Here is a 57,671-nt window from a genome sequence, read left to right on the forward strand (position 1 = left end):
CACGCTGATTATGTAGACCTGAATTTTATTATGCCTTTGCTGAAAAAACTGAAGGCAATGGAAATGGATTGCGATTTTATGATTGAGGCGAAGCAAAAGGACCGGGCTGCTTTAAGGCTGGTTGAGGAAATTTCAGCTCTTCGCGGTGTCAAAAGGCTGAGCGGCGGTTCGATTAACTGGTAGATAGGATCACGGGGTTGATGCCCCGTGATTTTCTTTTTTCTTTTCAAATATGCTGAAAAATGAGCCAATACAAAGTGCTGCAGCTACCAGGCAGAAAAGTGCGGCAACCGAAGCCAGCAGCCATTCTCCCTCAGCAAAACTGTTATATGCACCGATAGCCATCAGGATTGCAGAAAATAGCATAAACAGAAAGAAACCTGAAATCGTCATCCAGCCGATTGCCACTATTACAATAGTAATCGGAATTTTTATCAGTGCAGTCAAACAGCCCATTATGTATTGCTCCCCTCTTATGACCTTGTAATTTTTTTCCACAATTTATTGTGTTTTTAAACCCGTTTTTGCAGGTTCAAAGGATTTTAGTTTGCGATCTTATTTGGACCAGATTTGTCTGCTCACGGGAACTGCCTTTCAACTCGTCTGCCCCCGTACTGCAAGACAAAAAAAGAACGGCCATTAGCCGTTCCTCATCCTTACATTTTTTCAGGTGCAGAAACACCGATCAGTGACAATGAATTTTTCAGCGTAATTTGCGTTGCTCTCATTAGAGCGAGGCGCGCCTTACTTTTCTCTTCGTTTTCAGGATCAAGTACTTTTTCTGCGTTATAGAAGCTGTGCAGAGCAGATGCGACATCATTCACGTAATTTGTGATGCGGTGCGGAATGCGTTTTGTTGCTGCTTCTGCTACTGCCTGCGGGAATTCACCCAGTATTTTCAGGAGTTCAATTTCTTTTTCAGATGAGATGTCTGTGAAATTCTGAACAGCGTCATATGATAATCCTTGCTCTGCTCCTTGACGCAGCATACTTTCAATCCTCGCATGTGCATATTGTGCATAGAAAACAGGATTTTCATTGGATTGTGATGCGGCAAGGTCCATGTCAAAGTCCATGTGAGTGTCCGCACTTCTCATTGCGAAGAAATAACGAACAGCGTCAAGACCCACTTCTTCCATTAGATCACGCATTGTTACAGCTTTGCCTGTACGTTTGCTCATTTTCATTTTCTCGCCGTTTTTGTATAGGTGAACAAGCTGAATAATTTCAACTTCAAGTGTGTTCTTTTCATAGCCGAGCGCTTCAATTGCCGCCTTCATGCGCGGGATATACCCGTGATGATCTGCGCCCCAAATGTTGATCAGCTTTGTAAATCCGCGGTCAAGCTTGTCTTTGTGGTACGCGATATCAGGCGTTAAATACGTGTAAGAACCGTCATTCTTAATTAATACACGGTCTTTGTCATCTCCGAACACAGTTGAACGGAACCATGTAGCGCCGTCTTCTTCGAAAATGTGTCCTTTTTCACGAAGAACCTCAAGAGCCTGATCGATTTTGCCGTTATGGTAAAGGGACGTTTCTGAATACCACACATCAAATGGCACACGGAATGCTTCCAGGTCTTTTTTCAATTTATCCATCTCAAATTTCAGGCCGTATTCACGGAAAAATCCAAGACGCTCTTCTTTGCTTTCATTTGCAAAACGATCGCCGAATTCATCCGCAAGCTTTTTGCCGATTTCAATGATATCCTGGCCGTGGTAGCCGTCCTCAGGCATGGCTGCATCTTGTCCAAGCGCCTGCAGATAGCGTGCTTCAACCGAAAGAGCAAGGTTATTAATCTGGTTTCCTGCATCATTGATGTAGTATTCACGTGAAACATCATAGCCCGCTTTTGCAAGAATGTTGCAAAGTGAATCGCCGACTGCTGCGCCGCGCGCGTGTCCTAAATGAAGCGTTCCTGTCGGATTAGCCGATACGAATTCAACCTGCAGTTTTTCTTTGTTGCCGATATTGACCTCGCCATAAGAGTCGGAAGCTTTAAGAATAGATGGAATAAGATCTGTTAAATAAGAGTTGTTCATATAAAAATTAATGAATCCTGGTCCTGCGATCTCAATTTTTTCAATCGATGCTTTGCCTTTATCAAAAGAAGCAACAATGTCTTCTGCGATGGCGCGGGGTGCTTTCTTAGCAACGCGTGCAAGCTGCATCGCCATATTTGTAGAATAGTCTCCGTGAGCTTTATCTTTAGGCAGTTCAAGAATAGCGTCTGGAATTTGACTTTCTTCTGCCAGGCCTGCCTTAAGCACTGACGCTTTAATTTCACTTTTTAACCGTTCTTTTACTTGCTCAACGATGTTCATCCTTTTTCCTCCCTAAACATGATATGTAAAGTATGTAAATGCGAATCTTCTTCGCCAATCTGCAATTCATAATCAACTTTGATGATGCCGTTTGATTTCCCTTCCATCGTACGGACGGAAATCGCTGTAGTGTTTGTTTCAAGCTGAAGCTGTCCGAATTGTGTCTGATAATTCGTGATTGTTTCCGTTCCCTCAATAAAGCGCTGCTTCATTGAAATAGATCCGGACCTCATAATGAAAACCTCGTCGTCTCTGAACTTCACGACCGTTTTTACTTTTCCGTACTCATGTTCCTCGTGATAGCTTAAATAGGAGGCGTTATTTTTAACATAGTGTTCACCGCTCGTAAAAAGCTCCAGGTTCTCTGAATCATCCCCCTGGCTGATTTCGGTTTTTACGATAATTTGAACTGCTTTACTTGCCGTCATTTTGACACATCCTTTTAAAGTATCCGCTATTAACTTATCTAGTATAAAGATTTCATGAAAAAAGTTCAATAGGACGGTGGGTCGTATTCATGGTTGACGTTCTGGCATTATTTATACGCTTTTCAGCAAATATTCCAGAATAAGAAAAAAGCCCCAGTCATATCTGGAGCTTCTCCTCAAATTAAGGACGCTTTTGCACCCATCCTAAAATCATTTCACGAATTAATTTGCTTGCCGTGTTAGCTGTCTGCTCAGAGTTATCATAGATTGGAGCTACTTCTACAAGGTCAGCGCCTACTACGCTGATATCCGAGTTTGCAATCGCATGGATTGATGCAAGCAATTCTCTTGATGTAATACCGCCTGCATCCACTGTACCTGTGCCAGGTGCGTGTGCCGGATCGAGGACATCAATATCAATGGTTACATAGACAGGACGTCCTGCAAGTTTCGGAAGCACCTCTTTTAAAGGCTCAAGCACTTCAAATTTAGAAATGTGCATGCCGACTTCCTTCGCCCACTGGAATTCTTCTTTCATACCTGAACGAATACCGAATGAGTAAACATTTGATGGTCCGATCAGATTAGCTGCCTTGCGGATTGGTGTTGAGTGAGAAAGAGGCTCTCCCTCATACTCTTCGCGCAAATCAGTATGTGCGTCCATATGGATAATCGCTAGATCCGGATATTTTTTGTACATCGCTTTGATGACAGGCCATGATACAAGGTGCTCCCCTCCCATACCGAGCGGGAACTTGTCCTCAGCCAAAAGCTTATCAATGAAATCTTCGATCATATCAAGGCTTCGCTGCGGATTTCCGAACGGAAGCGGAATATCTCCTGCATCATAATACTTCACTTCTTCAAGCTCGCGGTCTAAATACGCGCTGTATTCCTCAAGGCCGATTGATACCTCGCGGATGCGTGTTGGACCAAATCTTGAACCCGGACGGTAGCTGACTGTCCAGTCCATTGGCATGCCGTATAGAACGGCTTCGCTGTCTTCAAATGTTGGATGGCTTTTAATAAAGACATTGCCTGAATAGGCTTCATCAAATCGCATTTGTATTCCCTCCTAATTATTTAATTAAGTCTGCTACAAATTTAGGCAGGGCAAACGCTGCTTTATGAAGCTCTTTTGTATAGTATTTTGTTTCAATTTCATGGAAACGCTCTTCGCTAACTTCTAGTGGATCATACTTTTTCGATCCGATTGTAAATGTCCACAGACCACTTGGATATGTTGGGATGTTTGCAATGTATAGACGCGTAATCGGGAAAATTTCTCTTACATCGCGCTGTACGTTGCGGATAAGGTCAGGTGTAAACCAAGGGTTGTCCGACTGTGCAACAAAGATGCCGTCTTCTTTAAGCGCTTTTGAGATACCTGCGTAGAAGCCTTTAGAGAAAAGGTTCACAGCTGGGCCCACAGGCTCTGTTGAATCAACCATGATTACGTCATATTCATTGTTGCTCTCTGCGATGTGCATAAATCCGTCGCCGACTTTTACCTCTACGCGCTCGTTTTCAAGCTCTCCTGCAATTTCAGGCAAGTACTTTTTAGAGTATTCAATGACTTTGCCGTCAATATCAACAAGCGTTGCTTTTTTAACGCCTGGATGCTTCATGATCTCACGGATTACGCCGCCGTCTCCGCCTCCGACTACCAATACGTTTTCAGGGTTTGGATGTGTAAACAAAGGAACGTGAGCAACCATTTCATGGTAAACAAATTCGTCTCTTTGTGAAGTCATGACCATGCCGTCTAAAAGAAGCATGTTGCCGAACTCCTCTGTTTCTACCATATCTAATTTTTGAAATTCTGTTTGCTCTGTATGTAAAGTGCGGTTAATTTTGATCGTGATGCCGAAATTCTCGGTTTGTTTTTCTGTAAACCAATGTCCTCCCATTTTAAAACTTCCTTTCTATATCAATTTTTCTTAAAGCCCTAGTTACGATTATACCCTAATCAATAAATACAATTCGCCAAAATTCGAGTTCAAAACCTCAGGAAAAAGTATAGATGAATCTAGCAAAATTGCAAGAAGAATTTTAATAGAAAAGGTTTAAAAACCCTTAAATATTCTCATAATGATTAAAAAGAAATAGAACAGATGAGGAAGCGAGGTGGAGAAATTGGAAATCATCACACCCAGAAGGCTGAAAATCACAATAAAAGCTGTTCGGGCCGCTATTTTTATTGGACTTATTTTATTATTCTTAGGATCAATCGTCCTTGCATCAATTTTGCTCACGGCGAAATGGCAGGGAGCTCCTTCCCTGACCGTTCAGCAATCTTCTATTATGTATGCAAATGATGGATCTGAGATGGGCAAGACCCATCACGGCGGAAAAAGGTATTGGGTTGATTTAGATGAAATTTCTCCTTCCTTAACCCAGGCCGCTGTTGCGATAGAAGACCGTCATTTTTATCATCATAACGGCTTTGACTATAAACGGATCGCAGGAGCTGCTCTTGCTGATTTAAAAGCAATGGCCAAGGTTCAGGGAGCGAGCACAATCAGCCAGCAATATGCCAGAAACCTGTTTTTGGGCCACGATAAAACATGGAAACGCAAGCTGACAGAAGCTTTCTACACCATTCGGCTTGAGCTGAACTACAGTAAGGAAGAAATTCTGGAAGGCTATTTAAATACGATTTATTACGGTCATGGCGCTTATGGCGTTGAGGCTGCCGCCAATTATTATTTTGACAAATCCGCCAGTGAATTATCCATGGGCGAAGCCGCCATGCTTGCAGGTATTCCAAAAGCGCCAAGCCTTTATTCGCCGCTTGAAAATGAAGTGCGTGCAAAAAGCAGGCAAGAACTTATCTTAAAAACGATGGTCAACCAAGAAATCATCAGCCAGGCAGAAGCTGATCAGGCATACGCTGAAACTCTCAGCTATCGTTCTATGAAAAATGTGAAAACAGAAGATATTGCTCCTTATTTTCAGGATGCGGTTATGAATGAGCTATCCAAAAAACTGAATCTTGATCAGACAACGATCGAAACACGGGGATTAAGAATTTTCACTACTTTAGATCCCGATATGCAGAAAATAGCTGAAAAAAAGATTGCAGATGTCATTGATGAAGCATCTGACATCCAGGTCGGATTCATGGCAATGGACCCTAAAACAGGAAGTGTAAAGGCTCTTGTAGGAGGCCGTGATTATGCAGAAAGCACGTTTAATCGGGCAACACAGGCTAAAAGGCAGCCTGGTTCAACGATGAAACCGTTTCTGTATTATGCCGCCGTAAATAAAGGCTTCACCCCTTCTACCCTATTAAGGAGCGAACCTTACAGTTTTACATTTGAGGATGGCAAATCAAGCTATAAACCAAGCAATTACAATGGGTATTATGCAAACGGCGATATAACCTTAGCTCAGGCGATCGCGCTCTCGGATAATATTTACGCCGTTAAGACTCATCTTTTTCTTGGTATGGATGAACTGATTCAGGCATCAAAAAGCTTTGGAGTAACAAGCAAATTATCACATGTGCCATCACTTGCTCTTGGAACTTCACCTGTCCGATTGACTGAAATGGTGAACGGCTATGGGATGCTTGCAAATGGAGGCAAGAAGATTGAACCTTCGTTTATAAAAAAAGTTGAAGATGCTGAGGGAAACGTGATTTATCAAAAGGAAAATGAGCCTGAGCAGCTCTTAAACAAAGAGGCAGCGTTCGTTACCTCGCATTTGATGACCGGCATGTTTGATGAAAAGCTGAATGATTATACGTCCGTAACTGGCCACACCATTATCCCTAAACTGTCGCGCGAGTATGCAGGGAAATCGGGAACGACTAAAGCGGACAGCTGGATGATCGGCTTTGCACCGCAGCTGGTGGCAGGCATCTGGACTGGCTATGATAAAGACAAAACGATTGACCTTGTTGCAGAAAGAGGCTACGCCAAACAAATTTGGGCCGAATTTATGGAAGAAGCCTTAGAAGATCAATCCGTTAAAGCATTTAATCCTCCTAAAGGCGTTATAGGTGTCTATATCAATCCTAAATCAGGCAAGCTAGCCTCAGACGATTGCCCGGTTAAGCGCTTTGCTTATTTTGTAAGGGGAACTGAGCCGACAGAGTACTGTACTGAACATTTGGAGTCAGGGAAAAAGACCAAGCCTGCAAAAGAGACTGAAAATCAGGATGAGACTTGGTATAAGAAGGTATGGAGATGGTGGGATTAGCCTTTGTATGCGAAAAGGCATCATGTATTAGCGAACGATTATTCAGCAGCAAACAGCAAACCATATGAAAAACCCCGGACCTCATACGGTCCGGGGTTTTTCGTGTCCTAGCTTTATAAGCTATGTTCAGTTTACTAATAAGCGATTTAAAGCTCAAGATTTTGACAATTTGTTCACATAAACGTCACAGAATTGTCACGCTTCGCCGAGCCCTGCTTTTAGTTCCTGATTGGAATTTTTCCACATATCCGCATTATGGTTTTTCAGGAAGTCCATTAAGATGCCTTTTGAAGCATCATCCATATGATCAACCATAATGTGGCGCTTTAAAGATTTATCCATTTTGTTCACATGCTCAGGAAGAGATTTGTAGCCTCTTCTGATGGAACGGTCGACTGTCATTTCACAGGCAGTAACCCCAGCATAATATGGCCCCTCGGGCTTGCGGTCGACAGTCACCCATACGAGCCAGAACGGCTTTCCGTCAGGCACATCTTCTTTGTTCGGCAGAAACTTGATGCCTTTTTCAACCACACTTCTTGCATGCATTGCCCCGATGTCCACAAATGCTTCTCCTTCGGTTACATCTACGAAAACCGGTGAAATGTTATCAAGGCTGAGTGCGCCGACTCCATAGCCGCCGTGACCGTCTGTCGGATCACTTTTTATAATGTTAAAACCAATCTTTTTTTTCTTTTTATCTTGTTCCAAAGAAATGACCTCCTAGAAAAACGGGTTAAGTATTGATTTAAAAACTGTCAGCACAATATCAGTCCCATATGAGAAAGCAGGCTGTATCGTGTATTTATCCAAAGGTGTCAGTACTAGAATTAAAAAAACAACGATTCCGTAGCTTTCAAACTGCGTCATTTTTGCCCTGACTCCAGCCGGTGCCAGGTCTTCAATAATCCGGTATCCATCCAGCGGCGGAAACGGAAAAAGATTAAAAATGAACAGCGTAATATTCAGCAAAACTAAAATGTTGAAGAACTGCTCCAGACTCTCCGCAGTCCCGGGAGATAAAGAAGATAACGCACCCGCACTTAAAAGTATATACCAAACAGCAAGCCCGATAAAAGCGATGACCAAATTGCTGAGCGGTCCCGCAACTGAAACGAGAACACCTGCGAGGCGCGGATTTTTAAAATAAAACCTGTTCACAGGCACCGGCTTCGCCCAGCCAAAACCGGCAATGAAGATCAGCAGTGTTCCGATCGGATCAAGATGGGCGAGCGGCGACAGCGTCAGTCTTCCCTGATTCTTCGCCGTCGGATCTCCAAATTTATATGCTACATATGCATGTGCAAATTCATGAACCGTAAACGCAATCGCCAAAACAATCACCACATACGGAATAAGCTCTAATTCAAACGCCAAAAACTCCACCAATCATTCTCCTTTATAAGCGGGTTCGCTAAACATTCTATTCTCCATCAAGTATACTATAGAAGAATCCATCTACGATAGAAAAAGGAGAGATCAACATGCCATACGTAACAGTAAAAATGCTCGAAGGCCGCACAGAAGAACAAAAAAAAGCTTTAGTTGAAAAAGTAACGGCTGCTGTATCTGAAACAACAGGTGCTCCTGCAGAAAAGATTGCGATTTTCATTGAGGAAATGAGCAAGAATCATTATGCGGTGAACGGCAAGCGTTTGAGCGACGAGGACTGAGTGCATATGGGGAAGACCGGCCGATTGCGGGCCGGTCTTTGTCTTTAAAAGAGGCTCCTGTCCCTCTCAGCAGAATGCGGGTGCCTGCAGCGCGAAAGTACAACTTGATATAAATAAAAGCCCGCGCTATGCGGGCTTCTTTCAAGCAAACAGAACTCTTAATTGATCGTCCACTCTGCTGTGTTTCCTAGATATCACAGTCTTCTGATTTCCGATTGATGTAACCTCATACTCGTCACTGGACAGGATTTCACGTTCTGTTTCAAAAACGATGATGTCCTCCGGCTGAGTCAGCCTGAACTCGATCACTTTCTCTGAACGGCCAATGATTTCAGCAGTTGAGAATACAATTTTCCCCGCCTCAGCCTCAAGCTGAACAGGCAGCATCAGCCCTTCTTTTCGTCCTAGCACGATTTCTTTTCCTCCAAACATGACTTCGCCTTGATCATAGATGTGCACGGTCTTATCAAATCCATCAAGATTTAGAAGGTGAATAAACCGTTCTCCCTCTTCATTTGCTGTCGATGTCATGAAGATGCCATGCTCTTCGCAATCATGAACAAGCTTTGGAGTGACTCCTAATTGTTCAAAAATGGTTTTAAAGAATGTGAGGTCACAAGGATAGGCTGTGCTGAGAACGACAGCTGTCCCGTCTCCAACGCGCGCTTCAAATCCGCAGACTTCATCTGTCCCGTACACTTTCAAGATTGGAGTGGTCTCCCCCGCGTCGAATACTTGTGCGAAATGGGAGCGAACCTCCGGCCGGCCTGCTGCCCAATTTTCTGCCTGGAGAGAAAGGAAATAGCTTCCCGAATCGCGGTGAATTCCTTTTTCTTTTACCCCTAATGCATCAGCAAGGATCGTGCAGGGCTTGCCATCCATATCAAACATAGGCACCTCCCCGTAAAGAAGAATGCGTCCTCCTTCATTCAGGTATGTGACGAGCTTTTTCTGGATACCAGCTGACATATATCTTGCTGAAGGAAGAGTAAGCACCTTTGTTTTTACTGGTGTCAATTCTCTATTCTGAATGTCGACCGATGTAAAGCGGTATCCAAGCAGAAGCATCGAGCGGGCCATGATTTCCCAAGAGCCTGAGGCACGGTTTGCTTCAAGGTTGCGAACGATGTCCTCCATGAGTTTGCTGGCTGGATAGCGGTATTCTGTCATATAGTAGTCCGGGATAAAGGCAAAAGAAACCTCATCATGCTCCTCGTTCATAGCCGCAATTTTATCTGATACGGCCATCATTGTCTGGATCACACTTGCCATTTTCGGATAAGTGTAGTTAAGCTTCCCTTCTGGTCCTACCGGCGCAGCAAAACCATGATGCTCGCCTGTAAAAGCAACGCGGTCATTCCCGTCCTTTAGCTCTGTATCCAAGCGGTAGTTTTTCCCGCCGGCAAATAAATAATAGTTAATCAGACGATTGCCCTGTGCTACACACATTCTCGTTTTAAAATCGACCGCAGACGGATCGTAGCGGCCGCCATAGGTATTTCCGAAGTTTCCGTCCCCGCAGTTGAACTCAACAGATGTCAGCGGCTGATCTTCGAGATGAACACTGTCCATAAAACCATTTATTAAATAGAGATCCTGAAATGTATTCATGTCCAAGTCTCCGAAGTAAATATCTGATCCCGAGATGTATCCCGGCGCTTGAGTATAAGATTCATAGAGCTGGCTGATCCCGATTGGATAAGTAAAGCCTCGTCCTCCGCCTGTTCCGTGAATATTTACGACAAATGGGATATCTCTGACGCCGAACTCTTCCGCGTATTCACGCAAAACAGCGATATAACGGGCAAAGCGGTTTCTCATGTAATAGCCTATATCATGAAGCAGTTCCCCGGCGAACTCTTCCTGAGGAGAACGGAACCGGCTATTCGCAGTCTCCTGATCATTTAAATCAAAAGGATATCTGGCTAAAAGCGTGCTGCTTTCATAGTGATTTTTCAGCCATCCTCTAAAATCCTGAAGAAGATGATCTGTTAAATCAGGACAGTTGCTGACCCATGAAAGCATTCCAACTTCATTATCAAGCTGAAACGCAATAATATTGCCGCCGTTTGTATGAAGGCGCGGAGTGACGATTTCCATGACCGCTTTATACCAATTGCGGACATCTTTTAAAAAGCCGGGTGCAAGATAGTCGACTGTCTTTGTTGTTGCAGGATTTCCGTCCCAGCCGGAAGGGATGATTTCAGGATGCTTTTCATAAACCCAATATGGAAGGCCTTCATTTTTCATTTCAGCCATAATGAATGGACCCGGACGCACGAAGAAATAAAGGCCATTTTCTTTGCAGAGATCAATGTAGGCTGCAAGATCAAGCTCCGGCCTTGTTTTTCCCGTTAAATCGAATTCCCCTTCTGATGGTTCGTGGCAAAGCCAGGGAACATAAGTAGCGACCGCATTGCATCCTGATCGCTTCAGCTTATCGATGCGGTCCTGCCAGTCACCGCGGTCGAGCCTGTAGTAATGAATTTCCCCGCACATCAGCAGCTCAGGCTTGCCATCAATCATAATTTGCTTATTCTTGATTTCAATCATTCCGCCATCCCCTTTTAAACTAGTTTTTCTTTTTCCAGTTAAGCATGGAAACTCCGCGCTTCACATGCTCATTTTTCATATATAAATCCCAGATTAATCCGGTTTGTTCGTTTTCAATCATCAAGAGCGTAATTCCCTTATCGATGCCGATGACATGGTCTGCGTACCATTCAGGACTTACATCGAGGTTATAAGCATCCTGGAAGCCGTATTCACCCCAAAGCTTTGGATGGTGATTGTAGAAATAATTCATGGCATCAATCGATTCTTCTTTTGTAAAGACAATGGATCCAGCAGCACCAGCCGGAGCGACTGTTCCATCATTCTCTTTTTGAACATTAGGGTGATATGGCGGTGTGCCCGGAGTGCCGTATCCTTTAGGCGTCGCACAAGCCGTCAGCCCCCATGAATCCTTATGGAACGTTTTCAGGCCATCCGGGTTATCGATGCAGTACTTTCGGTTTGCAAGGCTCGCTTTAACGGAATTTTCGAACCAGTCGATTCCATCCCCATCCACATATCCTTCAAACGAAAACCATGCGTGGGAATATTGATGGGTAAAGAGACTTCCGCCGGGGCAATTATAGAATTCGTACTCCCCGTATTTGCCAAGCCTGCGTTCAAAGCCCTGATAGATTTCAACCGGGACGGCGTGAGTCGGAGAGGCAACGCCAAGAATATACTGCATCATTTGCTCTGCATACATATCCCAGTGGCCGAAGCCGCCTGTTTCCGGTCTGTAGCCCATGTAAAACTGATTCTTTTCTTTGTCATAATACATATTCCAGTCGACGCGCTGATAGATTTGCTCAAACAGCTCTTTAATCTCTCCGCCGAAATACTCAGCAGAAGTAATGGCCCCGTTCAAAAAGAGCGATGTATCAATAATGGATGCACAGTCATAAAATTCTTCATTCTTTTTGGCTGTTTCCATATTCAGAAAGTGATAAAAAAATCCGCCTTCGTGTTCCACATTGTGCAAAAATGTGTGAAGCGTGCCTCTCGTTCTCTCATATCCCTGTTCGTACGTGATCCAGCCTTTTTCAATGCCGATAATGATCGCTGATAATCCGAAACCGACAGAAGCAATACTCGCCACTTTTTTGTTCGCTGATTGATCGAGAATCAGGCCATATCCAGGGCTTTCAGGATCCGTGTTCGCTTCCTTCCAGAAAAAATCAAAGCATCCTTTTGCTTCTTTCGCAACGATTTCATACTTGTTCATAATTAAAGTTCCCCCTTGTTATTCTCCTGTAATACCTGAGCGGTCGACGCCCTCGACAAACCAGCGCTGTGTAATAAAGTAAACAATTAACAGCGGCAAAATAGACAGCACGGTGCCGGCCATTTTGATTCCTTCATTTAATTGATTTCCTGAGAGTCCCATTTCTGCCGGGAACATCTTCTGGAACGTTGCCACAAACTTCTGCAGCTGCAGCGGAAGGGTTGTGAGCTGATCTCCAAAGTAGATTGCCGCCAAATAGGTTTCATTCCAATACCATACGAACGAGAAGAGAAAGGAAATGATGACGGCCGGTACAGCCATTGGCAAGGCAATCGTCAAGAAAATCCGCAGGTGCCCCGCTCCGTCGATTTGCGCAGCCTCTTCAAGCGCTTTTGGCACCATTCTGAAAAACTGGAAAAAAATTAAAATGAAAATCGCACTGTTTAACCCTTGTCCGAAGGCTGCAGGCAAAAGAAAGGCCTGCAGACTGCCAAGAATATTCAGCTCATTGAAAAAGATGTATCTCGGAATCAGCGTAACCTGAGGAGGAATGATAAAGGTTGCAAGCACAAGCACGAAAAACACCTTTTTCCCTTTAAACTCAAATCTCGCAAATCCGTATCCAATTACAGCTGCAACGGCCGTTTGCGCCAAAGCAGGCAAAACCGTTACATATAATGTTTCAAGCAGTGTTGAAAAGAAATTCAGCACTTCATTCGCTTTTTCGTAGTTTCCAAGATAGAATTCAGTCGGAATCCAGTTCACCAATGGATTCAGCAGATCATCCAGGCTTTTGAAGCTGAACGATCCCATGTATAAAAGCGGATATAGATAGACAAATCCAATTCCAATCAATAAGCCATACGTGAGGAGTTTAAAGAGCAGGCCATCTGTTCCCTGCATCCCCATGAAAATGCGTTTTATTTTCACTAGACTATTCTCAAGCTTTTCACGTTTCATGCCGGCTCCTCCTTATGTATAGCTTTTCTTTCCTTTTAACATCATGGCGCCAACAGCTGCCGCAAGAATGACTGCGATTGTCAGGAAGTAGATCCATGACAGCGCTGAAGCATATCCAAAACCTGTATCGACTTTGAACATATTTTTTTGAATATGGGCGATGATCGGATTCAATGAAAATACGGAATACGTTACGATCGTATAAATCGTATTCACAACAATCATAGGTGCAAGACTCGGAAGCGTTACCTTCCAAAATGACTCCCAGTTTGAAGCGCCATCGATTTTGGCTGCTTCATACACCTGTTTATCGATCTTTTGAAGGGCTGCAAGGAAAATTAAGATTTGCACGCCTGAGAACCAAAGAATCATAATCAGATTTTTTATTAGGTAGAGCAGAATGCCGTTGATAAACACATCCGGATTTGCATTCAGAGCTTCATAGATTGCATACTGCTCGATGGAAGGAATCGTTGTGACACCCTGGTCGATCAGTTCTTTGATTACCGGACCGCTCGCGATGATGACAGGCAGGAAAAAGATCGTCCGGAACAGTCCGCGGAATTTGATTTTTTGATTAAGCAAGAGCGCGATGATTAAAGAGAATACAATGATGATCGGCACGGAAATGATGATTTCCTTCAAATACGTTCCCATGTACTCTAAAAATAGGGCATCTACTCCGAAAGCATACTTGAAGTTTTCAAATTTCACGAACTCCGTTTCAATTCCCCCGGTTGTAATCTTGACTTCCTGAAAGCTCAAGAACAAAGAATAAAAAATGGGAATCGCGGTAAAAACCAAAAAGCCGATAATCCAAGGAGAAATAAAGAGATAACCGATCATGCTGTTTTTTGACTTCAGTAACGGCTTCACTGCTTATCCCCCCCATCGGTTACAATAAACCCTTTTGCAGGAATTTCATGGACGCCTGCACGGTATGACGTGTTCGTATAATTAACGATGATGGTCTTGCCGTTTGAGTAAGAGACCTCTACAATCCCAACTGCAGGAACAGTACGGCTTTCGATGGTCTCACCTTCAACTGCGCCAAGGCTTTCCTGCATCATTTTATACTGATTCACGATTTCATCCTTCCAGCTGTCAAACTCCGATGTATAAAGATCTTTAGAGGGTGTTTTCATCAGTAAATGGGACGGCTCATCCGTCAAGTAAAAAGATGGATAGGCTCCGTATTCAATCATTCTCAGCACATCATCCTTAGAATCCGAGTGGAAATTTGAGAATTCTGCATAGTACGGAATATAGCCCTTCAGTACAATTTGCAGAAAAGGCACGGTGTCACTTTCAAAGATATAATTTGACGATGTCATCGGAGCATCGAGAAAGCGGTCTGTTTGTCCCCATGCATAGGCGTTCGGGTTATAGAGAGCCACCTCTCCCGCTTTATGAAGCTGTGAAAATAACTTGTTATACGTTTCTGCTGTTTGAATTCTCGAGGACCTGTTCCCTTTTGTGTAATCAGAGAAAAGGATCGTTGAGCTTCCATCCACAGCTGCATTTTTCATGCCGTACTCGCTGTATTGCTTGAGATCCTCTTTTGCTATTTTCAGAGACTTGTCCGGTGATAAATAATAGTACGTTTTATCATCCTTTTTGTAAGAGATGGTTTCAGAGCTGACTTTTTTGCTCACATCTTTACTGCCGGAAAAGCCTCCTGCATTTTCATAAGCCTTTGTGTAATCTGTCTGGAAGAAAAGCGGGACATTTTCATTTTCAAGTGCTTCAGTGGCATCCTTCACGTCCCCTTTGCTCCCGAGCTTTTTCTCCACCGGAAACTTCGAAGGCAGTGTGCCTGTCAAACCACCCTTTGACCAGCCCTTGTAAATCATGAACATGTCTTCAACCTTTTCTTTTTTCAATTCTTTTGCAAAATCAGGAAGCTTTTCTACAGGTGTCATCGGTATGACCGAATCCCAGAACAGTCCTTTTTTGGTTTCGCTGCCCAAGAATTCCAGACGTACTTCTGCCCGATCTTCTTTTTTTGCAAGCTGCTTCGTTTCTATGAGATACTCCTGATAGCGCTTGGCCATGCCGACATAATCTGCCTGTTCATTGGACAGAAAGTAATATCTTAAAGAGATATCAAATGCATTCTTCTTTTTTTGGTAAACGTTTGTGCCGCTCATGCTTTTGCTTGTCGGCTGATAATATTCATAGCGGTAGTTGAATTGAGCAGTCGTCCAGTTGAAATCGGTGGATACGCCGGACGGATAGGCAAGGATGTCCCCGTACTCTGCGCCTTTTTCCACTATTGCAGCGAACCCGTTTTTCTTGATGCCGTGCACCGCTCCAAACACCGGCATGCTTATTTGTTTAGCAGGAACTGTTTTTTCTTCCGTTTTATCGGATGACTTTTGAAAACCCGCATCTGCGCCGTATATAGCGCCTTTAAATGGAGCATCTGCTTTACTGCCTTTTTCATAGCGGATGAGAGCCCCGCTTCCGTCCGGGATAAACATATAGCCATTCCGTTCGTCACCATTTACCGCTCCAAGGAAAGGGTATACTTTCATCGAAATCAGCTTGTTCCGTTTCCCTTCTTTTAACTCCTTATCAGGAATACTGACGGCAATATTGTCTTTTTCAAGCGTGACACTCAGCTCAAGGCTGATTTTTGATCCATTCATATAAACCTTGGCACTAAAGCCGTTATCTGTGATTTTCACATTCGGCCGTGAATCATTTGTCTGAATGCTCTCTGACTTGATCTTTCCGCGGCGGTCGCTGTACTCAATTGTGACCGCCGACTGTGCCATTTGTTCCCACGTTTTATTGAGGCGGACACCCTCAACCTGATCGATGCCTGAATTCCAAATATAATTTGTTTTCTTATCCAGTATTTTAAGAGCAAGAGAATCTTCATTTACATATAAAATGAGATATTCATTTTCAGCAGCCTTCTCAAACCCTTCAACCGTGCCTGCCTGTGCCTGCTCTTTCACTTGCTTCTCAGGCTGGGTGAACCCGCTTGCGCTGTATTTTAATAGATCTTCTTTCTTCTCATCAGGAGCAGCATAGGCCTGCAGCGGCATCATCAGAACCAGTAATCCAGCTATTAATTTCTTATACACGTAAGATGACCTCCTGAATGATAGAATAGACGAAATCGTAAACTTGATCGAACAGTACAAACATGATGAAAATGACCAGCAGCATGATGACCATTCCAAACAGCGTCATAAAAATGTTGCGGATTGTTTCGCTGAACGTATAATTGTGAATTTCCTTTATCATGATGAACAGAATGATGACGCACCAAGCGTAGACAATTTGAATGGAAAACTCATAAAAAAATGATTCATTCAGCGTCAGGATATTCGTAATCAATGTAATAGGAATGCTGAACACAAGATACGGTGCAAGTGAATAGATCGTTCCTCTGTAAATATCAACAAAGCGCCCTTCCCCGTCATTGATTGTGCTGACGAGATAGTTAATGATGATGAACAGGGCAAGCGGAACAAACACCTTCAGCAGTTCCATTGACAGATTAGCCTCTTCCCCGCCATGTGCGGAAAAGATAAATCCCGTTTGATAAGTAGCAAATAAGTATTCGATAAATAATAGAACGTAGAGAATCGTCGCCGATAAGACAGATGCATGATTTTTCCGTTTTAAATAATAAAAGCTGTCAATCGGATGACGGAAAAATTTAAAAAGAAAGAAAAGCTCCGCTATCCGTTTCCTCTTTTTCAATCGTCCCATCCGTTCTTTGGGACCCTTTAACAGATTTCTTTTTTTATCGAAATGTTTAAAAACAGAATAAAAGATTGCTGCTAAGATGATAAAAAATAAAACCGTTCCGAGATGCTTCTGCATCCATTCATGCCGTATTTCCCAGAAGGAATTGGAGTATCCGCCGACATCTTCTGCAAATTTGAATTCTTCCAAAGCAGCCTCATAGTCCTGCTGTTTGTAGTACGCCCTTCCCATTGCTGTCCTTGCAAGCCCGAAGGAAGAATTTTGTCTTAAGACGGATTCAAAGTATTGCTGACTTTCCACATACAGCCCCTCTTTAAAGAGGGCAATTCCTTCATGAACGCTGACAGAAAAGGATGTCGTATCATAAGTCTGAACCATGCCTCTTTCTTTATCCGCCACATACAGCCGCCCATTCCGGTCAACGGCAATCCCTGATGGCTGTTTGAGAAGCCCGATGCGGTTCGTCCCATCGTCTTTTCCGCCAAAGATGAATAAGAGATTGCCAAAGCTGTCGTATTCATAAATCTTTCCGTTTGCACTTGAAACAAATATGTTTCCAAGCGGATCGACTGCAATGTCCTGAAGGGAAGCCACCTCTGAAATATCCGGTGCAAGCATGTTATTCCCTGCCACATTCAGTTTTTTGATGACTTCTTCCTTCGTTCCCTCTGTTATGGAATAGATAAGGCCTTGTTCGTCAATGGCTATATTGTCCGGAGCCGGAGGAGTTTTCATAAACAGCTTCATTTTCCCGCTTGCATTCAGCGCATTTTGCAGGAATGACTTGATCGAAGACCGCGTGCTGTTTACTCCGTAATACCCAAGAAAATTCCCTTCCCGGCTGAGCTGGATGATCCCGTTTGTTGAGCCCTCGCCGATGATGTATAGGTTTCCGCGCTTATCAACGCCTATTTTCTGCGGTTTAAAAGGAGACTTGCTTCCAAATAGCGGTGAATCAGGCTTCTCGTACTCTTTTAAAAGCTTTCCTTCGCTTGAAAACCTGAACACTTTCTCTTGTTCATAGTCTGCAGCGTAAACTTCTCCGTTTTCATCCACAAACACACCAGTAGGATTTTTCAAAATCCCCTCGCCAATCTCTTTGACAATCTCGCCATTCAGATTCGACACAATGATTTTCTGAGTCTTTGAATCTGCGAGGTAGATTTGATCCTTTTTATCAATGAAAAGATCTTCCGGTGTCATCTCCTGATTGCCGAGCGTTAACTGTCCAAGAGGCTTATAGGCTGTCTGTGTTTTGGTAAGATCTCCATTTGCTGATAATGTCTCTGTCTTATAAGGGACAGAAGCCTCCGCCTCTGTCTGCCAAGGCAGCAGACAGACAAGCAGAGCGCAGATGATTCCTTTCGTAAACTGCTTCATTTCCCTCCCCCCTATCTGTTACTTGATTCCTGAATGAGCCATCGTGTTCATAACCTGGCTTTGAAGGATGATAAAGATGATTAAATTCGGTACAAACATAATTAAAGATGCCGCAGCTGCAAGCCCTTGCCCTGCTACTGTATTTCCTGTCACCTGTGAAGCGAGCGTTGACATAAAGAAAGAGAATGTCTTCAATCCTTCGTCATTCACATAGAGTGTGGATGTCTCAATATTGTTCCAAACAAGCTGAAACGACAGAATCGCAATGGTGGCAATCGCAGGCTTCACTAATGGAATGATGATCCTTAAAAAGATCTGGGCATCCGTTGCTCCGTCAAGCTTTGCCGCTTCTATCAGCTCATTTGGAATTTGATCAATAAACTGCTTCACCAAAAACAGACCGATCGGCATGGCAAGCAGCGGAAAGATATGTACGACAAAGACATTGATCAAGCCAAGCTCCTCAATCAGAAGATACCTTGGAATGGCGACAGCAGCCGGAACGAACATTAAAGCGACTGTATTGATTTCAAAAATGGTTTTCTTCAGCCTGAATTCTTTTTTTGAGAGAGCATAGCCGGCCATTGTACTGATGACGACGGTTAAAAAAACAACGATAATCGTAATGACAATACTATTAAATAAATAGCGCGACATCGGAACCCCGCTCGCTGTGGATTGAGCAAAAAGATCCGCGAAGTTCTGAAGCGTCGGTTTTTGCACGAAGAACCGCGGCGGATAAGCAAACAGCTCGTCTATCGGTTTGAACGCGTGAAAAAAGATATAAACGATAGGCAGTGCCATGAACGCCGCAAGCGGAATCAGAAAGAGGAAAAACTTCCACTGGCTGATATGAAATTTCGACGGATTGATTTTAGTTCCCTGAAAAGCTGACATACGGTTCCACTCCCTTTCGTTTAATCCTTCTCTCCGAATAATCTCCAGGCCACTTTAGAAAATGCATAGACGACAAGGAGCAAAACGACAGAAACAGCAGCTGCGTAGCCCATTTCATAGCGGATAAACCCGTAATCCTCCAAATGGTTGACCATGAGCTGTCCGGCATATTGCGGCGTCGGATTTGCACCTGATAACGCTACTCCGATCGCTCCTGCCTGAAAGGTTCCGACAACCGCCATGACTGCTCCGAAAAGCATTTGAGGTCTCATTGAAGGAATCGTGATATAAATAATTTCCTGGAATCGATTTTTAATGCCGTCGATGTATCCCGCTTCATAAATCTCGCTGTTGATATTCAGCACACCAGACAGCATCGCGAGGAATCCGACCCCCATGCTGCCCCATAGTGTGACAAAAATCATGATTTTCATTAAATATTCCGGTGACTGCAGCCACTGAATCGGCTCTAAAAGCACGCCCATTGTAATCAGCAGACTGTTCAAATACCCTGTCTCATCTCCGCTGAAGATTATTGTCCATACTACTGACATCGCGATTCCCGCCGTCATGGACGGCGAGTAAATAATCAGTGCGAGGACAGTTCTCGGTTTTTTAGGAATTTGAGCAAGCGCCCATGCCAGGATAAAGGAAAGAATGTATCCTCCCGGCCCGACAATCAATGCAAAGGTCAATGTATTCGGGAGGACCTTCTGCATAAAAACCTCATCTTGTGTCATCAAAGCCACATAGTTGCTTAATCCAATAAAGGATGGTGCTTCAATCGCATTAAAATAAGTGAAGGATAATACTATTGCAGCAGCTACAGGAATGATGATGAAAACAGAGAAAAAGATCAAATAAGGTGCCAGGAAAACCCACTGGCTTCTGTCCCGCTGTTTACTCTTCATTTTCATCGACCGCCCAACTTTCTACAGTTTCTATTGAAGGAACCCGATATGGCTTGACCATCTTGCCATCTTTCATATATCCGAACTCTTCCATCTTGCGGCTGATCTCTCTGTCGATGGCAATAACAGAATCATCAACTGCCGATCTTGTATTTTCTCCGTCAAAGACGATGCGGTTCCAGATATTGCTCAGCTCACGCTCAACCATATAAGCACCCGGAGTCTTTGGAACCTCCATTAAATATTCCCATTGTTTCAAAATGGTTGCTTTATGCTCTTCTGGCCAAGGAAGCTTTTTAAAAGCTTCCAAATTAGCTGTATTCCACATATACTCAGGTCCGTATAGGGTTTGAAGGCTTGTCGCGAATTCTGTTTGCGTTTCTTCCTTCATCCACCACTTCAAAAGCTCCCAAGATGCCTCTTTATCTTTTGAACCTTCAAATATCATCGCGGATTGGCCTGAACCAGTGGCCCAGCGTTCAACTGTTCCATCCTTTTGCTTAACGCCCGGATGCGGTGCAATGTCCCACCATCCTGCGATTTCAGGCGCAGCAGCTGTTAATTGGATATATGTTGTAAACGTGGAAATCCCAATCGGCAGGGTTGAATAACGGAAATGGTTATAAAAATTCGGAACTTGAAGCGGCATACTGTAAATCGTATTTAAATCCGTCATAAACTGAATGCCCTTTAACGATTCCTCGCTGTTTATCGCTGTCGTCATCCCGTCTTTTCCATACAGATCTCCCTGAAATTGATAGATGTATGGTGCTGTCGTCTGAAAAGCCTTGAACCCGCCCGATCCTGAAATCGGCGTATAATAGTTCATGCCGTACCGCTGCAATTCCGGCAGGATGCTTACGACATCATCCCATGTGTCAGGTACAGGGAGATTTAAAGCTTCGAGGATGTCCTTGCGGTAAAACTGCACAAAGAAATCCTGTGTCTCAGGCAGGGCATAGACGGAATCATCAATCATTAACGGCAGAAACGCCCCCGGCGAAAACTGTTTGCTGAATGAATCAAAATCGTCAAATTGCCGCAAATCGACTGCTGCATCACGCATGGATAATTCATATGGCAGCCAGTTGCTTATCCCAAACGCCACATCCGGCTGCTTGTCAGCTGCGCTTGCTAAAATCAGCTTTTGTTCATCAGGCATAATCGAGAATTTCACCCTGATGCCCGTTTCCGGCGTAAACGTGCGGTCAGCCGTGTTCTGAATCAGCTCCACATATTGTCTTGGACGGTTTACCCAAACTTCAATTGTTTTTTCATCTGCTTCAGAAGCAGAATAATTGCCCTTTGAGAAGGAGAGGAAAAATCGCTTCACTCCGTCTGCAGCTTGTGTAAGGAACCCTGCTTCTGCCGGAGGAACATCCTTGCCGCCATGCACATAAAAACGGTCAATGGTCAGCGGCTGTTTTTGAATATCAAGCAAGAAATTTCCAAGCAGCTGGGCAACAGACGCTGAGCCTTCTGATAACTCCGTCATACGGTTCGGAATTTTGTCAGGTTCGCCTCCAAGCGTTCTAAGCTTTTTAGCTGCAAGTTTAATAGACACAACCTCTTTTGATTCTTCCTCTGAATCACTCAGCCCCTCTAGGTAAACGCTTTCTCTTTCAAGCTCGTCTGCCCATGTCAGCACCTGTTTATCGATATCAGGAATAAACTCGCTTATCTTCCAGTTGCGGGAGCGGTCGGTTTGATTTCCTGTCAGCTTCCGGATCGATAAGGAAAGCTCCTCAATTTCTTTCATCACTTCATTGGTCTTGGCAATGACTCTCTCTGCCGGCGAAGCATCCGCCACTAACTCAATTTCATGGCTTCCCTTCTTCAGATAAAACAGATATGGCTCTCCTTCTTTGCTGCCCAGAGTTTCATTGGCCCATTTTTTGCTGAATGGAAAAGGATAATGAGCAACTTCTGCAAAAGGAATGCCGCCGTCAATTTTCACTTTTCGAAAAACCGTTCCGCCCGTTTCTTTGTTTTGCAGAACTTTAAAGGTTAAATGATAATAGCCGTCATCTTCGACATTCACCTTCCAGGAGACACTTTGGCCGCTTGTACTCCATGACTCTCCTCCAAGCGTATTTAAAAGCAGATGCTTCGGATCGTTTGGTACAGCCGATGAATCCTGTTTCGCTTCGGGACGTATGTAGGAACTGTTCTTTTTGAAGATTTTTTCAGCTTCATACGCTTTAAGCGATGAAATGGCTTTTTCTGCTTCCGCTCCATATTCTTTATATGTCTTAAGCGGAACAGGCGCAGAAACGTAAATCTTTCCGACAAGCATTTCGCCTCTTAAATTTGTTACGGTAATTTTGTTTTTTCCTTTTTTCAAATGATACTTCAGCGCTTCCGGCTGCAGCCCGCTTGCATCCTCAGATTTCGTTTTTTTCCATGCAGGACTTGCCACTTGCTTAGGAAGCATGTCATTGCCGAATCGGTCTGAGTCAAACGTGTTTTTCTCATTTTTCCAATCTGCAGGAAACACAATTCTCCTGCTTTCATAGTAAGGAAAGCTGCCGTTCACTTGTATTGCGCCCTCTATTGGGACAACCTCTTTGCCGAGCGGATAGTAGTCAAATCCAAGCTCATATAAACCTTCTTCTTTTATATCAATCTCAAAAGAAAAGGATTGCTGATTATGCCAATAGAAGACACGATCGCCATAATCTTTGCTTTTTACTGCAGGCAAAAGATTTTTTGGATCTGCTTCAGTAAAGTCAGAGGGCAGCACAGCCATCTCATTTTCTGAGGCGGCTGTGATTCCCTTCTCTTCCCATTCGGAGAGGATGGAATGATATCTTTCTTCTACGACTTGGCCAGTGCTCTTCTTTTCTTCAGCAAAAATGTGTTGGTGTTGGAACAGTACGAACAGCAGTAGGACCGACCAAACGAGTATCTTAGATTTCATGCCAATCATCCTCCTAAATGCGAAATGGAAATTATTTATTTAGTGCATCTATTGCTTCTTTGCTCTTTTGATCTGCAAGTTCATCAAGCTGTTTTGCATAATCTTCTACTTTCAGCTCGCCCTTCCAGAAGCTCTCAATCATCTGTCCGATTGTTGCATTTGCATTTTCTCCTGCTTTAATGCCAGTTGGTGCTTCCCATCTTGATTCAACAAATCCAGGGACCGTTTTAACCGGTTCAATGATGGCGTTATCAAGGTTTTCATAAGCTGTACGGATACCTGGAACTTCGCTCAGCTCAAAGTAAGCTTCTAATACTTCTTCATCACTTGTTACAGGCAATGTATTCAGTGCTTTGTCTTCTTTTTCAACCAGCTCAAGACGTTTCATAAAGCCCTCTTTGCCAAAAGACATCCATTTTGAAAATTCGTACGCCTCTTTAGCATGCTTCGTTGATTTGGAGATTCCAAGGAAGTCATTTGTTACAATCGTTCTTCCTCCTGGAATACCGATGAAATCCCATTCAAAGCTTGCGTTTTGAGTTAAGTTTCCAGTTCCCCATGTTCCATCCCACTTAACTGCAACCTGCCCTTGCATCCAGACCTCTTCCGGATTTTCGCCTTTGAATTTCGCTTTTTGGTCATCCGTCAATGTTTCATAAGCATAGCCGTTTGCATTCATCTCTTTTGCGATATTCACACCGTTAATAAACTCTTTGCTGTCAAGCTGATATTCGCCATCTTTATATGTGTACCAGCCAAGATCCTCGTTTACAGCTGATGGATACCAATCTGGAATAGAGAATGGGTGGTTAATGCCGGCAACGCCATTATTGATGTTTGTAACATCTTTAATTGCACTCATAAATTCGTCAAATGAAGCTCCGTATTCCGGGTAATCGAGATTTGCTTCATTGAACAGATCTTTATTGACTAAATATCCAAGAAAATGCTGTGCATATGGAAGCGCATATACCTTGTCACTGTAAGTAGCAGACTGCTTAATCACTTCCGGAATCTTTTTGAAATCCTCATCCTTTGAAGTCATTTCTGTTAGGTCCATTAACCAGTCGTTTGATAAAGGAAGCGGGATTTGTGCAAGCATGAAAACATCCGGCATTTTCCCTCCGCTTGCTGCTGCTGATAATGTACCGTTCCAGTCCGTTGCAGCGATCGACTCGTCTATTTTAATTTTGATATTCGGGTTTTTCTTTTCAAACTCTTTAATCATGACTCTTTCTAAGTTTTGCTCTTCTTCAGTCCCAAGTGTCCAGTTCGCGTAAGATAACGTGATTTGCTCTTTATCTGATTCCTTTTTATCTGTTGAGGCTTTGTCTGAATTACATGCGGCAAGCGTGAACACTAAGGTCATAATGGCTAATAAGGAAACAAGCTTTTTCATGTGAAACTTCACTCCCTTTTCATTTTTATAATCATGTTTTTGGACAATTAGCGGCGGCCGCTTCTTATCCTGAATTTCTTGTCATCAATTCAACTTTCAATCCTTCAGGGGTATAGTCAAAATCTTTATTCAGCATTTTAAATAATGTCTGAGCAGCGATGGTTCCCCATTCTTTTCTCGGTACTTTTACAGTTGTAAGAGACGGGGTGAAATGGCGCGAAACAAAAATATCATCGAATCCTGTTATTGCAAGCTCTTCAGGAACCTTTATCCCATTTTCTCTTGCTGCCCGGATCGCACCCATCGCCATTTCATCATTGGCACAGACAAATGCAGATGGAATGGAAGATTTCATCTCCATAAAAGCTTTCATTTCTGTATATCCGCTCTCTTCCGTGAAATCTGCCCTGATTAAATCTGACTCCTCAAGCATCATGCCATGCTTGCTCAGCGCTTTCACAAATCCCGTTAAACGTGTTTCCCCGTCATAAGATTCCTCTGAACCGCCTACAAAGCCTATTCGGGCATGTCCCTTTTGAACCAAGTAGTCGACAATCATTTTTGCTCCTTCATGGTTAGGAAGCACAATGTTCTTTATATAGGGATTTTGAATTTCACGATCCATCACCACAAACGGCATTTTTTCGTTTGCCAAGGTTTGCAGCAGCTGATCTTCCATATGATAGTTTAAGATAATAGCTCCATCCACATAGCGCTCTACAAGCAAACGATGTGTTTCAACTGATGCACATACAACCAGTTCGTAGCCATTCTCCATCACAACATCCTGAATTCCTTCAACCATGTCATTAAAAAATGGTCCCGTGAAGCCGCTTAAGAATAAACCGATGATGTTTGTTTTCTTCGTCTTGAGATTTTTCGCCATTCCATTCGGACGATAGCCAATCTCTTCTGCTGCAGTCAGAACTTTTTGTCTAGTTTCATTCGTGATCAGCGGACTGCCATTCATTGAATAAGAGGCAGTAGACAAACTCACATTTGCCCGCTTTGCGACATCTTTTAGAGTTACCAAGAGCTCCCCCCCTTAGGAAATTAACCACTCTATTGAAGTATGTATTGAAACGTTTCAACGGCAGTTAAAAGAATATTGAAACGTTTCAATTTGAATTTTAAAAAAATTCGAAACACTCAATTGAAACGTTTCAATGGATTTATTATATTCCGGTTTGAAAACGATTACAATAGGGAAAATAAAAAATTTGAAATATTTTGAAAGCGCAAACGATTGCATTTCATCGCTTTGGGTTGGAGGGATCATTGTATACTTTTGATTCCACTTTTCTCCGCAAAAACCATAATGGTGGAATCATTACATACTTTTGTTTCCACTATACTGGGCAGAAACGAAAATAGCGGAATCATAGCATACGTTTGATTCCATTTTTCTCCGCCAAAACCAAATGCGAGGAATCATAGGTTATCCATCTGAATTTTCCCATGGGAACGTCATGTTATTTAGAAATCCCTGCTTTTCTAGCTATCTCTGCAATAAGTCAGGTTTGACCATTGACATTCAATGCGCCCCGCTTCAGAATGCCCGCAATAAAAAAATCCCCCAGCCAATATAGACCGCGGGACTTTCTTATTGAACAACCTTCGTACGAATTGACTCTATGTACGCATAAGCCTGTTCAATTTCTTCTTCTGTGTACTTCTGCTTGCTCTTCAGGGTAAATACCTTCTCCATCACTTCTTCTTTTTCAAGAGTGTCGAAGAATAGAACCGTAGATACCAGTTCAAGGAATCTTGCTGATTGACTGTTCAAATCTTCCATGCACTCTTTAAGCGGAGGCATCTCGAGATCGTAATGAGTTAAAAATTCCTCGCCCGTTTCTGTCAGGGAGTAGCGGTATTGAAAGTAGCCGCCCTTTTTCTCATGCATTTCGTTTAAAAAGCCTAAGTTGCAGAGCTCTTCAATTCTGAGAGTAAGCTCCTCCGAATATGGGCCATAAAAGTGAAAGTCGTACTTTTCATAAAAAGGAAGATTGATCTTTTTGGCGATGTAGATCATCTTCTGCAGCTTTTTCCGTCCGGTAATTTCTCCTGATGAAGAAAATACCTTCATCAGCTTTGCGTGTTCGTTAAGCAAACCCCTTCACTCCTAACCTTGTATTTTCACACTATCTCTCTCTTTTTATAAGTTTAACAATTCCAAAATCTGTTTCTTGGCCGTTCGTTTTGCTGACATATCTTGAATGAGATCTAATGGAAAATACAGCTTATGGTCTGTTCTGCGTTTTCCGGAAATCGCGTCTACTATTTCAGACTGGCGGGAAAGCTCGCGCAGGTCTCCATTCGGCAGCTGCAGGTGAATAGGCAGCCGCTCCTCTTCCTCTCCCGGACGATAGAAGTCATAAGGAAGGTCTGAAGATGAATCAACAACTAAGTAATAGTCAGGATCAATGCCTGCTTTTTTAAAGAGGGCCGTAAGCTCCATCAGCTTTTTCATTTCCATCGTGGCTGCCGGATTAAACTCGGCATATTGAAACAGATTCCGGTTCATGAATCTTGAACAAAGATCTCTCAATATAGGATCTGCCTCTTCCTGCCACTGCTGAAAATAGTACAGAACAACGGACTCATCCAATTTCAGATAATCATGAGTTGTCACTTCATCTTCAAAAATGGAGTAAAAGTGAATGGGATCCTGTTTAAATGTGTAGTAGTCTTTATGCAGCTGTTTTGCGCGATGAAGGATTTTCGTCAAAATAACCTCTGCACTGCGGGTCACCGGGTGGAAATACACCTGCCAATACATCTGGTAGCGGCTCATTATGTAATCCTCGACGGCATGCATGCCGCTTTGCTTAATCACGACCTGATCCTCGCGGGGCCTCATCACCCTCAGAATCCGCTCCATATCAAAATGGCCATAACTGACACCTGTAAAATAGGCATCCCGCTGCAGGTAGTCCATGCGGTCGGCATCAATCTGGCTTGAAATAAGACTTACAACTTGTTTATTTTCATATGTTTTCTCAATGACCTCCGATACCTTCTTCGGAAAATCATCGCCCATCCGGCGGAGCACTTCGTTTACTTCGGTGTCTCCCACAAGAATGTCACGCGTGAACTTTTCATGATCCAAATGAAACACTTTTTCAAAAGAATGCGAGAACGGACCGTGTCCCAAATCATGCAGAAGTGCCGCACAAAGCGAAAGCAGACGGTCATCCTCATTCCATTCAGGACGCCCTTTAAACACATCATCTACAATTCTCCGTACAATTTCATAGACTCCTAAAGAATGATTAAACCGGCTGTGCTCTGCTCCGTGGAAAACTAAATAGGTCGTCCCCAGCTGACGGATTCTGCGGAGCCTTTGAAATTCCTTCGTTCCGATTAAATCCCAGATCAGCTTGTCCCGTACATGAATGTATCTGTGAACAGGATCTTTAAACACTTTTTCCTCAGATAACTTCCCGCTCCGATAGGCCATCGCTTTCCCTCTTCCATCTTGACTTGTTTCCATTATATCGATTCTAATTCGACGCAAACAACCACTTTTTCTGAAGTTAGCTGGATAAAAAAATCACCACTGCATAAATGTGCCAATGGTGATATTATTTACTGATTTTTGTTTCAATCTTCACAATCAATTCGTCCTCATTTGGTGCTGAGAGCGGACGATTATTTACAAATGCAAACGATTTTTTTCTTCCCGGACCGCAGTATGATTGACACCCGATATCAATTTTCGCTTCGGGATCAACTTTTTTCAGGCGGGGGAGCAACGTCTTAATGTTGGTTGCCTGGCAATCGTCGCATATTCTGAATTCATTTGCCACCTTATTTACAACCCTTTCCTTCTGTTAAATCACGTTCAAACACTATTTGGTATTTTACCGTTAATCGATCTTCATTGCAAGCCGGGGGAAATAACTTCTATTATAGCCAAACGGGAAAAATGGAAGGAAAATCTAGTATCCTTCTAATATTTTTGTATAAAGCCCAGTGTTTCTGGTCAAAATGATAACAGGAAAATACACAACTATCTATCTAAGAAAAGCGGATCGCCTTGCTCATCCTGATTCTACTCGGAGGAGCCGGCAATTCCACTTGCCATCCAAGCTCAGGAACTTTATAACTTAAAAGGGAGTTGAGACCATGAAGCAAAGACAAGATGCCTGGTCAGAAGAAGATGATTTATTATTAGCTGAAACCGTGCTCCGCCACGTTCGAGAAGGAAGCACACAGCTAAACGCATTTGAAGAAGTTGGAGACAAACTCAATCGTACATCAGCAGCCTGCGGTTTCCGCTGGAACGCAGTTGTCAGACATAACTATGAAAAAGCGCTTCAGCTGGCAAAAAAACAGCGCAAGCAAAAAATGAGAGCAACCGGCAAGGGACAGCCCGCCAAAAAGCAATTGCTGTATTCTCCGCCGGAATCAGAAGCAGCACCGGTAATGACTGAAGTTGAAGCTTATGAGACGAATAACGAAGAATTGCCTGCAGTCACTCACCCTGTCTACAAAGAAGAAGTCTATCAAGAAGAGACCTATGAAATCCCATATACTGCGCGCAGAACACCTGCCGCATCTGCTGATCTCACAATGAACCAGGTTATCGCATTTTTAGAATCTTATTCTTCGAACAATGAACATGTCAATGCCTTAAAACTTGAGAATGAGAGATTGAAACGCGAAAACTATGAGCTTTCAAGACGCAATCAGGATCTGGCCGTAAAAGTTTCTCAGCTTGAACAGGATACTGTTATGGTTCAAGAAGATTATGAAACATTAATGAAGATTATGAACCGTGCAAGAAAACTAGTTTTATTTGAAGAAGAAGAGCGTCCGGCTACGAAGTTTAAAATGGACCGGAATGGGAATTTGGAAAAGTTGGCTGAATGAGAAAAGCGGAAGCGCCCGTTTAGCGCAGGCATGACAGATAAGAAATTGCCCGAAAAGTCCCGATAAATAAGACTTTTCGGGCAATTTTGTTCTTGGAAGAGGAGCCTGAGCGCTGGAGCTGGACACCGATGCGCAGAAATAGTTGGATATCCACACAGGCATCTATTTTAGCTGAGTACACTTCTTGGGGACATCATGTATTAAAAACTTGTTTATTGAGCAGAAAGTGCTTCAAAGACGTTATTGGAGCACTAACTATGGGTAGTCAAGGAGCATAAGTGCTCTTATACGATGTTTACAGCACAAGCTCCGAACGGTGAGGAGTCGCAAGTGCTCTTATAAGGGCTTTACAGCACATACTCTAAATGCCGTGAAAACGTAAGTGCTCAAAAAGCTCGCTTACAGCACAAACAACAGATGGTGAGGAACGATTAGTGCTCTAAAAAGATCACGAACTAAGGTAAGATTTTTCATATTTGATAATCTCATTGCGCTCGTCTAGAGACACCAACTTCCAATAACATAAAAAGCAGGCAAGGAGAATCCTCCTGCCTGCTTTTGGGAGATATCCCCCGCTTATTGAAATGTCCCAAACACTTTCTCATTACGGTCGTACATGCGAAGCAGATTTTTCTCAAACAGCACCTGCTCATCGACAGACAGCGAAGCAGCGTACATTCTGCCGCTCAGCTCCTTCAAGGTCTGCAAAAATGAAAGCATGAGCGTTTGGACGTTGATTTCGTCATCAAGCAGCTCGCTCAAAGATGCCATTGTTTTTGGAACGATTTCAGGATAAACGAGCTTCGTCGGCTCCTCTTTTTTCGCAAGCTCATAAAATCTGCGTATAAGCTCCGCCCTCTCAGCCCCGCTGCCGTCAGCACAGAGATAAATTTGAACAGCGATACCGCCGCGCAGTCTCCGCTGTGAAATTCCGGCGAATTTTTTTCCGCCTATGCTTAAGTCATAGCTGCCGGGGCAATAAGATCCTGTAATTTCTCGTGCTTCTATCTCAGCACCATAGCCCGCAAGCATCCGCTTAATTAAATCCCACATCGTATCATAGCCGCGATTGATATCGATTCCTTTCTCTGTTTCAGGAAAAATCAGTGATATATTAAGAACCCCTTCATCTAAAACAACAGCGAGGCCGCCTGAATTACGGACGATTACGCGGTACCCCTTTTCTTTTAAATAAGAGATTCCGTCCTGTAAATATGGAAGCTTCGTATCTTGAATGCCAAGCACAATCGTTTTGTGATGAACCCATGTCCTGGCCGTTGCAGGAGAAGTGCCGTTCCCGACCGCAGCACATAACGTATCATCCATCGCAAAGGACTGTCTCGCATCGAAATGAGGTCCGAGGCTGGACTGATCGACAATCTTCCATTCATCTTGTTTTAATAAGGTTTCAAATGACATGTTCATGGACTCCCTCGAGTTAATAAGCATGTTTATTATAGCATGAACGAATAGAATAAAGAGGCAGAAAAAGAGACAGCCAAAACCCGGCTGTCTCTCCATTCTTACTATTAAACCGCTTGCCCGGCAGTAATCAATGCTAACTTATAAACATCTTCAGCATTACATCCGCGTGAAAGATCGTTCACAGGTGCATTCAATCCTTGAAGAATTGGTCCGACTGCTTCAAAGTTGCCTAAGCGCTGTGCAATTTTGTATCCGATGTTTCCTGCTTCAAGACTTGGGAAAACAAATACGTTTGCATCGCCTTTGATGACTGAATCCGGTGCTTTTGATTTTGCAACAGACGGTACAAATGCAGCGTCAAATTGGAACTCACCATCTAAAACAAGGTTAGGCTCCATTTCTTTTGCGATTTTTACCGCTTCAGCTACGCGCTCTGTTTCAGGTGATTTTGCAGAGCCTTTGGTTGAAAAGCTAAGCATAGCCACTCTTGGTTCGATATCAAACATATCAGCTGTTTTTGCACTTTCGATGGCAATTTCAGCAAGATCCTGGCTGTCTGGTGAAATATTGATTGCACAGTCTGCAAAAACATATTTCTCATCGCCGCGAACCATGATGAAGACGCCGGATGTTTTCTTGATGCCTTCTTTTGTTTTGATGATTTGAAGCGCCGGGCGCACGGTGTCTGCTGTTGAATGAGCTGCACCGCTTACTAAGCCGTGAGCTTGTCCTGTGTATACAAGCATCGTTCCGAAGTAGTTTTCATCAAGCAGAATTTTTTGTGCCTGTTCTTCTGTCGCTTTGCCTTTTCGTCGTTCTACGAAAGATTGAACAAGCTCTTTCATGCCTTCAAATGTTTTTGGATCATAAATATCGACGCCATCTAATGTAAGGTTCAGTTCATTTGCTTTTTTCGTAATATCGTCCTTGCTGCCGACAAGAATAGGCTTAAGGATTCCTTCTCCTGCCAAGCGGTTTGCTGCAGTCAGAATGCGTTCATCCGTTCCTTCAGGAAAAACGATTTTCAGCTCTTTTCCAGTTACTTTTTCTTTTAAAAGAGTAAATAAATCAGACATTAAAAAACCTCCTAATTAGTTAAAAACCATTGCTCTATGTTTAAGGATACTCCACTTACAAGCAAATTCAAACAGCCGCGGACTGATAGAGCGCTTACACCTTAAATTCTTTATTTTCTAAATTGACTAACATCTAAACACATGTACTATCTTTTTAATATGGACAATGAAGGCTGTTTCCATTATGGAATGGACAAACTATGGTATAGTTAAAAGGTATTTAAGTATGATGAAACGGAGTGAACTTATATGAGTGAAGCTGCACAAACGTTAGATGGCTGGTATTGTTTACATGACTTCCGCGCAATGAACTGGGCGCTTTGGAAAACGGTAAGCAGTGACGAGCGTCAAGCAGCAATTTATGAGTTTCAGGGTTTGCTTGAAAAATGGGGCATTGCTGAAGATCAAAAGCAAGGCAGTCAGGCACTATATTCGATTGTCGGACAAAAAGCTGACTTTATGCTGATGATTCTGCGCCCTACTATGGAAGAGTTAAATGTTATTGAAACAGAGTTTAATAAATCGAAGCTTGCTGATTATACTCTTCCTACATATTCCTATGTATCTGTTGTAGAGCTCAGCAACTACTTGCCTTCTGGTGAAGACCCATACCAAAATCCTCAAGTGCTTGCCCGTCTTTATCCATCTCTTCCGGAAGCAAAGCATGTTTGCTTCTATCCGATGGATAAACGCCGCAATGGCGAAGATAACTGGTATATGCTTCCAATGGATGAACGCAAAAGCCTGATGCGCAGCCACGGCATGATTGGCCGCCAATACGCAGGAAAAGTAAAGCAGATCATTACAGGCTCTGTCGGTTTTGATGATTTTGAATGGGGAGTTACGCTATTCTCAGATGACGTGCTACAGTTCAAAAAACTTGTTTATGAAATGCGCTTTGACGAAGTCAGCGCACGCTACGGCGAGTTTGGCACATTCTTTGTAGGAAATATTCTTCCTGCTGATAAATTGTACGGATATTTTCATATTTAATAAAAGATTATTGAAGCTCTTGCCAAAGTCGGCAAGGGCTTTTTTTATGGCATAACACAGCCTTTCCATACATACCTATAAATGAGTGAGATTGAATTTTCTACATCTAGTCACCTTATACAACCAGATGTTTTTTTTCATAAGGCAGGTGATGACATGGGAGTGATTCCCTATACATCAAAGGAAGTGGAGCTGCTTGCACGGCTCGTCCGTGCAGAACCTTTGGTTTTTCAGACCTTCCGGAGAATGTCCGGACACCTCGTATAACCAGCCGAATCCGGGAAGGTTCAAAGCACACTGTTTCTTTCTGCCGACTCGATCAAATTGTCCTGACGTTTATTAAATTTTTTCTACTTAAGGAGGTACAACATGAATTCATCGTTCAATCAGTTTGGAGCAGGCTTCAATCCTTATGGAGCCGGGTACGATTACCGTCAGCAGCAGCCGCAATTTGGATATCCCCAACAGGGCGGCGGCCAGGGGATGCAGGGAATGCAAGGGATGCAGGGCGGCGGCATGCAGCAGACTCCCACTCAGGCACAGGGCGGCATGCTCCCGTTAGAGGAATCGTACATTGAAAATATACTGCGTTTAAATCGAGGGAAAGTAGCAACCATCTATATGACATTTGAAGCCAGCAAAGAGTGGAACTCTAAGATCTTTAAAGGCGTCATCGAAGCCGCAGGGCGAGATCATATTATTTTAAGCGATCAAAAAACATCGAAAAGATACCTTCTGTTAATGGTATATTTAGACTATATTACATTTGATGAGGAAATTGCCTATTATTATCCTTATGATATGGCTTCTTCTCCTCCTAGATAACGCGGCACCGGGCATACATTTAATGTATGCTCTTTTTTATGGATGTCTCATCCCTTCCAGTAGTAGCGTTCATCTTCACCGGGATCCTGATGAGATTCGTCAACCTCACGCTCATTTCTGCTTTGAAACAGGGCAAGTGTTTGCTTTTCAATATCAGAATCGGGTTCAGCTGCTGGCTGTGCTGTCTGAACCTCATTTGCTTTCACAGCATCTATTAGGTGTTCCATCAGAACATTGCGCTTCTCTTGCTGTTTCAATAAAGCTGCGAGACCGAGCAAAAGGCTGCCGGCTGCAAGTAATGTGACGTAGATCGTAAAGGAGGGAATATATTGCCAGATCATTATAGAAGATGGACTCCCGTATTCACCAAGTTCTTCTTTAAGCGATTTAAAAATAAGTGATAGATGATTTAGTGCACCCAGTACACCAGATAAAATCATTAAACTTCCTAAAATCAAAAGTACCTTCTTCACATTACATCCCGCCCTTCTTTTTCCCTATTTTACCATGTATTGTGTGATGAGATTACTAGATTTGCACCGGAAACTCTTTATGTTTTTTCTGCGAAACTTGTCGTTTAATTCGTTCAATCAAAAAAGAGCCCCGCATAGGACTCTCTTTACCCAAATTATAAAAACTTCACAACCGCGATGATCATCATGACCCAGGCAATTAAAAAGGACAGGCCGCCGAGCGGTGTGATCGCACCGAGCACACTGATTTGCGTAACGGTTAAAACGTACAGGCTTCCAGAAAATAAGAGAATGCCGATAAACATGAGCCAGCCGGCCCAAGTCAGCATGCCTGCCTGCGGAAGTTTGTCGATTAAAAAGGCGATTACGAATAAGCCGCCCGCATGAAACATTTGATAGGTGACGCCCGTCTGCCAAATTTTCAAGTATTTTTCAGGTACTTTCCCTTCAAGCCCGTGAGCTCCGAATGCACCTAATCCAACGGCCAGAAAAGCGTTTGCTGCAGCTAGTATTAAAAATAGTTTCACGATTATCTTCTCCTCGATTTTAAAATCAGCCTCTAGTTTTCATCTTACCCTATCATTTACTTAATTCAAGACAGCCAGCGGATTCGTCAACAGATGTTCAAAATTTTTGAAGGATTTAAAAATCAAAAATAGAATCGCCGTTCACGCCGTCCTCTTCTTTTTTCTTGCCCAAATTGGATGTCCCCATCATTTTTTGCAGCTGAAGAGCATCCACTTGATGATGAGAAGGCTGCTGCTTTTGTTCATAGCGTTCTTCCGCCTGCTCTTCCAGCACCAGATCACAAAGTGTTTTCACAGCAAGCAGTCTCTCTCTTACTTCTGAATCACTTGATCCGTGCATCGCACGGTGAATTTCTTTTTCCATTTTCGCAAGGAGCTTTGAAATATGTATATCCATCCTTATCGTTCCTCCATTACTTTCTGTATCGCATCGCACATTATCTTTTCGGTGTGTATTTCAAACAGGATTCACCTGATGATTTTAGCACGGTTACGGAAGGTCTTGCAGCAGATTTAAACCCGTAAGCCTTGCAGCCGTTTGGAAAAGCCCTGTCCCACGTGACATAATAATACGTGCATTTTATACAGTTAATCGGCTGATTCTTCATTTAATATCCTGCCTTTATTATCGTCTTTAAAGCCTATTATATCAAAGTTACAGAACATCGCCTGTAAAAAAAGAGGTTTAACCAGGTACGATTCGTGCTATTTAATGACTAGGAAACCTAAAAGGAGAGTGGATGAAAATGAAACCAGCTGTAAAAGAATATACAAATGACGAATCATTGAAAAATGACGTAATGGTACTGAAAAGTAAAGGTGTCGACAAGCATGACATTTATATTCTCTCACATGATGATGAGCGCACAAACCGTGTAGCAAACAACGCTGAAGCAAATACGATCGGCATCTCTGAATTAGGTCTTGGAAGTGCGGTCGGCAACATTTTCAGCAAAAAGGGCGATGAGCTTCGCACGAAATTAGAGGAAGTCGGATTCAGCTCTGCAGAAGCAGAACGCTACGAAGAAAAGCTTGATGAAGGAAAAATCTTGTTGCTTGTAACAGATCATGAGCGTGTAACGGGCTGGGTTTAATTAGAAAAGCGGAAGCGCCCGGTTAGCTCCGACAGACAGATAAGGATCAGCCAGTGAAGGCGCTTTTTGCCAATACTTTCGGATCCGTTCTGGCCGAGGAGCCTGAGCGATTCCGCTCGCCATCGATGCGCAAAAAGAGGAGGTGCAGTCCGCACCTCCTCTTTTTTATTTTATTTCCCAGTCAATATCCTTCCGGCCCATTTCCTTTAGTGCTTCGTTCGCTCTTGAAAACGGCTTGCTCCCAAAGAACCCTTTTCTGGCGGAAAAAGGACTTGGATGCGGCGATTGAATCACAATATGCTTGTCTGTATCAATCAGTGGTTTCTTTTCTGCTGCATGCTTTCCCCATAATATAAACACAACTGGGAGTTCACGCTCATTCAGAAGTTCAATAATGCGATTTGTGAACGTCTCCCAGCCTTGCCCTTTATGTGAGGCGGCCTGGCCTTTTCTCACCGTCAAAACCGTATTCAATAGCAGCACACCCTGCTTGGCCCACTTTTCAAGTGATCCATGATTTGGAGGATCGTATCCAAGGTCGTCCTTCAATTCAAGAAAAATATTGCGGAGCGATGGCGGGAGTTTGACTCCTTCCTGAACAGAGAAGCTGAGTCCGTGAGCCTGATTTGGTCCATGATATGGATCCTGTCCAAGGATCACGACTTTTACATCTTCATAGGAAGTGAATTGCAGTGCATTAAACAGATTTTCCATATCTGGATAGATAGTCTCTGTTTCATATTCTGTCTTCAGGAATTCTCTCAGCCTCTGATAGTAGGGTTTATCAAATTCCGGCTTGAGCCATGTCCACCAGCCGTCATGAAGCAGCTGTTTCATCTGTTTCCACCCTTTCCGAGGTCTAGTCAAATACAGGTTTCTTCTACTAATGTAATTAATTCTTTCAGCAGGGTAACGGAATCTTCAAGCGCTAATGAATAAAACCTCTTCGTCCCCTGCTGTTCAATGCTTACCAATCCCTGATCCTTCAAAATTTTAAGATGGTGGGAAATGGCTGGTCTTGAAAGCCTGGACTGATCGGCAATTTCATTCACAGTCAGACGTTCTGTTTCTGCTAATAAAAGAATAATATCCTGTCTCGCTGGATCCCCGAGAGCATGGAATAATGGGATGCATGAACGAAATGTATCAATGGCTTGGTCTCCCATTTAGCTTCACACCTTTCTTACGCGCGCTCTTGCGTCTTCCGCACAATGCCTGTTACTGTTTTTCGCGGCATGAATCGTACAGCTGCTGCAAGAATCTTATTTTTAAAGCCTGGAATAATCAGCGTCTGTCCTTTTTTCATCCCTTCATATGCCGCATCAGCAACAGTTTTCACATCCATTACTCCGCTTTTAAAGAGCTTGGATTGTTCAAGGGAGGCACGTTCACTGAAGCCGGTTTTAGTAGGGCCTGGACATAAAACTGAGACTGATACACCAGTGCCTTTCAGTTCATTTTCAATTGCTTCACTAAATGATAACACATAAGCTTTTGTCGCGTAATACACAGCCATTAATGGTCCTGGCTGAAAAGCGGCAGAGGAGGCAACATTTAAAACCTGACCGGATTTTTTTGAAATCATATCAGGCAAAAATAGTTTGGTTAGCAGTGTAATGGATTTAACGTTCAAATCAATCATGTTCAGCTCATCTATTGCGGAAGTGTTTTTAAAATCACCATACAGACCAAAGCCGGCATTGTTCACTAAAACGTCAACATGAATTCTCTCCTCCTGCAATTCCTGAAATAACTCATGAATTTGCTTCATATCACTTAAGTCCTTGGCTTTGACGATTGCTGTCGTATTTTTCAGTTCGCCTGCAAGTTTCATCAGTTTCATTTCGTTTCTTGCCGTCAAGATTAGACGGTATCCATCCTGAGCATACTTATAAGCAAGTTCTCTTCCAATCCCATCTGATGCTCCTGTAATTAACACGGTTTTCATCTATAAAAACTCCCTTATGTTTATTTGTTTAAATGTTTAAACATATAGTATCATAGAGGCTGCTTCTTTGCAAATATAAAAAAACTCCCGCTGCAGCAGGAGTCAGGTGATTCTGGGTATCATCGGCTTTCCGTCCCAGACAAGCAAGCTCAGCGCTTCTCTTGCCTTTAACTCGGGTTCTTCTAATAAAACGAAGAAGTTTTTTTGGGGAAGCTTTCCCAATTGATGCTTCTCACTTAGCTTTTCGAGGTAAGATTGTCTTCTTTCATTAAGAGCTGCGGATTGATGATTACCTGTATCAGAAAAAGCATAAATAACGCTTGCCACAGGAACCCGCTTTACTTGAAATTTTTCTGAAACCCTTAAAAAGAAATCCCAGTCCCAATAATTATGAACCTCAGGATCATAATATCCAATCGACTGATGCACCTCTTTTAGGTACAAACTTCCTGATGGCACAAATGTTGAGAAGCGCCTCATCTCCTTTGCATCATATGTATAGGCGAATAATCTGCGGCTTACGGGCACACGAACGTTATTTTGAACTTCAAACTCGACAATCTCAACATCTGAATAAACAAGATGTGCATCTGTCAGTTCATGCACCATTCTTTCAATATGCTCCGGGGCGAAATAATCATCATCGTCACATAGCATAATAGCATCGCCCTCTGCCTGAAATACTCCGGTATTCCGTGCATGAACATGTCCTGTATTTTCTTCTAGATTAATCATCCGAATCGGCAGATCATCATAAGCAGCTGTTAAAGAGTCTGCCGGTTCTCCTCCGTCGTTCACAATAATAATTTCATGCGGGCGGTATGTTTGACGGGCAATTGATTCCAAAAGCTCAGCAAGAGGGTATAGACGGTTATACGTTACAATAACGACTGAAACACGCAATAGAGATCTCCTCATTTCTTCGTTTATTTCTACTGCTCATTAAAACATAAAAAGGAAAGAATTTCTCTAGGCTGAACCTTTAGACCCATTTATGACATTCTTTGTTTTTAATTTTGTACATTGGGTATTTATTAACTATCAGCACATATAAGGAGAGAGATTAAAATGAAAACATTTGTAGTTGAAAATGGTATTCAAGCAACAGAAAAAATCAATCACCTTGAAGTTGAAGGGTTTGTGAAAGACGATATTTATTTATTCGCACATGACCCGAACCGCTCAAAGCATCTCACTTCCGGTACAAATACTGAAAGTGTCGGCGTATCAGAGCAAGGCATCTTTTCATCAATGAAAAACGTATTCCGTTCACGCGGAGATGAGCTTCGCTCAAAAATGGTATCTCTGGGTTTAACAGAGAATGAAGCAGCTCATATGGAAGAAGAGCTTGATAAAGGCAAAGTAGTTATCGTAGCACACCAATAATTCATACAATCTATATTTCCCCCTACTAATATAGATGTATAGGCGGGTCTCATGTCTAATGAGACCCGCCTTTTTTATATTTCTTGATGGGAATTGTGGAATTATTTAATATTTCATCCCGTCTTATGCTGTGAAAAGAGTTAAAAATGAAGTTCCTTTCATTGTCAGCTTTCGACAAGAAGATTCTACATGTTCCTCAGTCTTTGTCTGTTACTCTTTTCTTGAAATCAGAAAAGCGGAGTTGCCTGTTCAGCTCAGGCATGACAGATAAGAATCCGGCAGAACGTCCGGGTTTGACTTTTCTGGTGCTAAATAAAAGGGGACTAGGGAGAGATAATTCGTTTACCCCGGAAGGAACATTTCCGATTGTAAACAAGATTAAAAATCGTCCTTATTACAAAGACAAGATTCCAGGGGGCGACAGCAGAAATCCACTTGGAGACAGATGGCTCTGTCTTCATGCTCTGGGCACCAATGGAACGACCTATGCCATCCATGGCAACAGCAATCCAAATTCTATCGGAACGTATGCCAGTGCAGGCTGCATTCGTATGCATAATGAAGAATTCCGCTACTTATTCGACCTAGTACACACAGGAACCTCTGTTATCATTCTTCACTCAAACCAATCATTTGAAGCAATAGCTGCCGCAAACAACTATCCAAATACTGTGCCCGCAGATTCAGCACCAGTTGAAGAAGACAAGAAACCGGTCCTCCTGCTGAAGAAGAACCTGCTCCCGAACCTGTTGAAAATCCAAAACCAGCAGCACAGGAACCTGAAGAAGAAGATTCTTTATCCTGTATAAAAAGGAAAATACAAGGCCGTATCTATTTTCCATATATTAACATAAAATAGATGTTTCGTGTCCCCCAAAAACCAGCTGACTAGCTGGTTTTTTGCATGGAGGAAATGACTGCTCTTATCCCCTCGTCATATGGCGTTCTTGGAAGCGGACCAATTTCTTTTTCATATTTGGATCCAGATAAATGAACCGGTTTTTCTGTTAAATACATCATTTCAACCGATTCCCTCATCATTTTGTCGAAAAGACCGATGAAAGAAATCATGCCTTTTTTAACCGATATCACTTTTTTGCTGTAGCCAGTTGCGCCGCGCACCATTTCAACGAACTCTTTTCCAGTCATTGTCCCCGCTCCAGGAATGTTCCAATTTTGCTGATAAGCATGTGGAGTGAGGGCGAGTTCAACCGCAGCTTTCGCACCGTCAGGAGTATAAATATATTCTCTCTCAAGGTCTAAACAACCGACAAATTGAGAGGAGCGATTTTGCAGCATCTGATTAAGCGTATAATGGATATAGGTATTTTCAGCTTTTGGACCATAATAATCCGGAAAATGAAGAATGAGATAAGGAATTCCTGCTGACTTCACCATCTGTTCAAGCTGAAGTCTTATTTTCCCCTTTTTTGTATGCGGGTCCTTGGAGGCAGCTTCAGTGACAGCCTCCGATTGTCTTCCATAGGCGTATATGTTATCTGCAAGTATGAAGCGTGAATTCTCCTGTTTTACAGCCTGCAGCAAGTTTTGCATAATACGCGGGTGTCCATCCGCCCATTCAGGATAAGGAATATTAATGCTGTGAAAAATGAATTCTTTTTTCCTGCATGCCTCTGCTGCTTCATCAGGGTTCATTGCATCACCTGGATGAATCCTCACTTCTTTTATATGGCCAAAAAGTTTTTTTAACTTTTGTTCATTTCTCGCAAAAGCTGTAACCTCAAATCCTCTGCTGACAAGTTCCATTACAAGTGCATAACCCATTCCGCCTGATGCCCCAAAAACAATTGCATTCATTTTCATTCTCCTCCCCTTTATTAACCACCGTTCAATTAAAGACAAAAAATTAAGATAACCCCTTCATTAGAAAAAGAACATGTGCCTTCACCAGAGGCTCCACCTCTTCAAATGTCATCCCTGTCTTGCAATAATGCGTGACAAATCCATGAAGGGACAAAAAGACAGACCAAATGACAGTTGCTGAAAGCTGCTGATCCGATAGCGCGTAAATGGCTTGAGCAAATTTATCGTAGCTCGCATTAGGCTCATGAATCATATAGCTGATAACCTCTTCATCTTTAGTTAAAAACATGAGTTCATATTGGCTTTGATTTCTCAAGCCAAATTCAATGTAGCTCTCTAGTATTTTTTGTGTTTTTTCTTTATTGCTCAGTTCATCTTGGTCCAAAACATTCATCAATTGTTCATCCAGGAGGGTAAAATCTGCTTTAACCAGCGCGTAAAAAAGCTCAGCTTTGTTTTTAAAATGATAGTAGATGGCTCCGTGACTGTAATTCAGCTCTTTGGCGATTTGTCTCATGGAAACGTTCTGATAGCCTTTTTCAGTAAATAATTGGTGCGCAGCATGCATGATGGATTCCCGCGTAAGTTCTTGATCGACTGCTCTTCTTGCTGCCATATGTATCACCGCCCTTTATTTAACCACTGTTCAATAACAGTATATGGGTATCTTATCCATTTTACAACCTATTTCGCATCAATGGCTAACCTTTTTCTAAATTGTTATAATAGCTTTGTAAGATTCGTTTTCAATCACCTGGATGGAGGTACACATACTTATGACAATGAAAAAAGCCTTAACATTTGCTGGATCAGATAGCAGCGGCGGTGCTGGTATTCAGGCAGATTTAAAAACATTTCAAGAGCGCGGAGTATATGGAATGACTGCTTTAACAGTCATTGTAGCGATGGACCCGGCTAATGAATGGCATCATCAAGTATTTCCCGTGGAATTAGATACCATTAAAGCTCAGGCAGCAACCATCGTAGAAGGAATCGGTGTGGATGCCATGAAAACAGGTATGCTTCCAACTGTAGATATCATTAAACTTGCTGCAGAAACGATAAAAAAGAATAACCTTCAAAACGTAGTAGTGGATCCTGTAATGGTATGTAAAGGTGCCGACGAAGTACTGTATCCCGACCTTGCGGATGCCTTGCGCGAAATCCTTACACCGCTTGCCACTGTTGTTACTCCAAACTTATTTGAAGCTGGCCAATTAAGCGGCATCGGAACCATTACAACTGTTGATCAAATGAAGGAAGCGGCAGTCAAAATTTATGATCTGGGCGCTAAATTCGTGCTTGTAAAAGGCGGCGGAAAGCTTCAGCATGAAAAAGCAGTAGACGTTCTTTATGATGGAACAGAATTTCAGATTCTTGAAGGCGAGCGCATCGATACTTCTTATACACACGGTGCAGGCTGCACATATTCAGCTGCGATTACGGCGGAACTTGCAAAAGGTGCCTCAGTTAAAGAAGCCATTTATACAGCTAAACAATTTATTACAGCAGCGATTCGTCATTCCTTCCCTCTTAACGAGTACGTTGGGCCGACAAACCATGCTGCATTGCGTTTATACGAAAGCGAATAAGAAAAGCGGAAGCGCCCGTTTAGCGCAGACATGACAGATAAAGATCCGACAATATAGGCTTTTTTTGCTTTTATTGGCGATTCCGCTCGCCATCGAAGCGCTGAATTTTATCCTTCTTCTCTCTTAAATTGAGCCGGTCCTTGATGACCGGCTTTTTCATTTTTTCTGGATCTGCCTGTTGGAACTGACTTCAAACCTTCCTAGATGATGCACTTTTCCAGCTCATACAATGCTATTATTGTTAAGCAATTATCCTCAAATCGACTATTTTCTTTATTCCTAAATAAAAAAAGCCGCCAATAAATAGGCAGCCATCCATTCTATTACATATCCCATTTCTTCAAATCAAATACTGTTTCTCCCTTGGAAGAAAAAACAATGCTGCGGTCTTCAGCATCTGGGAAGACCCTCGCCGTAAACACTTCTTCACCATTATTTATAAAAATTTCAATCGATGATGCATCTACAAATACTTGAAGCTTGGTCAGCTCTGCCAATCGGCATTTTCTTGATTCAGGCATCCCGTCAGCATAACTGATTCTAGTTAATGTAAACAGCCTGTCTCTGCGTGAATAATGCAATTCAGCATTCTTTTTAATAGAGATTTTAAAAGAGTCTTCTACTTTTATACGATCCATGATCAGTTCATAAACAGCACCCTCTGCTTCATGTATATGAACTTCTTCATTTACTGCCTTTACATTTTCAAGAATCTGTTCATTTTTTCGAAGAGCTTTTAATTCTTCGACAGGCTCCTGCACCAATTTTTCACCTTTTATCGACAATTCCCTCGGAAATGTCATAGTGTGAATCCACTTGTTTGCTATGGTCGGATGCTTGTCCTCATCTTGATCTGGCACACTCATCCAAGCAATTAATAAGCGTCTGCCCTTTTCATCAACAGTCGTTTGCGGAGCATAAAAATCAAAGCCTCTGTCAAGCTCAGTGAACTCACCATGATTTAATTTTGCCGTCTTGTAATCAAGCTCCCCAACAAAGTAGCCTGATTGATAAACGTTCTGATAAAGAATTCCTTTCGGCTCCAAACCTTGAGGAGAAACAATCAGTACATCTTTCCCGTTAAGATGAAACAAGTCAGGACATTCCCACATATAGCCGAACTCATCCAGCATACCGGTTTTAGAACCGGCAGCATCGCCTAGGTACTCCCAATTATAGAGATCCACAGAGGAGAACAGCGCTGCACGGCCGACCAGCTCTTTTGTTTGAGCTCCAACAACCATATACCATTTGCCTTCATGCTCCCACACCTTTGGATCGCGAAAATGTGCCGTATAGCCGTCCGGAAGTTCAACTACAACGCCTTTTTTGTCAAAGTGGATTCCGTCTTCTGAGACGGCAAGGCATTGATAGGTTTCCCTTTCACCATTTTCATCTTTCACATTTCCAGTGTAGAACAGGTGAAGTTTATCAAAAGCTTCAATGGCACTGCCTGAGTAGCAGCCATCCTTTTCATACCACTCGCTTGGAGCAAGAGCAATCGGTTCATGTTTCCAATTCACGAGGTCTCTTGAACTATAATGCCCCCAGAACTTTGCTCCATGTCCTGTTTTAAACGGCATCCATTGATAGAAGAGATGGTAAATCCCCTTCCACTGAATAAAGCCGTTCGGATCGTTAAGAAGTCCGACAGGAGGCATAATATGATGCTTCAGCCGATACGGGTCACTCTCAACCGTTTCCCGGCTTGCCTCAGCCTCTTGATAAGCAGCTTCTTTTAACTCTGAATCACGGTTTATCACGTCCAACTCTCCTTTACGAATTTTGCAGAATGCCTTGAACCTCTTTCAGTGTAGGCAATGCTGTCATGGCTCCTTTAACCGATGCAGCAAGTCCGCCTGAAACACTTGCAAACCGGCCAATGTCCTGTAATTCCTTCTCCGTTAAAGAGGCTAGATTTCCCTCATACTCATTTAATTTATATAAAACACCTGATACGAAAGCATCTCCAGCACCGGTTGTGTCAACTGCATTTACCTGCATTGCATGAATTCTTGCAGTCACATTCTGTGTAAATGCATAGCTTCCTTCGCTCCCGAGTGTGACAAGCAACAATGGAATGTTATAAGCGGAGAGCTTTTCTACCCCTTTTTCAATCGTTGCTTCTCCCGTCAAAAATTCAAGTTCCTCTTCTGAAATCTTGATTAAATCGGCCGATTCAAACATAGAAAGGATGGTTTCACGTGCAGCTTCTTCGTTTTCCCATAAGCTCAATCTTAAATTGGGATCATATGAAACAAGCATTCTGTTCTTTCTGGCAAGCTCAACAGCTCTGATCGTCGCACTTCTAGAAGGCTCGCTGATCATAGAAATCGAACCGTAGTGAAGGATTTTACTGTCTTCAAACAGCGATTCGTTCAGTTCTTCCCTTTTCAAAAACCGGTCTGCACTTGGATTGATATAAAAATCAAACGAACGCTCTCCATTTTCAGCCAATGTAACAAATACAGCACCTGTTTTCGCTTCATCTGACAGCAGCATATGATCTGTATGAACCCCGTAAGAAGCTAAAGTATCTTTTAAAAAAGTCCCGAGCACGTCATTTCCCACTTTTCCAAGAAAAGCTGAATCAGCTCCAAGTCTCGCTAAACCAACTGCAACATTTGCTGGCGCGCCTCCCGGACTTTTTTGATAGATTAACTGATCCGAATCTACTGGTATAAAATCGATTAATGCTTCTCCCAAACTGATAATCCCTTTTTTCATGGATGCAGCTCTCCTCTCGAGTGAAAGAAAAATCAGACATCAAACTGCCTGATTTTTAGTTATAGCTTACTTAATTCTTCTTTTAAATAGCAAGTCCTACTTAGTCTCTTCTTCTTTTAATCCAAGAAGCAGTGTTGCAATGAAGGCACCCGCTACAGCAATGACGAATCCGATCAGATAATTAATGATCGCCGATGTTCCGAATGGAGCAACAATGGCAATCATCGGAATGCCCGTTAATCCATACGCATTTGCGGCAACATTCGTGAAGACAACATATGCGCCGCCAAGTGCTCCGCCAATCATACCTCCAATAAATGGATTTCTGTAGCGTAAGTTGACTCCGAAAATAACCGGCTCGGTAATTCCCAAGAATGCCGAGAATGCTCCAGGCAATGCAATTTCTTTTGTTTTCGCTCGCTTTGTCATGAAGAAAACGGCGAGTCCCGCTCCGCCCTGAGCAACGTTTGCCATTGACCAGATCGGAAGGAGATAGTTCTTCCCAAGATCGGCAAGAAGGCCTGCTTCAATGGCATGAAAGCTGTGATGAACACCTGTCAGTACGATTAAAGAATAGGTTCCTCCAAAGATAAGCCCCGCCATAAAACCAGCTGTATCATATACGTAAGTTAACGTAGTTGTAATCAGAGTTCCTAATCCGCGGCCAATAGGGCCAATAGCAATTAAAGCGATAAAACCTGTTGAGATAATTGTCAAAAATGGTGTGACAAGCAAGTCAATCGAGTTAGGTACAATCTTGCGAAGCCCTTTCTCAATTTTGCTCATCACATATACAGCAAGAAGAATTGGAATAACGGTTCCCTGATAGCCAAGCATCGCGATATCCATTCCCGCAAAGTTCAAATACTCTGGTTTCGCTTCAGCCAGTCCCCACGGATTCAGAAGGGCAGGGTGTGTAAGAATCCCCCCGATAACAGCCCCTAAATAGGGGTTTGCTCCAAACTCGCGGGATGCGCTGACACCAATTAGAATCGGCAGAATGATAAATGCTGCGCTTGAGAACATATCAAGCAAAACAATGAATGGACTGTCTGTACTGACCCACTCAAATGCTTTCATCATTCCAAGCAGACCCATTAATAAACCGCTTGCTACGATTGCCGGAATGATCGGAACGAAAATATTCGACAGTGTTTTTGCAAATCGGGCAAATGGATTCATTTTTTGCTTCACAGCTTCAGCATGCGATACATGATCTGTATCCATCCTTCCGAGCATTGGCTGCAGCTGTTCATAGACTTTATTCACATTCCCTGTACCAAAAATAATTTGAAATTGCCCAGAACTTGCGAATGCGCCTTTAACTCCTTCAACCTCTTCTATTTCCGCTTTATCGGCTTTGCTTTCATCCTGCAAAACCAATCGGAGCCTTGTAGCACAGTGGGTGGCACTGATGATATTTTCTTTTCCGCCGAGCAGCGGAACAATTTTTTCTGCAGCGTCTTTATAATTCATTGTTAATCCTCCTTTAGATAGAAAAAAGACCTAAAACTTATAAAGGTATCATAGACAGAGTTTCTCCATTGATCTCTTTACAAATTTTAGGTCTTGCCTGCATAACCAGTCACAATCCCGGATATCAAGTTTTTTAATCCGCTTTCATTGTATGAGATGAAAGCGTGTGCGTCAAGATTTTTTTAATCGCTTAATCTCTGAATATGAAGAGTAATGTAGCCAATCTCTGATTCTGGAAAATGCAGATTGTATTCCTCGCTTAAATAATCGGCAATCTTTAATGAACATTGATAGGAAAAACTGTATTTTTCCTGAATCAGGCTCAGCATGTCTGTATCCATGACATGAAATTCCTCGTCCTGCTCCAGCCGATTTAAGGCGAATCTAAGGTGAGTCAGCAGACGCTGATAGGAAATGGAATTTTCACTGAGCTTCAGTCCGAAATGTTTTTCTATTATGCTGATTGATTCTTGAATAATGGCCGTATGCTTTAAGGTAACCGTCATATCAGCAGAATCTAATTTCGCAGTATGGATATGGAGGGCAATGTGTCCCGCTTCATCTTCCGGAAGAGTTATGCAAAGCTTTTCCTGCACTTTTCGGATTGCCCATTGTCCAATCTCAAATTCTTTTTTGTAGAGCACTTTAATTTCGTTCAGCAATTTATTTTGAATCTGATAGCCTTGCTGAATTCTTTCTATAGCAAACGACAGATGATCTGTCAGAGCTATGTGAATGTGATCGCTGAGCGGTGACATCAAACAGCCTTCCGCATAGCTGATGATTTCTTCGGCAAGTTCGACGTGATCTTCGGGGACCATTTGCAGCAACTGCTGAAATTTTTCGCTTTCTTCTCTCATCACAAATATTTTTTCAATTTTACCGGCCGGTATAATATCATTTTTGCTTTTTTGAAAAGCAATTCCCGGACCCATTACAATTTTCTCCTGGTGATCATCAAGAACGACTGCAGCATTATTGTTTAAGATTTTATAAATTCTCAAAGGTCCATTCCTTCCTGTGTGCATGATTGTAACACCATCATGCCAAAAATGTCGAAAAAGCTCAAATACCTGTGTATTTTGTAAATCTATGTAAACGTTTTTAAATTTTTTGTAAAATTATTAGATATTCACATGTTATTCCACCATTCGACAACAGTTATCAACAGAAGTTATCAACATATCCACAATTTCTATCCACATTTTGTGTGGGTACAATTGTTCGCCACTATATATACAGAGGAAATACAATTATTCACAGGCCTGTTGATAAGTCTTAAACTATTGTGATTATCTTAAATTTTATCCTTCTCATTAAAAATCCCTCTTTCTTTTTTGAAGAGGGATTGAACCAGGCTATGAAAGGAAAGCTCCTCCATAAACAAGCGCTCCTGCTATGACAAAGGCAGGATGAACGTTCATTTTTTCAAGCAGGACGAAACTAAGGATAAACAGCAGCAGCGTATGCCATATTCCAAAACCAAGAACGGCATTATCCAGGAATTGATAGGTCATTACTCCAAGCATAACCGCGATGACAGGCCTTACCACTGTGGATAGCCTTTTTACCTGAGGCGATTCCTTATACTTCATTAGAACCTTTAAAAGAATCAGCATTAAAATCAGTGAGGGAGCAATAGTGGCAAACAGCCCAACCGCTGCCCCAAGCAAGCCGCCCTCCTGATAGCCGATAAAGCCAGCCATTTTTGTTGCAATCGGGCCAGGGAGTGCGTTTCCAAGTGCCAGTGTTTCACTGAATTCACTGACGGTCTGCCATTCATAACGGTCGACTACTTCTTTTTCAATAAGAGGAATGGAAGCTGGACCTCCCCCATACCCGAGGATGCCAGGCACGAAGAAGGCCAAAAAAATGTGCCAGTAAATCATGAATCCATCCCCTTCTCTTTCTTCCCGCCGCTTTTCCCTTTATAAAAAATAGCCCAAAGCAGCAGAACACCAATTAAAATTCCCGGATGAACGTGGAGAGCCTCCATCAAGAAAAGGGATGCTCCCATAAGGAGAACCGTTTTAAGCAAGCCAAAGGACTGCGATGATTTCTTCGCAAAATCCCATGTAAGAGTAAGCAGCATGACAGCCACGACGGGCAGAACTGCTTGAGACATTCCTCTGACCCATGCTTCACCTTTATAAGCATTTAAGGTTGTCAGCAGCAAAATCATCAAGATTACCGTTGGAAGTGCCGTTGCAATGACAGCATTCAGCATGCCTGCATAGCCGCCGATCCTATATCCGATGTACCCGGCCATTTTCGTTGCAATTGGCCCCGGAAGTGTATTCCCAAGCGCCAGTACATCTGAAAATTCATCATCATTCATCCATTTAAATCTCTCAACTACTTCTCTATGCACAAGCGGAATCGTCGAAGGGCCACCTCCAAATCCAAGCATGCCCGATCTGAAAAATGCGATGAAAATAGTCCACTGTTTCACAAAAAAGTCACCTCGATTTCTTCCCTTACCACGACGCAATCGATCCATCTGCTCTTGGCTCTGTACCTCCAGTAAGCACACCTGTGTCAGGATTCCTCCATATAATCTGTCCGCGTCCAAATTGTCCTGTATCCACTGTCTTTTGGATTTCATGCCCTTTCCGGACTAAAGCTTGTGCAAGATGCGAAGGAAAATGAGGCTCAACAAGCACCTTTTTTCCCTCTATCCATTGCCAGCGCGGTGCATCAAGAGCTGCCTGCGGATGCAGGTGAAAATCAATCGTGTTCATGACTACCTGAAGATGTCCCTGGGGCTGCATATATCCGCCCATCACTCCAAAGGGGCCAACTGCTTGATTATCCTTTGTCAAAAAACCTGGAATAATAGTATGGTAGGTTTTCTTTCCCGGCTTTAATGCATTCGGATGTGCTTCATCGAGAGAAAAATCGTGTCCACGGTTTTGCATGGAGATTCCCGTTCCAGGAATAACAACACCCGAACCAAATCCCATGTAATTGCTCTGGATGAACGAAACCATATTGCCTTCCCCGTCTGCAGCGGCCAAATACACAGTACCGCCTTTTGCAGGCTCATAGGCTTCAGGTAAAATCGCCTCATCCGTTATTTCAGCTCTTCTCAATTCTCCATATTGTTCTGACAAAAGCTCTTCCGCAGTAATCTTCATCTCTTTTGGATCTGTTACATATGCTTTCCCGTCTGTAAAAGCAAGCTTCATCGCTTCAATTTGCTTATGGTATGTATCTGTACTGTCCTTTGCGGTCATTGTATAGCCCTTTACTATATTGAGCCCCAGCAAAGCGACAATCCCCTGGCCATTAGGCGGGATCTCCCATACATCATACCCTTTGTAATGCACCGAAATTGGATCAACCCATTCTGCTTCATAGGAAGCAAGGTCTTCTTTTGATAGAAAACCTCCGTGATTTTCAACAAAGGAACTGATTTTCTCTGCTAATCGTCCGCGGTAGAAGCTTTCTCCATTCGTTTCAGCTATCTCTCTTAATGTAGCTGCATGATCTGCTGAACGCCAGATTTCACCGATTTCAGGGGCCCGCTTGTTTGGTGCAAAAGCAGCAAACCAAGCTTCGAACTCAGGACCTGTTAGAGCCGTTTTGAATTTTTCATAAGCCAGAGCCCAATATTTCCCCAGAATTGGAGTTAAAGGATATCCTTCTTCAGCATATGCGATTGCAGGAGCTAGCACATCTTGAAAAGGCAGACGACCAAAGCGCTTTGATAGCTGTACCCATGCAGCTGGAGCACCTGGTACCGTTATAGGAGTTACTCCATGTACAGGCATTTTTGTGTATCCTTTTGCCTTAACAGCTTCAATGGAGAGCCCCGATGGAGCAGGACCGCTTGCATTTAGGCCATACAGATTTCCGTTTGTCCAAACCAGTGCAAATGCGTCACCACCAATGCCATTAGAGGTTGGTTCAAGAACCGTTAAGGCGGCAGCTGCTGCTATCGCCGCATCGATTGCATTTCCGCCTTTTTTCAGAATATCCAAACCAGCCTGGGCAGCAAGAGGCTGAGAAGTGGCGACCATTCCATTTTTCGCAAATACAGTTTGCCGTTCTGATGGGTATGGATGATTTAAATAATCGAAGTTCATATTTCGGATCTCCTTATAATCATATTGTTTAAAAATTAATTAAGAATCAAACATTTGTTAAGCATCTGACTTTATGAGGTTACCTTTTGTAAAAATTATTCTCTATTTCAGATTATATCTGAATACGTCAAATATTCAATCTATTTAAAGTGCTGAAAGCTGCCTATTTTATAATTTCAGTCCATTTCTGCTCTTAAATCTTCTGAGCAGGATGTGGCTCTCAACTCTAGTGATTCCTTCCAGGGCATAAAGCTCGTGGTTGATGAATTTTTCAAGAGCTGTAAAGTCTTCAACAAGCACGTGCATATGAAGAGTGCTCGGCCCTGTCATTTGATAGCAGCTGGCCACCTTAGGATTGTCTGCGAGCGTTTCTGCAACCTCTACTAAAAAGGCAGGCTCACAATCCACTTCAAAAAATGCAGATACAGCTCTGCCAACCTTCTCTGAATTTACGACAACAGTAAACCTTTCAATGACACCCTCACTTATTAATTGATTGACTCTTTCCCTAACTGACACTCGGGAAAGCTCTAGTTCTTTTCCAATATCCACATACGACATGCGGCCATTTTCCGTCAGCAATTTAATGATTTTCCTGTCAATCTCATCTATTTTCAATTTCCCCACCACTTTCTTCAGAAGCAATATACACCCTCCAAATAATAGTTTCATTATAATCTTAGCAACTAGTGAAGAAAAGTGTTTCAAATGTAATCGTTTCTCAAGTACAACGTTCCACGTGAAACAAAAACCAACAAAAAAAGACCATTTAAGGTCTTTTTCAGCAGTTTATTTTGATAAAACTTTGACAAATTCTTTTGCCGCATTTTCACTCGATTGCGGATTTTGTCCAGTAACCAGCTTTCCATCGACTTCAACATGCTCAGTAAATTTTGGAGTTGTCACAAATTCTGCACCAAGCTCTGTAAGCTCTGTTTCTAAAAGAAATGGCATATATTGAGCAAGCTTAGTGTCCACTTCTTCTTCATTCGTAAATCCTGTTAATCGTCTGCCTTCAACTAACGGTTTTCCATTAGAAAGGACAGGACCAACAAAGCCAGCAGGACCATGGCAGACAGCACCAATTACTTTATCAGATTCTGCGAAATGCACGAGCAGCTCCTGCAATTTATTATTAGACGGGAAATCAAACATGGTTCCATGACCGCCAGGAAGGAAGATTCCTGCATACTCATCTCCTTGAATGTCATCCAGTACTTCAGTATCTTTCAGCCTGCTGATGGCCTCAGGCCATTTATCCTGTTCTCCTCCCTCTAAGCTGCTGGGATCAAGAGGAACGTCTCCGCCTTTAGGACTTGCAACGGTTACTTCATACCCATTGGCTGTAAATTCCGCATACGGTTCAGCAAATTCTGACAGCCAAAGGCCAGTTTTATATTCTTCTGTAATTTTGTCTGCAGTTGTCACGACGACTAATATTTTTTCTGCCATTTTTACCGCTCCTTCATGAGTAAAATCAAATTTATTCACACGGAGTAAGTTTTCCCGGCTTATCTTTTATTAAACCCTTTCGATTCAACAAACTCTTTCATATACATTCTCGTCGGCTTAGAAAGCATGGCAGCCATCTGACTTGTCCAAGTATCCGTTCTCTTTCCTTCAGTCCTTTCACGGTAGTAAGCAGAGATAACACGATTATAGTCTTCTATTTGCCGGATATATGTTTCGCTGTCTGTTTCATAAGCTTCTTCATGATAAATATGTTCAGGCTGAATTCTTGGCTTTTTATCGGGATTTTGAGCAGGATAGCCTACAGCAAGTCCAAATAGAGGCACAACTCTGTCTGGTGTTTTAAGCAGTTCAGAGACGTCGTTTAAGCTGTTTCTCAGTCCGCCGATATAAACCGCTCCAAGTCCCATCGATTCAGCCGCAATGACCGCATTTTGTGCTGCAAGCGAAGCATCTATTGCCGCTACCATGAATTTCTCTGTGCTCTCAAGCGTATCATCTAAATTTACGCCTTCCATCTCTGCCAATACTTCGTGGCGATGCAAATCCGCGCAAAATACAAAGAAATGTCCGTTCTTAGCGACATATGACTGATTGCCTGCAAGCTCCGCCAATCTCTGTTTAGTTGCAGGATTTTTCACACCAATGATGGAATACGCCTGAATGAAACTTGAAGTGGAAGCCGCCTGTGCGCACTCAACAATGGTTTTGATTTGTTCATCACTCAGCGGTACTTCTTCAAACTTCCGAATCGAGCGGTGAGATAAGATCGTGTCAATGACATTGTTCATAATTTAGGTCTCCTTTTTTATATGTTTTACCTATCTTACCTAAGATTTGATCATTTTGCAGATAATAAGATTAAGGAACTTTTGTGCCGGGTATTGTATACGAGAAAATACAGGAAATTTGCATAAAAGCATTGGCATTTTCGTCAAATTGCATTAAAATAACACACGTTACATAAATATGTACTAGATGTAAGGAGCACACACATTGACTTCACAGACTAAAAACACAATGAAATTCATCATCCCTTCCATGCTTGGGATTCTATTATTTATGGTTCCAATTAAATACCATGGAGATGTCACGATTCCGATTGCGATTTTCTCAGGAATCCTTCAGGATGCACTTGGGACCTATTTGCCCGGCATCATGACAGCGATTATTATCCTAACTTTAATTGGCACCTTTCTTGCGAAAGCAGCAAAACCAGATTTTGTAAGGAGAAGCCCTTTCTTTACAGCTTTATTGGATGTCCCGGTCATCTGGGTTATCGCCCGATTGATCGGAGCTGTATTTGCAGTTCTGACATTATTTAAAATTGGACCCGAATGGATCTGGTCTGAAAATACCGGCGGACTTCTTCTAAATGATTTGCTTCCGATTTTATTTTCAGTCTTCTTTTTTGCAGGATTACTCTTGCCTCTTTTACTGAACTTTGGTTTGCTTGAGCTTTTTGGATCGCTGCTTGCCAAGTTTATGAGACCAGTATTTAAATTGCCTGGCAGATCTTCTGTTGATTGCGTCGCATCATGGCTTGGTGACGGCACGATTGGCGTATTGCTTACAAGTAAACAGTATGAAGAAGGCTTCTATACAAAACGTGAAGCTGCCATTATTGGTACAAGTTTCTCTGTCGTATCGATTACCTTCAGTTTAGTGGTCATTTCTCAAGTAGAGCTTGGACATATGTTTGTCCCATTCTATTTAACTGTTACGTTTGCAGGAATTATTGCAGCTTTAGTGCTGCCCAGAATTCCTCCACTTTCCACTAAACCTGATACTTACTATCACGGTCAGGATGAAAAGATTACTGAAGCTGTTCCTGAAGGATATACTCCATTTAGCTGGGGATATAAGCAGGCACTTATTCAGGCAGATAAAAATAAGAGTGTTATTTCTTTCTTTCAAGACGGAACAAAAAATGTGCTTGATATGTGGATGGGGGTTGCCCCTATTGTCATGGCACTTGGAACACTTGCTTTAATGGTAGCAGAGTTCACTCCGGTATTTGATTGGCTTGGAATGCCGTTCATTCCCCTTCTTGAACTGATGCAAATACCAGAAGCAAAAGAAGCATCCAAAACACTTGTTGTTGGTTTTGCTGATATGTTCCTTCCTACAGTATTAGCAAGTGAAATCACGAGTGAAATGACCAGATTTATAATCGCTTGTGTCTCTGTTACCCAGCTTATTTATATGTCTGAAGTCGGAGGGCTGCTGCTCGGTTCAAAAATCCCGGTTTCATTCAAGGATTTAGTGATCATTTTCCTTCTTCGTACAATCATTACGCTTCCTGTTATTGTTGGGATTGCACACTTGCTGTTTTAACATTGTCAAAAAAACGCATGAACCGAAAAAGGTTCATGCGTTTTTCAGTTCCAACCCGTATTTACCTCCATCTAAATCTGCATCATCATTTTAGTTCGTATTCAATTAGCTGCTGCCTCCACATAAGGATTACTGTTAATTATATTTACCAAATTGCCATCAATAATAAGTGATGGCTGTTTTCCATAGATTGTTGTTTTCTATTATAAATGTGTCCGTACCTTTCCGCTCCACTTAACGTTTTATATTTAGTGTAAAAGCAACAATATTTAAGAAAAAAGTCTAAATTTCAAATCCCGATACGAACATAAATCACGGATGAACAAGCATAGAATATGGTATTGCGGAAAAAGCCGCTGTAGTTTTCTGTATTTTCAAAATTTATTTAGAAGAAATAGTTAGAAGTACTGGAATTTTAAACCTGATATGATATACTAATTGTAACAAAACGTTCACAAAGTGTTTCTGAGTTTGTCACAATTAAAATAATGTAAGCGTTGACACGAAGTATATAAAAGGGAGTTGTTAAAAATGGATGTATTTTTCGTATATTTACTTATTGTAAGTGCCACGCCTCTGTTCTTGTGGGATCAGCGCAAGAATCTGGCACTCCTTCACATACCGTTTATCTTATTGCTGTGGGTCTACTTCGGCATGTATGCAACAATGGATCTGAGTATGGCCATGCATGTGCTTGGAGGATCTCTCTTCTTCATTAATCTAATATTTGCACACGTTGCAGCCTACCTGATTTATGCAAAGCCGATATTAAAGCGTAAAGCTGAACCTAAAAGCAACCTTGATATTATTAAATAAGCAAAAAAACGCCCTTGGCCGGAAAAGGCCAGGGCGTTTTTTATTGGATTCTAATGGTCATTCATAACCCATACAGAGCCAAGAACTGTTACAACCGCAACAAAGATCGCGAATGCTGTATTGACTACTTGAACGTTTCCGCTCTCTGATTCCGTCATATGCATGAACATGAATAGCTGAATGCCAGCCTGAAGGAATGCAAGAGTGAAAACAACAGCGATTTTTACAGATAATGCAAAATCAGTATATAATCCAAGCCATAAAGCTACTAGTGTCAGGACAATCGATGAGATGAAGCCAATTACGTGACTCCAGGGAAAATGATTGTGACTCTCTGCTGTTTTTTGCTGATTAGTGGCCATGCGGACTTAATCCTCCCATCATAAGAAGCAAGTACACTCCTGTAAAGATGAAGATCCAGACAACGTCTAGGAAATGCCAGTAAAGACTAGAGATAAACAGCTTCGCAGATGTCTGCGGTGTTAAACCGCGTTTCTTTACTTGCATTAAGATAAAGCTAATCCAGAATATCCCGATGCTGACGTGAAGTCCATGGGTTCCCGCCAAAACGAAGAATCCAGACCACATTGCACTAGACTGCAATGTAGCACCATGGTGAACATATTCTACAAACTCATAGACTTCATAGCCAACAAACCCTAAACCTAATGCCAATGTGATGATGGTCCACAACATAACGCCTTTTTGATTATGGCGGCGCAATTCGTGAATAGCAAGACCACATGTGAAACTGCTTGTTAACAGCAGGAACGTCATAATCAGTACGCCTTCGATCTTGAAAAGATCAGTTGGCAGCGGTCCGTCTGCTGTCATCGGTGCTAATACAAAGTAGGTGGCAAAGAGCGTTGCAAACAGCGCAATTTCAGCACCTAAGAAGATCCAGAAGCCAAGAATATTCAAGCGGCCAATTTCCGATTGATATTCAAGAGGCACATTTGGATCATGTTCTTCATGATGATGTGCATGTTCCATTATTCACGCCTCCTTTACACAGATATTTTTTGTTCTGTTTCTTTTATTTCGTCAACACTTACATAGTAACCATGATCTTCTTCAAACGAACGAAGGATCATGCAGGCAAAAATTCCAATTAAGCCGACAATAGCCGGAATCCACCAGTGGAAAACAAGAGCGAAACCGCTGATGCCGAAGAATACAGACATGATAAATGGTCTGCCTGAATAGTTAGGCATGTGAATCGGTTTGTATACCACTTCTTTTTTCTTGCCCGTTTCTTTTTCTTCCATTTTCATTTGCCAGAATGCATCAAGACCCTTAACCTCAGGTGTAACCGCAAAGTTATAGTGAGGCGGAATCATAGTTGTTGTAGCCCATTCAAGCGTACGTCCATCCCACGCATCTCCTGTTTGCTCACGTGGTGAGTAACGGAAGCTGTAGTAGATGTTATAAACAAGAACAACGAATCCTAAAGCCATTCCAGCTGCACCTATAGATGCAACAACATTCAGTCCAGTCCAGCCGTCTGCTGCACCGTATGTTGAAATACGGCGAGGCATACCCGCTAAGCCCAGGAAGTACATTGGGAAGAAACAGATATTGAAACCAATTGTGAACAGCCAGAAACTGACTTTCCCAATTTTTTCGTTTAATTTGTGGCCGAACATTTTCGGATACCAGAAAATCAGACCTGCGAAACAAGCAAACACGGTTCCTGCAATCAATACGTAGTGGAAATGAGCGATCAGGAAGTACGTATTATGATACTGATAATCTGCTGCAGCCATCGCAAGCATAACTCCTGTTACCCCGCCGATAACGAAGTTTGGAATAAACGCAAGTGACCAAAGCATCGGTACAGTAAATCTGATTCTTCCTTTATAAAGCGTAAAGAGCCAGTTAAATATTTTAACACCTGTCGGTATGGCAATCGCCATTGTCGTAATCGAGAAGAAGGAGTTAACAAGCGCTCCTGAACCCATTGTAAAGAAGTGATGGACCCAAACGACAAAGCTCAAGCCAGAGATAGCTACGATAGAAATAACCATCGCTTTATAGCCAAACAAGGTTTTTCTTGCAAACGTTGAAATAATTTCTGAGAAAATACCGAATGCCGGCAAGATTACAATGTAAAC

General features: G+C 42.6%; 57 protein-coding genes and 1 pseudogene (2 of these 58 running past the window's edge). 13 read left to right on the forward strand and 45 right to left on the reverse strand.

Features of this window, described 5'->3' with window-relative positions; all coding sequences use genetic code 11:
- A protein-coding gene (uvsE, locus tag E2R53_RS16835; RefSeq protein ID WP_133312859.1) for a UV DNA damage repair endonuclease UvsE crosses the window boundary here: on the forward strand, window positions 1-183 show its 3' end. Its footprint begins 774 nt before the window's first position; 183 of the gene's 957 nt are visible here — the last part of the coding sequence; the start codon falls outside the window, past its left edge; it ends in the stop codon at window positions 181-183.
- Window positions 184-189: 6 nt separating this feature from the next.
- Here the strand turns inward: uvsE and E2R53_RS16840 are convergent, their stop codons facing one another.
- The 5 genes from E2R53_RS16840 to speE all read right to left on the reverse strand — a co-directional run bounded on the left by E2R53_RS16840 (window position 190) and on the right by speE (window position 4,665).
- Window positions 190-456, reverse strand: a complete 267-nt coding sequence (locus E2R53_RS16840) for a hypothetical protein (RefSeq protein WP_133312860.1) — start codon at window positions 454-456, stop codon at window positions 190-192.
- A gap of 200 nt (window positions 457-656) precedes the next feature.
- Window positions 657-2,327, reverse strand: a complete 1,671-nt coding sequence (argS, locus tag E2R53_RS16845) for an arginine--tRNA ligase (protein WP_133312861.1) — start codon at window positions 2,325-2,327, stop codon at window positions 657-659.
- Window positions 2,324-2,755: a DUF1934 domain-containing protein gene (locus tag E2R53_RS16850; protein WP_133312862.1), complete on the reverse strand. Its 432-nt coding sequence runs from the start codon at window positions 2,753-2,755 to the stop codon at window positions 2,324-2,326. Before E2R53_RS16850 ends, argS begins: the two co-directional genes overlap by 4 nt.
- 181 nt (window positions 2,756-2,936) lie before the next feature.
- Complete coding sequence (gene speB / locus E2R53_RS16855; protein ID WP_133312863.1) at window positions 2,937-3,818, reverse strand: agmatinase; 882 nt, start codon at window positions 3,816-3,818, stop codon at window positions 2,937-2,939.
- A 16-nt stretch (window positions 3,819-3,834) separates the two neighbouring features.
- Complete coding sequence (gene speE / locus E2R53_RS16860) at window positions 3,835-4,665, reverse strand: spermidine synthase (RefSeq protein ID WP_133312864.1); 831 nt, start codon at window positions 4,663-4,665, stop codon at window positions 3,835-3,837.
- Between the two features lie 226 nt (window positions 4,666-4,891).
- On the opposite strand from speE, the gene E2R53_RS16865 reads away from it, so the two are divergent.
- Window positions 4,892-6,961, forward strand: coding sequence for a transglycosylase domain-containing protein (locus E2R53_RS16865; protein ID WP_133313100.1), 2,070 nt, complete (start codon window positions 4,892-4,894; stop codon window positions 6,959-6,961).
- Window positions 6,962-7,156: 195 nt separating this feature from the next.
- Here E2R53_RS16865 and E2R53_RS16870 read toward each other — a convergent pair whose 3' ends face one another.
- Window positions 7,157-7,672: a YwhD family protein gene (locus E2R53_RS16870; RefSeq protein WP_133312865.1), complete on the reverse strand. Its 516-nt coding sequence runs from the start codon at window positions 7,670-7,672 to the stop codon at window positions 7,157-7,159.
- Window positions 7,673-7,684: 12 nt separating this feature from the next.
- Window positions 7,685-8,350 carry a site-2 protease family protein gene (locus E2R53_RS16875; RefSeq protein WP_133312866.1) on the reverse strand — a complete coding sequence of 222 codons (666 nt, stop codon included), beginning with the start codon at window positions 8,348-8,350 and terminating at the stop codon, window positions 7,685-7,687.
- Window positions 8,351-8,445: 95 nt separating this feature from the next.
- On the opposite strand from E2R53_RS16875, the gene E2R53_RS16880 reads away from it, so the two are divergent.
- Window positions 8,446-8,634, forward strand: a complete 189-nt coding sequence (locus E2R53_RS16880) for a 2-hydroxymuconate tautomerase (protein ID WP_101567289.1) — start codon at window positions 8,446-8,448, stop codon at window positions 8,632-8,634.
- 141 nt (window positions 8,635-8,775) lie between these two features.
- Here E2R53_RS16880 and E2R53_RS16885 read toward each other — a convergent pair whose 3' ends face one another.
- From E2R53_RS16885 to E2R53_RS16950, 14 genes are all read right to left on the reverse strand, one after another.
- Window positions 8,776-11,187 (reverse strand): beta-galactosidase, encoded by a 2,412-nt coding sequence (locus tag E2R53_RS16885; RefSeq protein ID WP_133312867.1) that lies wholly within the window; start codon window positions 11,185-11,187, stop codon window positions 8,776-8,778.
- A gap of 19 nt (window positions 11,188-11,206) precedes the next feature.
- Window positions 11,207-12,412: a glucoamylase family protein gene (locus tag E2R53_RS16890; protein ID WP_133312868.1), complete on the reverse strand. Its 1,206-nt coding sequence runs from the start codon at window positions 12,410-12,412 to the stop codon at window positions 11,207-11,209.
- 18 nt (window positions 12,413-12,430) lie between these two features.
- Window positions 12,431-13,372 (reverse strand): carbohydrate ABC transporter permease, encoded by a 942-nt coding sequence (locus E2R53_RS16895; protein ID WP_133312869.1) that lies wholly within the window; start codon window positions 13,370-13,372, stop codon window positions 12,431-12,433.
- A gap of 12 nt (window positions 13,373-13,384) precedes the next feature.
- Window positions 13,385-14,248: a carbohydrate ABC transporter permease gene (locus E2R53_RS16900; protein WP_133312870.1), complete on the reverse strand. Its 864-nt coding sequence runs from the start codon at window positions 14,246-14,248 to the stop codon at window positions 13,385-13,387.
- Complete coding sequence (locus tag E2R53_RS16905) at window positions 14,245-16,467, reverse strand: DUF5696 domain-containing protein (RefSeq protein WP_133312871.1); 2,223 nt, start codon at window positions 16,465-16,467, stop codon at window positions 14,245-14,247. The genes E2R53_RS16900 and E2R53_RS16905 overlap by 4 nt, the downstream gene beginning before the upstream one ends.
- Window positions 16,460-18,478 carry an SMP-30/gluconolactonase/LRE family protein gene (locus E2R53_RS16910; protein ID WP_133312872.1) on the reverse strand — a complete coding sequence of 673 codons (2,019 nt, stop codon included), beginning with the start codon at window positions 18,476-18,478 and terminating at the stop codon, window positions 16,460-16,462. Before E2R53_RS16910 ends, E2R53_RS16905 begins: the two co-directional genes overlap by 8 nt.
- A gap of 18 nt (window positions 18,479-18,496) precedes the next feature.
- The gene (locus tag E2R53_RS16915) at window positions 18,497-19,375 is read right to left on the reverse strand and encodes a carbohydrate ABC transporter permease (RefSeq protein ID WP_133312873.1); all 879 of its coding nucleotides are present in this window, start codon (window positions 19,373-19,375) and stop codon (window positions 18,497-18,499) included.
- 20 nt (window positions 19,376-19,395) lie between these two features.
- Window positions 19,396-20,286 carry a carbohydrate ABC transporter permease gene (locus tag E2R53_RS16920; RefSeq protein WP_206197396.1) on the reverse strand — a complete coding sequence of 297 codons (891 nt, stop codon included), beginning with the start codon at window positions 20,284-20,286 and terminating at the stop codon, window positions 19,396-19,398.
- Entirely contained in the window at window positions 20,276-23,206 is a 2,931-nt protein-coding gene (locus E2R53_RS16925) for an extracellular solute-binding protein (protein ID WP_286166258.1), read from the reverse strand. The genes E2R53_RS16920 and E2R53_RS16925 overlap by 11 nt, the downstream gene beginning before the upstream one ends.
- Before the next feature lie 31 nt (window positions 23,207-23,237).
- Window positions 23,238-24,605 (reverse strand): ABC transporter substrate-binding protein, encoded by a 1,368-nt coding sequence (locus E2R53_RS16930; RefSeq protein ID WP_133312875.1) that lies wholly within the window; start codon window positions 24,603-24,605, stop codon window positions 23,238-23,240.
- Window positions 24,606-24,669: 64 nt separating this feature from the next.
- Window positions 24,670-25,638, reverse strand: coding sequence for a LacI family DNA-binding transcriptional regulator (locus E2R53_RS16935; RefSeq protein ID WP_133312876.1), 969 nt, complete (start codon window positions 25,636-25,638; stop codon window positions 24,670-24,672).
- Window positions 25,639-26,208: 570 nt separating this feature from the next.
- The gene (locus E2R53_RS16940) at window positions 26,209-26,715 is read right to left on the reverse strand and encodes a YwgA family protein (RefSeq protein ID WP_133312877.1); all 507 of its coding nucleotides are present in this window, start codon (window positions 26,713-26,715) and stop codon (window positions 26,209-26,211) included.
- A 45-nt stretch (window positions 26,716-26,760) separates the two neighbouring features.
- Window positions 26,761-28,065 (reverse strand): HD domain-containing protein, encoded by a 1,305-nt coding sequence (locus tag E2R53_RS16945; protein WP_133313102.1) that lies wholly within the window; start codon window positions 28,063-28,065, stop codon window positions 26,761-26,763.
- 124 nt (window positions 28,066-28,189) lie between these two features.
- Window positions 28,190-28,414: a DUF1450 domain-containing protein gene (locus tag E2R53_RS16950; RefSeq protein WP_070878799.1), complete on the reverse strand. Its 225-nt coding sequence runs from the start codon at window positions 28,412-28,414 to the stop codon at window positions 28,190-28,192.
- A 319-nt stretch (window positions 28,415-28,733) separates the two neighbouring features.
- Between E2R53_RS16950 and E2R53_RS16955 the strand changes: the two genes are divergently transcribed.
- On the forward strand, window positions 28,734-29,480 hold the full coding sequence (locus E2R53_RS16955) for an RsfA family transcriptional regulator (RefSeq protein WP_133312878.1): 747 nt from the start codon (window positions 28,734-28,736) through the stop codon (window positions 29,478-29,480).
- Between the two features lie 576 nt (window positions 29,481-30,056).
- Here the strand turns inward: E2R53_RS16955 and E2R53_RS16960 are convergent.
- On the reverse strand, window positions 30,057-30,905 hold the full coding sequence (locus E2R53_RS16960; protein WP_133312879.1) for a lipoate--protein ligase family protein: 849 nt from the start codon (window positions 30,903-30,905) through the stop codon (window positions 30,057-30,059).
- A 104-nt stretch (window positions 30,906-31,009) separates the two neighbouring features.
- On the reverse strand, window positions 31,010-31,981 hold the full coding sequence (gene pta, locus E2R53_RS16965; RefSeq protein WP_133312880.1) for a phosphate acetyltransferase: 972 nt from the start codon (window positions 31,979-31,981) through the stop codon (window positions 31,010-31,012).
- Between the two features lie 249 nt (window positions 31,982-32,230).
- On the opposite strand from pta, the gene hemQ reads away from it, so the two are divergent.
- The 3 genes and pseudogenes from hemQ to gerQ all read left to right on the forward strand — a co-directional run bounded on the left by hemQ (window position 32,231) and on the right by gerQ (window position 33,799).
- On the forward strand, window positions 32,231-32,974 hold the full coding sequence (hemQ, locus tag E2R53_RS16970; RefSeq protein ID WP_133312881.1) for a hydrogen peroxide-dependent heme synthase: 744 nt from the start codon (window positions 32,231-32,233) through the stop codon (window positions 32,972-32,974).
- Between the two features lie 220 nt (window positions 32,975-33,194).
- A pseudogene (locus tag E2R53_RS23630) lies at window positions 33,195-33,317 on the forward strand (cell wall hydrolase); the annotation flags it as partial.
- Window positions 33,318-33,343: 26 nt separating this feature from the next.
- On the forward strand, window positions 33,344-33,799 hold the full coding sequence (gene gerQ, locus E2R53_RS16980; protein WP_133312882.1) for a spore coat protein GerQ: 456 nt from the start codon (window positions 33,344-33,346) through the stop codon (window positions 33,797-33,799).
- A gap of 47 nt (window positions 33,800-33,846) precedes the next feature.
- Here gerQ and E2R53_RS16985 read toward each other — a convergent pair whose 3' ends face one another.
- The 3 genes from E2R53_RS16985 to E2R53_RS16995 all read right to left on the reverse strand — a co-directional run bounded on the left by E2R53_RS16985 (window position 33,847) and on the right by E2R53_RS16995 (window position 35,196).
- The gene (locus E2R53_RS16985; RefSeq protein WP_133312883.1) at window positions 33,847-34,272 is read right to left on the reverse strand and encodes a hypothetical protein; all 426 of its coding nucleotides are present in this window, start codon (window positions 34,270-34,272) and stop codon (window positions 33,847-33,849) included.
- A gap of 155 nt (window positions 34,273-34,427) precedes the next feature.
- A complete protein-coding gene (locus tag E2R53_RS16990) occupies window positions 34,428-34,799 on the reverse strand; it encodes a DUF423 domain-containing protein (protein ID WP_133312884.1) in 372 nt (123 codons plus the stop codon).
- A 115-nt stretch (window positions 34,800-34,914) separates the two neighbouring features.
- Window positions 34,915-35,196, reverse strand: a complete 282-nt coding sequence (locus E2R53_RS16995) for a YwdI family protein (RefSeq protein ID WP_133312885.1) — start codon at window positions 35,194-35,196, stop codon at window positions 34,915-34,917.
- Between the two features lie 349 nt (window positions 35,197-35,545).
- On the opposite strand from E2R53_RS16995, the gene E2R53_RS17005 reads away from it, so the two are divergent.
- On the forward strand, window positions 35,546-35,893 hold the full coding sequence (locus E2R53_RS17005; RefSeq protein WP_133313103.1) for a general stress protein: 348 nt from the start codon (window positions 35,546-35,548) through the stop codon (window positions 35,891-35,893).
- 165 nt (window positions 35,894-36,058) lie between these two features.
- Here E2R53_RS17005 and E2R53_RS17010 read toward each other — a convergent pair whose 3' ends face one another.
- The 4 genes from E2R53_RS17010 to E2R53_RS17025 all read right to left on the reverse strand — a co-directional run bounded on the left by E2R53_RS17010 (window position 36,059) and on the right by E2R53_RS17025 (window position 38,744).
- Window positions 36,059-36,730 (reverse strand): uracil-DNA glycosylase, encoded by a 672-nt coding sequence (locus E2R53_RS17010; RefSeq protein WP_133312887.1) that lies wholly within the window; start codon window positions 36,728-36,730, stop codon window positions 36,059-36,061.
- Window positions 36,731-36,756: 26 nt separating this feature from the next.
- Window positions 36,757-37,059, reverse strand: a complete 303-nt coding sequence (locus E2R53_RS17015) for an ArsR/SmtB family transcription factor (RefSeq protein ID WP_133312888.1) — start codon at window positions 37,057-37,059, stop codon at window positions 36,757-36,759.
- Between the two features lie 17 nt (window positions 37,060-37,076).
- Window positions 37,077-37,841, reverse strand: coding sequence for an SDR family NAD(P)-dependent oxidoreductase (locus E2R53_RS17020; RefSeq protein WP_133312889.1), 765 nt, complete (start codon window positions 37,839-37,841; stop codon window positions 37,077-37,079).
- 102 nt (window positions 37,842-37,943) lie between these two features.
- Window positions 37,944-38,744 (reverse strand): glycosyltransferase family 2 protein, encoded by an 801-nt coding sequence (locus E2R53_RS17025; protein ID WP_133312890.1) that lies wholly within the window; start codon window positions 38,742-38,744, stop codon window positions 37,944-37,946.
- 165 nt (window positions 38,745-38,909) lie between these two features.
- Between E2R53_RS17025 and E2R53_RS17030 the strand changes: the two genes are divergently transcribed.
- A complete protein-coding gene (locus E2R53_RS17030; protein ID WP_133312891.1) occupies window positions 38,910-39,227 on the forward strand; it encodes a general stress protein in 318 nt (105 codons plus the stop codon).
- Between the two features lie 161 nt (window positions 39,228-39,388).
- Entirely contained in the window at window positions 39,389-40,036 is a 648-nt protein-coding gene (locus E2R53_RS23775) for a L,D-transpeptidase (protein ID WP_353653482.1), read from the forward strand.
- Between the two features lie 79 nt (window positions 40,037-40,115).
- On the opposite strand, the gene E2R53_RS17040 is transcribed toward E2R53_RS23775, so the two are convergent.
- Window positions 40,116-41,051: an SDR family NAD(P)-dependent oxidoreductase gene (locus E2R53_RS17040; RefSeq protein WP_133312892.1), complete on the reverse strand. Its 936-nt coding sequence runs from the start codon at window positions 41,049-41,051 to the stop codon at window positions 40,116-40,118.
- Window positions 41,052-41,094: 43 nt separating this feature from the next.
- Window positions 41,095-41,667: a TetR/AcrR family transcriptional regulator gene (locus tag E2R53_RS17045; RefSeq protein WP_133312893.1), complete on the reverse strand. Its 573-nt coding sequence runs from the start codon at window positions 41,665-41,667 to the stop codon at window positions 41,095-41,097.
- Window positions 41,668-41,827: 160 nt separating this feature from the next.
- On the opposite strand from E2R53_RS17045, the gene E2R53_RS17050 reads away from it, so the two are divergent.
- The gene (locus E2R53_RS17050; protein ID WP_133312894.1) at window positions 41,828-42,643 is read left to right on the forward strand and encodes a bifunctional hydroxymethylpyrimidine kinase/phosphomethylpyrimidine kinase; all 816 of its coding nucleotides are present in this window, start codon (window positions 41,828-41,830) and stop codon (window positions 42,641-42,643) included.
- A gap of 323 nt (window positions 42,644-42,966) precedes the next feature.
- Here the strand turns inward: E2R53_RS17050 and E2R53_RS17055 are convergent, their stop codons facing one another.
- The 10 genes from E2R53_RS17055 to nfsA form a co-directional block, all read right to left on the reverse strand.
- Entirely contained in the window at window positions 42,967-44,403 is a 1,437-nt protein-coding gene (locus tag E2R53_RS17055; protein WP_133313105.1) for a glycoside hydrolase family 32 protein, read from the reverse strand.
- A gap of 16 nt (window positions 44,404-44,419) precedes the next feature.
- On the reverse strand, window positions 44,420-45,370 hold the full coding sequence (locus tag E2R53_RS17060) for an aminoimidazole riboside kinase (protein WP_133312895.1): 951 nt from the start codon (window positions 45,368-45,370) through the stop codon (window positions 44,420-44,422).
- A 96-nt stretch (window positions 45,371-45,466) separates the two neighbouring features.
- Window positions 45,467-46,846 carry a sucrose-specific PTS transporter subunit IIBC gene (locus E2R53_RS17065; RefSeq protein ID WP_133312896.1) on the reverse strand — a complete coding sequence of 460 codons (1,380 nt, stop codon included), beginning with the start codon at window positions 46,844-46,846 and terminating at the stop codon, window positions 45,467-45,469.
- 182 nt (window positions 46,847-47,028) lie between these two features.
- Window positions 47,029-47,850 (reverse strand): PRD domain-containing protein, encoded by an 822-nt coding sequence (locus E2R53_RS17070; protein ID WP_165971020.1) that lies wholly within the window; start codon window positions 47,848-47,850, stop codon window positions 47,029-47,031.
- Between the two features lie 354 nt (window positions 47,851-48,204).
- Window positions 48,205-48,735: a chromate transporter gene (locus E2R53_RS17075; RefSeq protein ID WP_133312898.1), complete on the reverse strand. Its 531-nt coding sequence runs from the start codon at window positions 48,733-48,735 to the stop codon at window positions 48,205-48,207.
- A complete protein-coding gene (locus tag E2R53_RS17080) occupies window positions 48,732-49,298 on the reverse strand; it encodes a chromate transporter (protein ID WP_133312899.1) in 567 nt (188 codons plus the stop codon). The genes E2R53_RS17075 and E2R53_RS17080 overlap by 4 nt, the downstream gene beginning before the upstream one ends.
- Before the next feature lie 25 nt (window positions 49,299-49,323).
- The gene (locus E2R53_RS17085) at window positions 49,324-50,934 is read right to left on the reverse strand and encodes a gamma-glutamyltransferase family protein (RefSeq protein WP_133312900.1); all 1,611 of its coding nucleotides are present in this window, start codon (window positions 50,932-50,934) and stop codon (window positions 49,324-49,326) included.
- 168 nt (window positions 50,935-51,102) lie between these two features.
- Window positions 51,103-51,552: an Lrp/AsnC family transcriptional regulator gene (locus E2R53_RS17090; RefSeq protein ID WP_133313106.1), complete on the reverse strand. Its 450-nt coding sequence runs from the start codon at window positions 51,550-51,552 to the stop codon at window positions 51,103-51,105.
- 171 nt (window positions 51,553-51,723) lie between these two features.
- Window positions 51,724-52,386 carry a type 1 glutamine amidotransferase domain-containing protein gene (locus E2R53_RS17095; protein WP_133312901.1) on the reverse strand — a complete coding sequence of 221 codons (663 nt, stop codon included), beginning with the start codon at window positions 52,384-52,386 and terminating at the stop codon, window positions 51,724-51,726.
- 59 nt (window positions 52,387-52,445) lie between these two features.
- Window positions 52,446-53,195 (reverse strand): oxygen-insensitive NADPH nitroreductase, encoded by a 750-nt coding sequence (gene nfsA, locus E2R53_RS17100; protein ID WP_133312902.1) that lies wholly within the window; start codon window positions 53,193-53,195, stop codon window positions 52,446-52,448.
- A gap of 229 nt (window positions 53,196-53,424) precedes the next feature.
- Between nfsA and E2R53_RS17105 the strand changes: the two genes are divergently transcribed.
- On the forward strand, window positions 53,425-54,741 hold the full coding sequence (locus tag E2R53_RS17105; protein WP_133313107.1) for a YjiH family protein: 1,317 nt from the start codon (window positions 53,425-53,427) through the stop codon (window positions 54,739-54,741).
- Between the two features lie 531 nt (window positions 54,742-55,272).
- A complete protein-coding gene (locus E2R53_RS17110) occupies window positions 55,273-55,557 on the forward strand; it encodes a spore morphogenesis/germination protein YwcE (protein ID WP_133312903.1) in 285 nt (94 codons plus the stop codon).
- A 50-nt stretch (window positions 55,558-55,607) separates the two neighbouring features.
- On the opposite strand, the gene qoxD is transcribed toward E2R53_RS17110, so the two are convergent.
- The 3 genes in view from qoxD to qoxB are tightly spaced (at most 14 nt apart) and all read right to left on the reverse strand, a layout consistent with a single transcriptional unit that may run on beyond the window.
- Window positions 55,608-55,919 carry a cytochrome aa3 quinol oxidase subunit IV gene (gene qoxD / locus E2R53_RS17115; protein ID WP_070878827.1) on the reverse strand — a complete coding sequence of 104 codons (312 nt, stop codon included), beginning with the start codon at window positions 55,917-55,919 and terminating at the stop codon, window positions 55,608-55,610.
- Window positions 55,909-56,550 carry a cytochrome aa3 quinol oxidase subunit III gene (qoxC, locus tag E2R53_RS17120; protein WP_133312904.1) on the reverse strand — a complete coding sequence of 214 codons (642 nt, stop codon included), beginning with the start codon at window positions 56,548-56,550 and terminating at the stop codon, window positions 55,909-55,911. The genes qoxD and qoxC overlap by 11 nt, the downstream gene beginning before the upstream one ends.
- Window positions 56,551-56,564: 14 nt before the next feature.
- On the reverse strand, window positions 56,565-57,671 hold the 3' portion of the coding sequence (gene qoxB / locus E2R53_RS17125; RefSeq protein ID WP_133312905.1) for a cytochrome aa3 quinol oxidase subunit I. It continues 840 nt past the right edge of the window; only the last 1,107 of its 1,947 coding nucleotides appear in the window; its start codon lies off the right edge, out of view; it ends in the stop codon at window positions 56,565-56,567.

Origin of the sequence: Peribacillus frigoritolerans (assembly GCF_004358755.1) — a bacterium.
Lineage (GTDB): Bacteria > Bacillota > Bacilli > Bacillales > Bacillaceae > Bacillus_P.

Coding starts and splice junctions, on each gene's coding strand:
- E2R53_RS16840 (WP_133312860.1), bottom strand. CDS start 456: ATGGGCTGTTTGACTGCACTGATAAAAATTCCGATTACTATTGTAATA.
- argS (WP_133312861.1), bottom strand. CDS start 2,327: ATGAACATCGTTGAGCAAGTAAAAGAACGGTTAAAAAGTGAAATTAAA.
- E2R53_RS16850 (WP_133312862.1), bottom strand. CDS start 2,755: ATGACGGCAAGTAAAGCAGTTCAAATTATCGTAAAAACCGAAATCAGC.
- speB (WP_133312863.1), bottom strand. CDS start 3,818: ATGCGATTTGATGAAGCCTATTCAGGCAATGTCTTTATTAAAAGCCAT.
- speE (WP_133312864.1), bottom strand. CDS start 4,665: ATGGGAGGACATTGGTTTACAGAAAAACAAACCGAGAATTTCGGCATC.
- E2R53_RS16880 (WP_101567289.1), top strand. CDS start 8,446: ATGCCATACGTAACAGTAAAAATGCTCGAAGGCCGCACAGAAGAACAA.
- E2R53_RS16885 (WP_133312867.1), bottom strand. CDS start 11,187: ATGATTGAAATCAAGAATAAGCAAATTATGATTGATGGCAAGCCTGAG.
- E2R53_RS16890 (WP_133312868.1), bottom strand. CDS start 12,412: ATGAACAAGTATGAAATCGTTGCGAAAGAAGCAAAAGGATGCTTTGAT.
- E2R53_RS16895 (WP_133312869.1), bottom strand. CDS start 13,372: ATGAAACGTGAAAAGCTTGAGAATAGTCTAGTGAAAATAAAACGCATT.
- E2R53_RS16910 (WP_133312872.1), bottom strand. CDS start 18,478: ATGAAGCAGTTTACGAAAGGAATCATCTGCGCTCTGCTTGTCTGTCTG.
- E2R53_RS16915 (WP_133312873.1), bottom strand. CDS start 19,375: ATGTCAGCTTTTCAGGGAACTAAAATCAATCCGTCGAAATTTCATATC.
- E2R53_RS16920 (WP_206197396.1), bottom strand. CDS start 20,286: ATGAAGAGTAAACAGCGGGACAGAAGCCAGTGGGTTTTCCTGGCACCT.
- E2R53_RS16925 (WP_286166258.1), bottom strand. CDS start 23,206: ATGAAATCTAAGATACTCGTTTGGTCGGTCCTACTGCTGTTCGTACTG.
- E2R53_RS16930 (WP_133312875.1), bottom strand. CDS start 24,605: ATGAAAAAGCTTGTTTCCTTATTAGCCATTATGACCTTAGTGTTCACG.
- E2R53_RS16945 (WP_133313102.1), bottom strand. CDS start 28,065: ATGGCCTATCGGAGCGGGAAGTTATCTGAGGAAAAAGTGTTTAAAGAT.
- E2R53_RS16955 (WP_133312878.1), top strand. CDS start 28,734: ATGAAGCAAAGACAAGATGCCTGGTCAGAAGAAGATGATTTATTATTA.
- E2R53_RS16960 (WP_133312879.1), bottom strand. CDS start 30,905: ATGAACATGTCATTTGAAACCTTATTAAAACAAGATGAATGGAAGATT.
- pta (WP_133312880.1), bottom strand. CDS start 31,981: ATGTCTGATTTATTTACTCTTTTAAAAGAAAAAGTAACTGGAAAAGAG.
- hemQ (WP_133312881.1), top strand. CDS start 32,231: ATGAGTGAAGCTGCACAAACGTTAGATGGCTGGTATTGTTTACATGAC.
- gerQ (WP_133312882.1), top strand. CDS start 33,344: ATGAATTCATCGTTCAATCAGTTTGGAGCAGGCTTCAATCCTTATGGA.
- E2R53_RS16995 (WP_133312885.1), bottom strand. CDS start 35,196: ATGGATATACATATTTCAAAGCTCCTTGCGAAAATGGAAAAAGAAATT.
- E2R53_RS17005 (WP_133313103.1), top strand. CDS start 35,546: ATGAAACCAGCTGTAAAAGAATATACAAATGACGAATCATTGAAAAAT.
- E2R53_RS17010 (WP_133312887.1), bottom strand. CDS start 36,730: ATGAAACAGCTGCTTCATGACGGCTGGTGGACATGGCTCAAGCCGGAA.
- E2R53_RS17015 (WP_133312888.1), bottom strand. CDS start 37,059: ATGGGAGACCAAGCCATTGATACATTTCGTTCATGCATCCCATTATTC.
- E2R53_RS17020 (WP_133312889.1), bottom strand. CDS start 37,841: ATGAAAACCGTGTTAATTACAGGAGCATCAGATGGGATTGGAAGAGAA.
- E2R53_RS17030 (WP_133312891.1), top strand. CDS start 38,910: ATGAAAACATTTGTAGTTGAAAATGGTATTCAAGCAACAGAAAAAATC.
- E2R53_RS17040 (WP_133312892.1), bottom strand. CDS start 41,051: ATGAAAATGAATGCAATTGTTTTTGGGGCATCAGGCGGAATGGGTTAT.
- E2R53_RS17045 (WP_133312893.1), bottom strand. CDS start 41,667: ATGGCAGCAAGAAGAGCAGTCGATCAAGAACTTACGCGGGAATCCATC.
- E2R53_RS17050 (WP_133312894.1), top strand. CDS start 41,828: ATGACAATGAAAAAAGCCTTAACATTTGCTGGATCAGATAGCAGCGGC.
- E2R53_RS17060 (WP_133312895.1), bottom strand. CDS start 45,370: ATGAAAAAAGGGATTATCAGTTTGGGAGAAGCATTAATCGATTTTATA.
- E2R53_RS17065 (WP_133312896.1), bottom strand. CDS start 46,846: ATGAATTATAAAGACGCTGCAGAAAAAATTGTTCCGCTGCTCGGCGGA.
- E2R53_RS17075 (WP_133312898.1), bottom strand. CDS start 48,735: ATGATTTACTGGCACATTTTTTTGGCCTTCTTCGTGCCTGGCATCCTC.
- E2R53_RS17085 (WP_133312900.1), bottom strand. CDS start 50,934: ATGAACTTCGATTATTTAAATCATCCATACCCATCAGAACGGCAAACT.
- E2R53_RS17095 (WP_133312901.1), bottom strand. CDS start 52,386: ATGGCAGAAAAAATATTAGTCGTCGTGACAACTGCAGACAAAATTACA.
- nfsA (WP_133312902.1), bottom strand. CDS start 53,195: ATGAACAATGTCATTGACACGATCTTATCTCACCGCTCGATTCGGAAG.
- E2R53_RS17105 (WP_133313107.1), top strand. CDS start 53,425: ATGAAATTCATCATCCCTTCCATGCTTGGGATTCTATTATTTATGGTT.
- E2R53_RS17110 (WP_133312903.1), top strand. CDS start 55,273: ATGGATGTATTTTTCGTATATTTACTTATTGTAAGTGCCACGCCTCTG.
- qoxD (WP_070878827.1), bottom strand. CDS start 55,919: ATGGCCACTAATCAGCAAAAAACAGCAGAGAGTCACAATCATTTTCCC.
- qoxC (WP_133312904.1), bottom strand. CDS start 56,550: ATGGAACATGCACATCATCATGAAGAACATGATCCAAATGTGCCTCTT.